This is a genomic window from Candidatus Puniceispirillum marinum IMCC1322, assembly GCF_000024465.1.
Lineage (GTDB): Bacteria > Pseudomonadota > Alphaproteobacteria > Puniceispirillales > Puniceispirillaceae > Puniceispirillum > Puniceispirillum marinum.
Window position 1 is genome coordinate 346,028 of the sequence record NC_014010.1, and the last position, 57,671, is coordinate 403,698.

Sequence of the window (57,671 nt, forward strand, 5' to 3'; positions counted from 1 at the left end):
CCACAGGGCTGGAATATTGCCGAATGGCGCGCAAAGCAGGAGACTAATCCAAAGGAAGTCGAGGCAGCAGCAAGGCTTTCGATGAAAAGCCACGTAGCAGCTATGGTCGATTTCTGGAATGATAAGGTGCCGACACTTGATTATGGTAATAATATTCGTCAGGTGGCATTGGAAGAGGGGCTTGAAACAGCCTTTAGTTTTCCAGGGTTTGTTCCGGCCTATATCCGCCCCTTATTCTGTCGCGGTATTGGGCCGTTCCGCTGGTGTGCGCTTTCCGGTGATCCAGAGGATATTTTTAAGACTGACGCCAAGGTCAAGGAGCTGGTTGATGATGCTCATTTGCATAACTGGCTGGACATGGCGCGGGAACGAATTTCATTCCAAGGGTTGCCCGCGCGCATTTGCTGGGTAGGTCTTGGTGTGCGTCACCGTCTTGGCCTAGCGTTCAATGAAATGGTTCGTACTGGTGAACTCTCAGCTCCCGTGGTCATTGGCCGTGACCATTTGGACAGTGGATCGGTTGCCTCGCCAAACCGGGAAACAGAAGCTATGAAGGATGGTTCTGATGCCGTTTCTGACTGGCCTTTACTGAATGCTTTGTTGAATACGGCAAGTGGAGCGACCTGGGTGTCTCTGCATCATGGCGGCGGCGTTGGCATGGGTTTCTCGCAACATTCCGGTATGGTTATCTGCTGTGATGGCAGTGCTGATGCCGACAGACGGATTAGTAACGTTTTGTGGAATGATCCGGCAACAGGCGTGATGCGTCATGCAGATGCTGGCTATGAAGATGCAATTGCCTGCGCTCGGGAGCAGGGGCTGAACCTTCCTAGTATATTATAAACCGGTTAATGATGACGTCAGTTTGCGTCATCTAGCCCAACGTGCATGCAGGGGGTGTTAAAGGCCGCGGCAAGTTCAGGTGCAAAATCCAGAACAGCATTTGTGCCGGTAAACCGTTCAGGATGCAAACGACCATCTTCCCATAAAGCAACACCATCAATGGTGACTGTAGGATCCAAAACCATCCAGCAAATTTCACCCGGAGGAGTCTCACCACAGGTATGAAAATGCAAGAAACGTGGACTGGTAAAAACCGTGTTTGACCAACGCGATGGATCATTGCCCATAAAATCATCATAGTGCATTTGTGGGTGAATACCGGCATGCCATGAGTCCACATTAAACGCTTTTAGGCCAAACATTTCTGCTACATGATTGTAATGTTCATTAATCTTGGCAACGATGTCATCAGAGCCGGTAAACCCAGTTATACGATTACCATTAAATTGAACGCTTACAGTATCATCAAGCTTTATAAATTCTGGTGTGTAAACTTTTGAACCGGTGGGTGTAAGATAGCCGAAAAGTTTGACTTCGCCTTTGAAACCGCTTGCCAGAACAGGTTGTGGAACCCCCATTGGAAACCGACTGACGACAACCTCGCTTCCTTCGGCTTTGGTGTTTGCAGGTGAGCCTTCTAAGTGCGTGCCTTGTGGGCAGGTGACTCTGATATGGTCAGCGTTCAACATCACCTCGTTGACAGCGTCTTTCAACATCATCATCGCGCGGTGATTCAAGCGACCATAAGCCCCACCAAGCATATTGGCAGTTCGTGCATAGCTCATGGTCGAATGTGGCGTATTATTGTTCGCTTCAAATCGATCTTGATCGCCGATGCGCGAAAAGAAAATCACCTCATCCATAGAATTTATGGCGGTCTGGATTTCGTCAACTGGAACGTTTTGTGGCTTACCGACGGGCAGGACTTTTACCGTTGCGCCCTTTTCCTGTAACTGTTTAGCAACGATTGCTGGGGCTTTGTCATCATACCAACCAAGGGCTGGATCCTCACAGATTAGCAAAACGGCCTTGCCCGAAACGTCACCGATGCACCCGTTGATGAGATTGTCAGCGCCCGCCCGCAAGGCCGCCTCATCTGGATACTGAACTGACTCGTGATAAACAAAAGTTTCCGTGTTTTCATTTGCCATTTTAATTCACCTAAAAATGCTCATTTCTGGGATCATTATTGCAGATATGTAATATCCTAAACTCAATCAGCGTAGAATCCAACGATATCACCATCAGTCGTAACGCCCAGCCCGTTCAGGCTTCGATTTGCATAGTTGAAATAGCAAATGATTTGGTTTGCTTCGAGAATCTGACCGTCATCTAAACCTTCATTTCGAAGTGCAATTACATCGCTTTCCTGCATATCGCCAGGCGAGAGCGTTAATTTTTCTGCATATTGTAATAAGGCTAGTTCAGCCCCATCAAAAACGGCACCAGGATTTTTTGCGGTTAACGCCTTTTCCACTGAAGCCGCATAGTCAGAATCACCAATAAGATGGGCGGCATTCTTCCAGTGATTAGCATAGGAATAGTCGCATTGGTTCAGCACCGAAACATAGGAACTTATCACCTCCTGTAACCATTGCGGCAATGTGTTCGCCGCGTCATGCAAGGCTGCACGGTATAAAACACAATGACCATGCATGGTATTGGGCCGGTGCGAATGAACGCGCATCACATTGTCAACAGTGCCATGCGGCGTTTGTGCAACCTTAAGAGCGGCCTTCAATTCCGGTCCTGCATCTTCATCAGAAATCATTGATATCCAGGCAGCCATGACGTTTCCTCCCACTGTAAATATATAGTTTTATAGTACATTTCAGCTATCATTAGTTGTTAATAGAAGCTGTTTTTTAAGTCTTAATAAGATATCATGCAGATATAGGACAAGCCAATTATCCTTTCAGCTTGTCCTTAGCCCAATTGTTCAGCGCTTTGTAATAAGCGGTATTCTGTTTTGTAACTGACTCATGGGCAGTGAGCGTAGCTTCATATTTAATTAGTGTGGGCGGCAAAACAACGTTAATGCCCAGAATCTCACGAAAGATAGATATTAACGCAAAACTGGCAACAAAACCGCAATCTGCAATACTCAACTGATCGCCAAACAAAAGCGGTGAGGGTGTTGCCATATGCGCTAGCTGGTCTATTCGTTTCTGCAAAAGGACTGCATTTTCAGCAACAAAGGCCGGATCGCGTCGCACCATCTTAAATAGCTTTTAGTCCGTAAATACCCAAGTCTCGGAGAAATACAGAAAGGCCGACGAAAGACTCAATCCCGCTTGTTCGCACGGAACAGTTTTACCTTCAAGCCAGCGTCCATTTACTTCAACATAGGCGGTCTTGGCATAATCGACAGCAAAGGGAAATTAGGGCGCATTGGCGGGGGTATATTTGATCCACCAATGGTACCTTTTCATAGGGCATTAACAGTATTGGAAGATGCTTAATGCTGTAAAATCTTTGAGAGGAAAGCCTGTGCCCTTTCTCCGCGCCCACCGGCAAAAAATTCGTCTTTGGTGCAACTTTCCTCAACCCGGCCTTCATCCATAAAGACAACACGATCTGCAACTTCGCGGGCGAATCCCATTTCATGAGTGACCACCATCATTGTCATACCGTCCTCGGCAAGTTCTGTCATGACGTCAAGTACTTCGGTGATCATTTCCGGATCAAGGGCAGAAGTTGGCTCATCAAATAGCATCACGCGCGGTTTCATTGCCAATGCCCGCGCTATGGCAACACGTTGTTGCTGGCCGCCTGAAAGCTGGCTTGGAAATTTATCTGCCTGGTCGGCGATTTTTACACGTTCAAGATAATGTCGTGCGATATCATTGGCCTCAGCGCGCGAGAGTTTGGTATTACGAATGGGGGCAAGCGTCACATTCTGTAAGATTGACATATGCGGGAATAGGTTAAAACTCTGGAAGACCATACCAACTTCCCGGCGAACTTGCTCCAGCTGTTTCATGTTGCCATAAACTTCACGTCCACAGACATGGATTGTTCCCTGCTGATGGTTTTCGAGTTGGTTAACACAACGGATCATTGTTGATTTGCCTGATCCGGATGGGCCACAAACTACGACCCGCTCACCTTGTTTAACGGATAAATTGATATTCTTCAGCGCCTGAAAATCATCAAACCATTTACTGACATCGGCAAAATCAATCAGAGTATTGGCATCTGGTGAGGGGCTCGTGGTTGAAGTGTTTGACATGATGTCTCCTAGCGGCGCGCCTTTAGGGCACGTTTTTCAAGATGAGCGAACAGCGCGGCGAACGAGTAACAGATTATGAAATACATCGCCCCAACGATAATCCATGTTTCAAAAACTTTGGTCGTACTTGATGCCACCTCGGTAGCAAGAAAGGTAAGTTCCTGAATTGAGATCAGCGAGACGATTGCAGAGTCCTTAATCAAGGTGATGAACTGACCAGCAAGTGGCGGTAGAATTTTGCGCACTGCCTGCGGAAAGATAATGTTTCCAAGAACGTCTAGTGGTGATAGGCCAACAGCGCGTGCCGCTTCCCATTGACCTTTTGGAACAGATTGAATGCCCGCCCGTACTATCTCGGTAATATATGCCCCTTCAAACAGGGCAAGGCACAATGCCCCAGCCACAAAGTTGGAAAATAATTTAGGGTCGCCAAACAGTGTGAAGAAAATGTCTGAACTTACAAAGGCACCATTCTTGTCAATGTCATCAAGACCAATTAATGGCATTAACTGTCCAGACAGGAAAAAGTAAAAAATGAAAATGAATACGACTGGTGGGATGTTGCGAATCAATTCGACATAACAGCGGCTAATCATTCGCATTGCCAGATTTTTGCTGGTGCGCATAAAGCCCATAAGAAGGCCAATGATTGCAGCAACTATAGTTGCCCAGAAAGCAAGGCGTAGGGTTGTTGCAATGCCTTTTAACAACAGGTTTGGCACGTAACGGGCGTTTTCTTCATCATAATAGATGACGAAATTCAAAACACGTGACCAGTTCCAATTATAGACAAGAACGTCACTAACGCGGTAAACCGCATAGGCAATTATAGCGCCAACAAGCCCAAAACAAATATAGTCTATAGTCGTCAGTTTGCGCCGTGTCTGTAAAGGGGGTTCGGTCATTTTCTGTTCCTGATCTATATCACCGACAGGAAAACCCTGCCGGTGAATATTTTATCTTGGGGAAAGAGTGATGCCAGAACCCGCTTAGCTATGAAACTAGACTTAGTTGTGTTTGGCATCATGAAATGGCACTACTGCTCCAGCTTCACCATGTCTTTCCAGCCTGAACGGTTCTTGAACCAGAAGTCATGACGTTCTTTGAGCCACCCGCTGCTGGAATTTACTACAATCCAGTTGCTGAAGAAGTTCAACGCATCTGAGTCGCCTTTACGAAGGGCAAAGCCTTCATTGCCGCGTGTCAGATTCTCACCATCAAAGGCAACGAAAACTTCGTCTGGATAAGCTTCAGACCAAAAACGTGGCTTTGGTGCGCTTGAAATCATCGCATGCGCATTACCATTCACAACTTCCTGAAAAGCCTGTGCATCATCATCAAACTGACGCAGTGTGGATTTGGGGAACAGCTTTTGCGCAGCCTTACATGGCGTGGCACCACGGCGACATGCGATTGTGACGCTTGACTGATTATAATCGTCAATTGTGCTGAAACTGCTTGAAAGCTTCTTGTTCGCGGCCATCATCTGGCCTGAATGCGCGTATGGTGTGGTGAAATTCACCGTCAGGTTACGTTGCGGGGTGATCGACATGCCACCGATGATGACGTCGAACTTTTTCGCAATCAATGAAGGGATGATGCCACTCCACGCTGTCGGTACAAATTCAACCTCAACGCCCATATCGGCTGCAAGTTTGGTTGCAACGTCAATTTCAAAGCCGATCAAGTCGCCTTGCTTGTCACGCATTGCCCATGGAACAAAAGTTGACATGCCAACTTTTAGCGTGCCACGTTTTTGAATATCTGCAATCAGATCATCGGCAATCGCGGGCAACGAAGTTGCAACAACCCCGAAAAGTGCCACAAGAGCCATAATTACTCTGGCTTTCAGTTTTTGTGTAAATGTCATTAGGTTTTCTCCTCTTTTGCTGTGGTAATTTTCTATTGTGGATTTTATCGAGCCCTGTTCATTTTTACTTCAAGAATGTTGACCATAACAGATAGGCTGGTCGTCAGGACAAGATACATGCCGGCTACAATGAACCAGATTTCAAATGCCATATAAGTGTCGGATATTAGATTGAGTCCTTCGGTTGTCAGTTCGGCAACAGCGATGACACTAACAATGGCAGAATGTTTGATTAAGGAAATTAGCAGGCCAGTCAATGGCGGCAGGATCAGCGGAAGCGCCTGCGGGACGATTACATAACGATATTTGTCAAATTTTGATAAGCCAGTTGCATCGGCAGCTTCATATTGGCCACGCTCAACCGCTTGAATGCCACCCCGGATAATTTCTGCGGCAAAAGACCCTTCAAAGGCGGCAAGACACAAAACGCCAGCCCAGAATCGATCAATTCCAAAAATGGGTGCCAGCACGAAATAAAACATGAATAACTGTACGAGCAGGGGGGTGTTGCGAATAATTTCGAGATATGTGGAAGCAATCGATCTACCAGCGATGGAGTTCGACATTCTGCCAATCGCGGTCAAAGCGCCAATCACTATCGATAGAATGCTACTAATGCCAGCCAATTGTAAGGTAACTATAATACCTTTAAACAAAGGCCCAGGAATGAACTCCCCATCAATCATCCGATAAAAGAATGGCCCAACACGGTACCATTGCCACCGATATTCCATAGCCGCAGCGCCCGCATATATCAGCCAGCCAATAATGCAGAACAAAAGGATAGCCTGCGCTACCTGCCATAAGGAGCGCGCAATATGCGCTGATGCGGGATCCTTTGGGTGCCGTACACCGTCCACCCCAAGCAGTTTTGCTAGAAACGGCGTTTCAGGATGTGTCTGCATCATCAAGCTGGCTCCCCTAAACCAAAACATTATTCTATCATATATGTAAATAATGTGCTGGCCATCTTTTATTTATGTTATGTATTAATATATTTTAAAATCACGTATTCAATGCTTGTATATTGGGGGCGGAAATAGCCTGGAGGAAAGAAAAAGATGAAAATCACCTTTCGCCAGATTGACGCTTTTCAAACCCTGATCACGTCAGGGACAGTGACCAAGTCAGCGTCTTTGCTTGGAATTTCACAGCCAGCGGTTAGCCGGTTAATTTCAGATCTTGAGAAAAGCGCCGGTTTCAAGCTGTTCCAACGGGTTGGACGTAAGCTTGAGCCAACGCTTGAAGCGCGCTTGCTTGCTGAGGAAGTGGCGCAATCAATGGCTGGATTGAAGCGTATTGAGCAGGCCGCGCAGAATATTCGTGATTTTAATCATGTAAAACTTCGACTTGTCAGCACCCCTTCTTTTGCCTCTACGCTAGCGCCGTTGCTGATTGAAAAATTTGCCAAACGGCATCCAAATGTTCATGTTTGTCTTGATATTCAGTCTGATGATGAACGTATTGAGTGGATGGTGCTTGAGAATCAGGATTTTGGAATTGCTGTCTCAACCGGACGCAATCATAATATTGCTACGCATGAATTGCTGAGTACTGAGGCCGTTTGCCTTTTACCCAAAGCACACAAGCTAGCTGGTGAAAAAAACATCTCACCCAAAGATCTCGCTGGTGAAAATTTTGTTTCCTACTTTGAGGGATCTATTTTCAAAAGTGATATAGACAAGGCTTTCAATGTAGCAGGAGTCAATCGTCTGACACATTATGAAAGCAAGACAACAGCTGCGATCATTGGCATGGTAGGCGCTGGATTGGGTGTGTCTATCATTGGGTCGGGCTTTGGTGCTGGATCCTTTGATCCCAGATGTGTGACCGTGCCCTTTACACCAGCAATATGTTACAAGGCTGAGGTTTTATGGTCAACACAGCGCAGTCTGTCAGCCATCCAGAACGAATTTCTTAGCATGGTAAAAGAAGAATATAGTGACTCGAAGAGCTAGCGAGATTTGGCTGGATCACGGTTGAGCGCATCACGGAACTGTTGGCGTGCTACCTCGCTATGAATATAGTCATAGTCACGTGGATAGGCTTCACCAGACACAATTTTCAGTACAGCCATAACCGGCCCATCAGATACCAGTAAATTTGGCAAAGCCGCCTCGAATGTTTGTAGATCTGAAAAGCACATTGCATCCTGATAACCTGCGGCTTTTGCCATATTGGCAAAATCCACATTTCCGCTTCCCGGTATGGGGTGAGCTCCATTCACCTCATAAACACCATTTTCAAAAACAATATGCAGAAAATGTTTTGGCTTTACAGTGGCAATGGTGACAAGGCTGCCCAAATTCATCAACAAACTACCGTCACCATCAAGTACGATCAGTTGTCTATCTGGACTTCCCAAAGCAAGCCCAAGCGCATGTGAAGAGGCCTGGCCCATGGCGCCTGTTGATACATAATTGAGATCGCGCGGGCATAAAGCAAGCCAGTCAAAACAACTCTGATAAACCGCAACAACAATGTCGCGCTCCTTGACATGCGGCCGCAATGCAATGAGGGCATGGTCACGCCGTATCATTGTTGCCCTCCAGCTATAACAGGTGATTGGCCAACAAGAAAACATAGGGCATCGCCAGTTGCGTAGGCATTATCGATGGCTGGTGCAATGTTGTTCGTATCGGCATTGCTGTCGATATCGATATAGTTCAACGCCATAACGTCGAGAATGGGAGGAATAATTCGAACCCCATAGCTTGCTGACTCCCGAACGGATTCGTTAGTCGCTTTACCTTGCAAACCAACCATCATGCAAACGGGTTGATGATAATCCATAGCAATGGCTCGAATCGCATTCAGCGAGTCCATTAATCCGGTTTGCTGCATCAATAAAAGCGCGCGGGTGTTGCTATAGGAGAGGGCGGCACAGATTGAAACCCCCTCATCTTCCTTGCACACGCGAATCAATTGAAAATCTGGATCTTTGCTGATTGGCCATAGCAACCCATCACTTGTCACGATGTCTGGAACCGATACTATGATTCCAATGCCTGCTTTTTTGAGCTGGGCAATGATGTTTTCACCATTGGGCAATGATAAAGGCTCAGCTGAAGGTGACGCGGTCATGTCATTTCACCATGCAGGCGAATTAGCGCGTCTATGGCGGTGCGTGTTTCAGCATGATGGCCAATTGTCATGCGCAGGCACGCATCAAATGCTGGTGAAGCAAAGCGTCGCAGCGAAATGCCCTCTAACCTTAATGCCGCATCAACTCGGCGCGCCAGATCATGATGCGATTTCATTTCCATCAAGATAAAATTACCATATCCGGGATAGACATGGATGCCTGCTTGTGTGAGTTTTTGCGTTGCTTCATCCCTTAATTTTGCTGTTTCGCTGATCACATATTGTCGGTGATCAGCATCAGCCAATGCCGCTACAGCTGCATGCAATGACGGAGTGGCAAGTGGGAAGGTGAGGCCAATACGGGTGATTGTGTCAATTATATGCGATGCACCATAAGCCCATCCAACGCGCGCGCCAGCAAGCCCATGTATTTTTGAAAAGCTACGCGTAACAACAACATTATCATGCGCCCGCACAAGCTCCTCGCCAGACTCATAGGCCGGATCGGTAACATATTCAGCATAAGCACCATCTATCACCAAAAGCACATGGCTAGGAATGCCTTTATGCAGGCGCCGAAGTTCATTACCTGGTAGCATGGCACCTGATGGGTTGTCAGGGTTGGCAAGATAAACGATCCGTGTCTTAGGCGTCAGACTGGCAAGCATGGCATCAACGTCTGTGCAGAAATTTTTATCTTTGGCTGCCACTGCCTCAGCATCGTTGGCATAGGCATAATTTGGCACTTTTAGATAGCTGTTTTGGCTTCGCAGAAGCGTTGTGCCTGGTTGTAAATAGGCACGGGCAATACGCGCCAGTAAATCGTCTGAGCCAAAGCCGATGGCAAGACGCTCTGGCTCAAGCCCATAGGTTGATGCAAGTGCTGGAACGAGGATACCGGCTGGGTTTTCCAAATAGCGTTCAAGATGTTTTGTTGATGCGGCTGCGGCAGCTCTCGCTTTTGGTGATGGACCAAACGCATTCTCATTTGAATCAAGTGCGATAGTGATCTTGGGGCCAGCATCAGACGTCGTCGTCACCATATGAGCCTTGATTGACGCAATGCCAGATTTAGCTTGTGGAAGAGAATTTATCACGTCTGTCACCATTAAACAGGTCTCAATATTGTTTAATAATTCATCACATTAACGTATAGTAATTGCAAGTGATTTTAAAAAAAGTTATATTAATGTCTGTGTAATTAAATTTCTGCTCTCCGTTTGGGCAAACTATAGATTGTTTAAAATCAAACCGGGCTAGCTATTGTCAAATAATGGCATATGCCCCTGCATCTAGGCCACAAATATGGCAAAAACGCGTCTTGAGATAAATATAAACCTGCACAAGCCTGGCAAACAGACTGGTGATATTCTTATGCGCTGGTCTGATAATGCCCGTCCTCTTGGGGTCTATCCTGTGCCTATTGCCTGTATTGTTGGCAAGCCTGGTCCAACTGCGCTGTTGGTGGCTGGTGTTCATGGCGATGAATTTGAGGGACCTGTCACACTCAGTCAACTGATTGCTGATATTGACCCCACGCAGATTGAGGGGCGTTTGATCATGCTGCCTGCCATTAACAGCCCGGCTGTGTTGGCCTCGCAACGCACGTCTCCGCTTGATGGTAAGAATATGAACCGGGCATTTCCTGGTGACCCGGATGGTGGACCAACGGATATGTTGGCAGATTTCATAGTTTCGGTTTTATTACCAGAAGCAGATCTTGTCATTGACCTGCATGCTGGAGGAAAAGCATCAATATTTGCCACATCTGCATTGGCTAGTCGCAGTGAAGATAAAAACCTTATGCAGGCGAATATGAATTTTGCGGCGGCTTTTGGCGCGCCGCTGACATGGGTACTTGGTGCTTATAATGATACACGCTCGCTGAATGCAGCAGCACTTAATGCTGGTGTGCCGATGATTGCCGCAGAACTTGGCGGCGGCGGTGGCACAGATCCAAAACAGGTTGCACAAGCCATGATGGGGATAAAGCGTTGTCTAGCTCATGCTGGCATCATCAACGAAGCGTTGCCCGAAGCGCAACCATCACTGCTTGTGGAAACGCGATCCAGCGCTGATAATATTTATGCGCCAGCAACAGGTTTGTTTGATCGCCATTTTGCCGCAGGTGATCATGTTGAGGCTGGACAGTTGGCTGGGTATATTCGATCTCTTGATAGGCTTGATGACGCTCCAGTCCCGTTTCATTTTACGGTTGACGGCATTGTTCTTGCTCATGGGAATAGGGGTTATGTATCGCGTGGCGATATGCTGGCAATGTTGGTATGCGAGACTGTAATTTGAGTGCAATAAAGTCTGACCGTGGCAAATATGGTGCTGATATCGTCAGGATAGGAGACGTTTAATAATGGTTGATATCGAAACAGAATTTCTTTTCGACAGCTGGTATGTGGCTGGCTGGAGTTCAGATTTTGAACATTCTCTGACGCCACTGACTATCCTAGGTGAGCATGTGGTTATATTTCGTACCGCCAAGGGCGTTGCGGTGGCGCTTGAAGATGCTTGCCCGCATCGTAAATTGCCTCTATCGCATGGTCGCCTGCAAGACGATCGGGTTGAATGCGGATATCACGGCTTGACGTTTGATTGTTCGGGACACTGTGTGCATGCCCCAACTCAACAGAATTCTCCTCCAGATGTTAGTGTGAAATCCTATCCTGTCGAGGACCGCTATGGATTACTGTGGATCTGGATGGGGGCACCAGAAGCTGCGAATACGGATGAAATTTTCCGCATTGAAAATTATGATAATCCTGCCTGGGGAAAAACCCGCGGTGGCAGTATGGATGTTGCCTGTCACTATCTTTATGTGACCGATAATCTGCTCGATCCGTCACATGTGGCTTGGGTTCATGTATCATCATTTGCGGGTGCCGGAACCGAAGATGTGCCGCTAAATGTTGAAAGGCTGGAAGATGGTGTTCTTGTATCGCGTTGGATGCAGGATCGTCAGCCACCACCTTATTATGCGCCGATGCTGTCTTTTGAGGGAAATTGTGACCGCAAACAGCATTATGAATGCCGGGTGCCATCAATTGCGATTAACAAGTCTATATTTACGCCTGTTGGAAAGGGCGGTGACGATACATCATTGCCAGACAATAGTTTCATAAATATTTCATATAATTTCATGACGCCAGTAGATGCAGACAATACAAACTATTTCTGGTTCCAGCATCGTAATGGCGATCCCGACAATGAGGCTCTGTCCACACAGATGTTTGACGCGGCAAAAGTTGCCTTTATTGAAGACCGTGACATTCTAGTCGAGGTGCATAAGGGGATGAAAAACAAGCGGACGCGCAACATAAATCTTGGCATTGATGCTGGCTCTATGCGGTTTCGCAAAATGATTGAAAAACGCATTGCGGCGACGCAAGAGGCTGACTAGCGTTTGCCTGTCGAAACTTTATCGAAATATTCGGTAATCATGTCGGTATAGCTTCGTTCGATTGCAATGATGTATCCGTCTGAACGGCGCACAACAAGTCCGCGAATGCCGAAAAATTCTGTATAGGTAGCAGCATTATCAGCAAATTTCGTGGGTCTCGTATCAAGCGGGCTGGCAATCGCCATAATGTCATCTGCTTGTTTACCGATAATGGTGAAAAGGCTGTAGAAATCACTGACATGGACAATGCGACAATCATGAGCAGGGTCATTCGGGGCCAGGCTATCTAAGAGCTGCTCTTCCTGATCCGCAGGTGCCAGTAAAATCCAGTGTTCTTCACCAATCCAGCATAGATGCTGACCGTCACGCGCAGATGCCGTATTCGCAACTGTCGGCATCGGTAAGCCAAGGTGTGAAAGTCTTTGCGACACAGCACTAATATTGCCTTTAATGTCGAATATGGCACTAAGCCCCTGTTTCTTGATATTCGTTTGATAGCTCATTCTATCCTCGCAATATTTGGCCTTTAGGATCATAGAAACAAGGTTTTGTAACAATTGCTTTAATTATTTTTTCACGATCCCGGATGATTACTGTCTCGCCAATGCGGGCACGGCCATCTGTCAACAAACCAAGAGCGATAACTTGTTTGTTGGCGACGCTCCATACACAGGCCGACACAAACCCCTCGCTGGCAACCCGTGCGCCGTTGGGTGTAATTGGTGCCCCTTCGGGAACAAGCTCTCCACCCGACTCGGGCAATAGTCCAACAAGTTCACGGCGCGGCCTTCCTGATGATCTGCGTATATCAACCGAACGCCGGCCAATTGCGTGCATTTTATTCCGGGACATAATCCATCCCATACCAAGATCATATGGGTCGGCTGTTGCATCAGCTTCATGTCCAAGCGACAGAAAGCCCTTTTCAACACGTAACACATGACTCGTTTCCGAGCCAACTGGCACAATACCGAAAGGTTCTCCAGCTTCCATAATGCGTAACCACATAGCCTCAGCATGACGTGGCCAGATGCTAATCTCAAAGCTGACTTCACCGGTGAAGCTGACGCGACAGATGCGGGCAGGTATGCCGGCGACAATGGCATCGCGGATACCCATGAACGGAAATGCTTCAGCACTTATATCAATATCGATGTCTAGCGCGGCCATAACGTCCCGCGCTTTTGGACCACAGATTGTGGCATTACACCATTGCGACGTTATTGGGGTAATCCAGACCTGCCAGTCGGGACATTCAACCTGCAATACATATTCCATATGACGAAAAACAATGTCGGCATGGCCTGTTGAGGTCGACATCATGAAATGGTTATCACCAAGTTTAAATGTAACACCATCATCAAGGATCAGGCCGTCTTCGCTCAGCATGATACCATAACGCCCCATGCCAATTTCCAGATTGCTGAAATCATTGGTATAAAGTAAGTCAATAAACGCCGCCGCATCGCGTCCGCTAATATCGAATTTGCCGAGTGGCGAACCATCATAAACCCCAACACCAAAGCGCACGGCTTCTGCCTCGGCGTTGATTGCATCCTGCATAGTTCCGCCCTTGATGGGAAAATAGCCTGGGCGTTGCCATCGGGCGCCAGCCTCATACATGACAGCGCCGTGTTTTTTATTCCATTCGGTAATCGGGGTATGACGGAAGGGAAGAACAACTTTGCCATTTCGTTGTCCTGCAATGGCACCAAAATCTACCGGTGTGAAAGGAGAGCGGAAGGTAGTTGTTCCAATATCTCCGGGGCTTTTATTGCTGACTTCAGCCATGTGTCCAATGATATTGACGTTACCTGTTTTGCCCTGATCAATACCCATACCTGCTGTGGTGTAGCGCTTTACATGCTCGACTGTGTCAAAGCCCTCGCGCATGGCAAGGCCAATATCATCAAGTGTGACATCATTCTGAATATCGACAAAAGCCTTATCGCCAGGCTTAAGGCCGTCAACATGCCAAAGCGGTTGCAGATTGTAATCAGCCACTGAATCTATTTTAGGCATGGTGAGGGCAGGGCAGGCAAACCCATTTTGTGCAAGGTTGGCGGTAACCGCTTCGACGGTTTCAGCCATTGCATCTGCTATATTCATTTTGCCAACAGCCGCACCAATACTAACGACTTTTTGCATTGCTTTGTCAGGAACAAAACTGGCCAAATCATCATCATAGGAAAGGGTACCGCGCGATTGCGAGAATAGATGCACAGCCGGATTCCACCCCCCAGATATGGCTAATAGATCACAATCAAGGCGTGTTATTTTGCCATCTGCATCACTAATGCTGATAGCATTGAGATGTTTGGCGCCATGCGCAGCAGTTATCTGACACATTGCATGTATGGGTATATCAAGCCCGTCCTTTTCCGCGCCAATATTATCTAATGGGCGGCTATCGATAATAGCAACGACATCCTTTTTAGCAGTCTGAAGATCATGTGCCAGTGCATAGGCGCTACTATTATTAGTAAAAATAACGATACGGCGACCAGGCGTTACAGCAAATTCATTGACATAACGCTGCACAGCTGACGCCAGCATTATACCCGGCCGGTCATTGTTGGCGAATATAAGATTTCTTTCAATCGCGCCAGTGGCAAGGACAACCTGATTTGCCCGGACTTTCCAGCCTCGCTGGAAAACGTGTTCTGCAGAAGGATTGCGTTCTGTTACCAGAAGCTGATTATCCTCTCGATAGCCCCAAGCGGTAGCATCTCTGAGAATGGTGACGTCTGGATTGGCATCAAGCTCGGCAATGACATCCTTGACCCAATCCATCGCAGCTTTACCATCAATCGTGTTTTGACTTGTCCGCAAATAGCCACCTAAGTCAGGGTGGTCATCAACAAGCATCACGCGTGCACCGCTTCGACTTGCGATCAGCGCTGCAAGCAATCCGCAGGCACCACCGCCAACAATAAGCATGTCGCCATACCAATAGCGTGTTTCATAATGCTGATCCGGAATGCGGTCATCAGGTGCCGCCGCAAGACCCGCTGCTCGGCGAATTGATGGCTCAAAAAAATGCCAGTTTGGCCACATGAAGGTCTTGTAATAAAACCCTGCTGGTAAGAAACGTGAGAAGAGCTGGTTAATGCCCATCAGATCAAAATTGGGTGATGGCCAGCAATTGACCGATTTGGCACGCAGACCGTCACATAATTGCACCGTGGTTGCTGCGTGATTTCCAGCTGCATTGTCACCAAGTAGCTCGACAAGACAGGATGGTTCTTCAACACCTGCACCCATGATGCCACGAGGGCGATGATATTTAAATGATCGGGCTGTCAGAAACACGCCATTTGCAAGCAATGCCGAGGCTAGCGTATCCCCTTCAAACCCAAAATATATGTTATTGTTGAATTCAAATTTAATTGATTTTGAGCGGTTGATAGCGCCGCCTGTTGAATGCCGGAAAGGTTGCTGGGTCATGTGATTTTCTCATCGGCTTTGACAACATTATGCGTGACCGTATGACGGTTGACAGTAAACCATTTGCCACAGCCTTTTGCGTGCCACCATTTTTCTTCAACATAGCCAATCGGGTTAACTGATACTGTAAGCCAGTCAATCCATTCTGTATCGCTGATGTTGTCGTCAGGACGTGCTGGTTTCACTGGCCCCCCATTGACGAATTCGGATTCGTCGCGCTGTCCACAAAAAGGGCAAGGCAAGTATAACATGATTTGGCCTTTCTTAACGGGCGGTTGTGGTTCCCGACTCCACTATGAAGTCAAGATTTCGAAAACGATCAAGTGTGAAAGGCGCGGCAACGTCGTGTGGTTGGCCAGTGGCAATCAAATGTGCCAGCGTATATCCTCCCGCAGGAACAGCCTTAAATCCGCCCCACCATCCACAAGATACAAATAGGCCGGGAATGTCTGTTGTCGAGATTATGGGTGTTGCATCATGAGCTATATCAAGCACACCACCCCATTGACGTAGCAATTTCAGACGTCGAAATGCCGGGAATAATTCAAGCATGGTAACAACGGCGTCTTCAAAAACCGTTTGCTTTATATCCCGGCGAAACGATTGACCAGCATCAGGCGCGCCACCAATGACAAGCTCGCCCTTATCTGATTGATTGAGATATACGCCAAGGTCTGGGCAATTGACGATCACATTAATCAGGGGCTTTACTGGTTCCGAGACAAAAGCCGCAAGATTGAATGATTTAATCGGGAGTCGCAGGCCAGCTGTTTCAGTAATTGTTGTTGTATGGCCTGAAACGACCACAGCGACCTTGTTGGCAAGAACCGTTCCACGGTTTGTTTCAACACCCTTGATATTGCCATTCTTATCACGAAGCAGGCTTTTAACCTCTGTATGTTGATGAATTTCAACACCACGGGCACTTGCTGATCGAGCATAGCCCCAGGCGACGCCATCATGCCGACATACGGCCGCCTCATTATGCACCATGCCCCCAATGATCGGCAGACGTGATGCTGAACCACCTCCAGTCAGCGCAGGTATGCGTCGCCGTAATTCGTCAACATCAATCGGTGAGTAGCTTGATCCATGAAGATAGCCATTCATCATGCGACGACGAATTTCGCGCATTTTTGGATAGGTCTGAACAACATCGATCATGCTCCGCTTGGAATACATGAGATTGAAGTTTAAATCTTTTGCCAACCCTTCAAATAAAGACACGCTTTTAACAAAAAAGGGAATGCTCTCGTCGCGGAGGTAATTTGAACGAATTGTGACCGTGTTACGGGCTATATTGCCACCACCAAGCCACCCCTTTTCAAGAACGGCAACATTGGTAATACCATGGTTTTTAGCAAGATAATGTGCAGTAGCAAGCCCATGCCCACCAGCCCCGATGACCAGCACATCATATTTTTTGGCAAGGGGCGGGTTTTGCCAATAACGCTTCCAATTGCGGTGATGGCTGAGTGCATTCCAAGCAAGGCTAAAAGCAGAAAATTTACCCATTAAAACATGTCCATATTTTCGGAAAAATTTTGGTGATTTATAGCGTCAATGATCATAGATACCCATGCGGCTATGTTGCAGTTCCTAAGATATGCTAATTGCATTTAATTCATAACAAAAAGTAATGTCAACAAAGTAACATTGATAATTATATTATGATTTGTCAATACTTGCTTTTGCCAAATCAGATGCTTGAATTTTTGGGTTTTAAACACCGCTTATGGTCTTAGATCTGACACACTAGCTATGAGATTCTTCAAAAAATTAGCTGCGGATATTGCGTGTTTATGTATGTACATATTGACGATCTAGGGAAATGGTGCTTCTATTAATATGTGCATACATATAATCTGGTTAACTTGTGTCTTTAACCTAGGTGGGAGATGAAAATGAAAAAATACAAAAATACTATTTTGGCTACTGTAGTAATGGCTATGGGTGCAGTCACTGCTCCAGCATTAGCTGACTCCATTAAGATTGGTATAAATGTGCCATTGACTGGATTTGCTGCTGCTGATGGTCAGTCTGCATTACATGGCGCTGAGTTGGCTGTAGAGCAAATAAACGGCGCTGGTGGCATTAATGGCGACATGATTGAGTTAGTTGTCTATGACGATCAAGCCAGTCCTAAGGAGTCGGCACCTCTAGCCGTTAAGATGATTACCAAGGATGAAGTTGTGGCTGGTATTTCTGGAAGCTATTCTGGCGCAACGCGAGCTGCAGCAACAATCTTTGCAGAGAGCAATGTCCCCTATATTTCAGCTTATGCAATTCACCCGGATATTACGCGTGCTGGTGACTATGTATTCCGTACTTCATTCATGGGCGAAGTTCAGGGACGAGCTGGTGCCAAGCTGATTGGTGATATGCTTGGTAAGAAACGTGTAACCATGATCACTCTTAATAATGATTTTGGTAAGGCTCTGGCAGCAGGTTTTAACGAACAAGCTGATAATTTCGGTATCGAGATTGTCTCTGAATATGATTACAGTATCAAAGACCGTGAATTCGGGCCGATAATTTCAAAAATTAAATCGGACAACCCTGATGCCATTTACGCGTCAGGCTATTTTTTCACCGCTGGACCCATGGTTAGTCAGATTAGAGCCGCTGGTCTTAATCAGCCGATAATTGGTCAAGAAGGTTATGACAGCCAAAAATTTATCGAAATTGCAGGTGAAGCCTCTGAGGGCGTGATGATCACTACGTCACTTGACAGGGACTCATCTTCTCCTGAAACACAGGATTTTATCAAAGGTTTTGCCAAAAAAGCTGGTTATCCTGCAGATATGGTGGCGGCCTCGGGTCATACCGCGCTTCTGGTATTAGCTGACGCATTGAAGATGGCTGGAACTACTGATGCTGCTGCTTTGCGTGATGCGATTGCGAAAACTGATTTAATGGCATCGACTGGCCAAATTTCGTTTAACGCACTTGGCGAAGTTCAAAAGGATGTTCAGGTTCAAATTGTCAAGGATGGTAACTGGCATCGTCATTCAGTAATTAGTGATCCTGTTCTTCTGGCACCGCCGGCAGAATAGAAAAACCATGTTATCTTGCAAGCCACTATATTCTAGGTGGCTTGCATTTTACGGAAGACGTAATGCTTTTTATTGATTTATGCATTCAAGGGTTAATTCAAGGTGCAATCTATGCATTGATTGCTCTGGGTCTAACGCTAGTCTACGGATTGTTGCGCATCTTGCATGTAGCTCATGCTGCGCTATTCACCCTTGGTGGTTATATTGGCGTTGTTGTCACCAATGGTAGCGGCAGTTTTCTGTTGGCACTTGTTACAGCGATGTTAATTGTTGGCATTGTCGGGATGGCCAGCTATCGGGTGATTTACAAGCCATTACTTAATCGAATGCCACTAATAGCTCTCATCGCCTCTATTGGTGTTTTTATAGCCTCTGAAGAACTTTTCCGTATTTTCTTTGGGGCATACGGTCTTTCGTATGATACCCCACCTTTAAAAGGCCAGATTGAAATTTTGCCCGGTATTCCCCTCAGCCATGCGCGCATTCTTGTGGTTGTGCTTGCAGTTGGCTTGTTGTCAGGAATTGGCTGGATGGCAGTGCATACACGCATGGGCGTTGCTACACGCGCCACTGTTGTAGATCCGGAGATGGCGTCAAGCAGCGGTGTCAACGTTGAGACCATTCGCTATACCACCTTTTTTATCGGATCAGCTTTTGCAGGGGCGGCAGGCGTTATGGTGTCTTTACTTAATAATTTGGTTGAACCAACTATGGGTGCAGTTCCTTCATATAAGGCTTTGGCTATAATCGTTCTTGGTGGTCTTGGTAGTGTACGTGGTGCCCTTATTGCCTCATTGGCTCTTGGTATAATAGAGTCATTTGGTACAATTTATGCTGGAAACTTCCTCGACCGCGACTCAATTGCATTTGCATTTTTGATCATGATTTTAATGATCCGTCCCCAAGGTTTATTGGTGCGGGGGTGATGTGATGACTTACGAAATTGTAGTTCTGACAAACATGGCGATATCTATTTTATTTGCTCTTTCGCTAAATGTGATTACCGGCTTTTGCGGTCAGGTAAGTTTGGGTCATGCAGCTTTTCTGGGAATTGGTGCTTACACAAGTGCTATTCTAAGCAAAGCAGGTATTCCACTCATCATTACCTTTATTCCGGCTATGGGAATGGCGGGTTTAGTTGGGTTGATCGTTGGTATTGCTTCACTTCGCGTGCGGCATGATTTTCTTGCGATAACAACAATGGGCGTTGTGTTCCTATTCACAGGCATTGTTCGCAAACAGGAAATTCTGGGTGGAGAAATAGGAATCGCTGGTATACCTGCGCCTGATTTTGGCCGACTTGGTTTGCTTGTCCTATCGTTTCTATGTGTTCTTGCCTATCTGTTTTTTACGATTTGGATTAGTAAATCATGGACTGGTTTTGCCTTTGACTCAATTGCTGAAGATGAAGACACGGCTAGGTTGCTTGGCATAAATGTTCCAAAATTTAAGTTGTTTGCCTTTGTAGTAGGAACTGCAGGTGCAGGTTTGGCAGGCGCGTTATACGCGCATCAGGTGAGGTTTATTGGCCCAGACAGTTTTGGGTTTGTTGAGTCAATCTCGGTTCTTGCCATGGTTATTGTTGGCGGCATTGGGTCAATATGGGGGGTGATTTTGGCTGCCGCTTTTCTATCTGTCTTGCCACAGTTTTTTCAGGTGATAGATGACTATAAATTGCTTGTCTACGGCCTGCTTTTGTTTGGAGCAATGCGCTTTGCGCCTGACGGTGTAGATGGCTTGCTCAAAAAACTATTTCACTCTAGAGGCTGAGATGACGTTACAACGCCTTCAAATCAACAATATTTCAGTAAAATTTGGAGGGTTGGCTGCGCTTCAAAACGTCAGCTTTGAGCTTGATGACAACCAATTGCTTGGTTTTATTGGTCCGAATGGAGCAGGTAAAACAACGCTAATGCGTGTGATCATGGGCATGATCAATCCCAATGATGGCACGGTAATTTTAAACGGCAATGATATTACCCATTTGAAATCTGTTCATCGAATTCATGCGGGCATTTCTCTCGGCCAACAAATTGTAAAGCCATTACGCGGCATGTCGCTTCTGGATAATGTTGCACTGGCGTTTGGAGGGAATAAATTACTTTCACCGTTAAAGGCGCTTATGGTGCGGGGGAAATCGGCAGAACGTGATGCGGCACATGAAATATTAAAGTTGGTTGGCCTTGGTGATGTGGTTAACAAATTACCCAATGAAGTTCCACTTGGCTTTCTGAAGCGGCTAGAGGTTGCACGAGCTTTGGCGTTGAAGCCAACATTGTTATTGCTGGATGAACCATTGGCAGGTTTGAGCAAGCCTGAGGCAGAAGAAATGGCAGACCTGATTTCAGGACTCACTAGGCCGGGTTTAAGCGTGATATTGATCGAGCATAATTTGCCCCAAGTTTTGCGCGTTTGTCCTAAGTTGTATGTTCAGGCAAACGGTCAAGGACTAGCTTACGGACCAACTGCACAGGTAATGGCTGATCCCGTTGTTCGAAAAGCCTACCTTGGCAAGGAGGCCTGAATGATTGAGGTAAAGAACCTTCTATGTCGCTATGGCGATATTACAGCAATTCGTGACATTAATTTTGTACTGCAAAAGGGCGAAACGATGGCTCTTGTTGGCCCAAACGGAGCTGGAAAGACAACTTTGCTAATGGCTTTAGCTGGGCATGTTCGCTGTCATTCAGGCCAAATAGATTTTAATGGTGCTAACATCACAGGTGCTGAAGCGGTTGATCGGTGTTTGAATGGTATTGGGTTAGTCCCAGAAGGAAGACGGATTTTTCCTGATCTAACAGTGTTGGAAAATCTTGAAGTAGGGGGCTATTCTCGCCCGAAAACTGAACAACCAGAAAACTTGCAAAATGTTTTTAATATTTTTCCCAGACTTCATGATAGGCAAAAACAGCTTGCTGGTTCATTGTCTGGCGGCGAACAACAGATGCTGGCATTTGGCCGCGCAATGATGTCAAGACCGCGTCTAATGCTTGTAGATGAACTTTCACTTGGATTAATGCCTAGTGTCGTTGATGAGTGCTACGACGCGTTAAAAAAATTACAATCCGAGGGTATTGCCATAATTCTCGTAGATCAGAATAGTGATGCGTCGATGGCTTTCTGTTCGTCAACACTAATTATGGAATCTGGGCATCAAATTTGGTCTGGCGCGTCCCATCAAGCACCAGAGTCATCAATTTATTAAGGCAGTCAACCAGCAGCAACCAAAAAATAACTTATTTGCCAAGAAATATCCCATATAATCAGGGATTAATGGGTATATATTGAGCTATTTTATGAGATAAAAATAAGGGGTGTGGCGGAGAGACAGGGATTCGAACCCTGGATAGGCTCGCACCTATGCCGGTTTTCAAGACCGGTGCATTCAACCACTCTGCCATCTCTCCGTGCCAGTGGAAGTAACGGAAATAGGGCGTCTCTGTCAATATGCTGATCGCACGTTTTTTATAAATATTGCAAAATATGAATAAAATAATAAAGTTCGTATGGTTTAGGTTGTTTTCAACCAAAAGCGGTTTACATTTAAATCTGTTTAGTAATCTAATTTGGAGACGTTTTGTGTGTAGGTTAGATTTCAAAGGTTTTTTTCAATTTCTGATGATGGATCGTCTGCACATAGGTCAAATTAGAATTTTAATACCGAGCGTCTGTTTATTGTCTTTGTTTATCATCGTACAGCCAACCTACGCGCAGTATGGTGGTGCTAGCACGGTGGAAACAGCACCCGCGCAACGTCAAGTATTATCAAATTTTGCTGATGTACAAGGACGTGTCACGTCTGGTGCATCCGATGCTGTTACCGCTTTTACCAATGCCAGGATCAAGCTGGCACCGCTGAAAATTGGTGATTTTGTCAAATCGGGGCAGAAAATTGCCCAGCAAAATACGGATAAGCTAAAAGCGCGCCTTAACTTACTTGAAATAGGTCTCACTGAGGCACAATTGCGGCATGACGAGATTGACTCTGACCTGCAAGGTGAGCGTAGTTTATTGGTAATTACGAAAGAACAGGCAATTTTATTAGCGAGCAAGGCTTCGCGTGCGCGCGAATTGGCCAGCGTAAATGCTTTATCTGCCGAAGGCGCTGAAACGGCGCTTAATGCAAGCCTTATTGCCCGCCAGCAGGTTCTAACGCGCGAACACACCATTGGTCGCAAAGAGATACAACTTCAGCAATCAAAGACAGCCATGGCGCGCATCAAAACTGATATTCGCCAGCTTAAATCTGATATTTCTGCTGCGACATTAACAGCCAATCGAAGTGGCCAAATTATCTATCTTATTGATTATAGATCTGGCTATGCGCGTGAAGGTGACGTAATTGCACGAATTCTGGATCCTGCTGATTTTGAAATCGAAGCCGAAATCCCGGAAAATCTGCTGAAGAATTTTGATCTTTCCAACCAAATCCGTGGTGCGGGTCTTGGTGGTGATAAGATCATGCTAAAGCCGCGGGTACTTTTGCCTGTTCAGAATGCCCGCACGGGCACCCGGACAATGCGCTTTACCTTTGATGGGGACTTGCCATCATCATTACAGGCGGATAATGCAGTTATAGTTCTGCAAATTCCAACAACGAGCCCGACACCGGTCGTGACGGTGCCCAAAGATGCCGTTCTGCCAGTTTCAAATGGTCACATTGTATATGTGTTTGCTGAAGGTAAAGCTGTGCGCACACCAATCAAGCTGGGAAGTGCGGTTGCAGACAGCTTTATTGTGTTGTCAGGTCTTGATGCAGGGCAGGACGTTATCATCCGCGGTAATGAGCAGCTTTCAGATGGTAAGGCGGTTAAAAAACCTGGTGGTAAGCCACCGGGTAAACCGGCAGCAAAAGCCAAACCTAAAGGCGTTGTCTGGACGTTGAAATGGATGTCGCCTCGTGGTGAATCTACCGGTACTTTAATCCTAGGCAAAGCCAAATCGTTTTTCGATGAAGAAGAAGTTGAGGTGGTAAAAGCGGGCGATAGCGTCAATTTCAGTGCCAAAAAAGCTTTACCTTTTGGTGTGATTGACCTTGAGTTTAATGGCACAGTAAAGGGTGTGGAAATGAATGGCGATCTTGTTATTCGCGGTCTTCCGGGTGGTCAAGAACGAAGCATGACATTTTCTGGTAGTAAGGACGTAAACTGATGGGGGGCTTGATCAAGGCTGCCATCGAGCGTCCTGTTGCTGTACTGGCCTTGGTGTTGCTGGCAGTATTGTTTGGTATTGTGGCCATTCGCGACATACCGATTCAGATGAGCCCTGATATTGAAAAACCAATTCTTGAAGTCCGGGTTAATTGGCCGGGGGCATCTCCTGAAGATATAGACCGTGAGGTTGTGACGCGGTTGGAAGGTGAGTTGGCTTCGTTAAATGGCGTCGAAGAATTACAATCCCGTTCATCTTTTGGACGCACGCGCATCACCCTGACATATAACGTAAAACAGGATATGGATAAGGCACTTGTTTTATTGCTAAGTCGATTATCGGCCGTAAATGATTTGCCAGATGATGCGCAAACACCTCGTGTAAGAACCTCAAATTCAGATGATAGCCCGATAGCTCGGCTGGCACTTGTTGCCAAAGATGATAACGAAGTAAATCTTGAAACATTAGGGGCTTTTCTGGAAACCAATATCGTCGATCCCTTAGGGCGCATCGAAGGCGTAGCCGAGGTTGGTTTTAATGGGGGTGGTCGTCCTGAAATGCGGGTCATCATCGATCCCGACAAACTCATTCAGTATAAATTGACCTTAACTGAAGTTATCACCGCTTTGCGTTCATCATCATCAATGATGTCCGTTGGCGTGATAACCGAAGGCAAAAGAACCTATGCAGTGCGCACCGAGTCCGAGAATTACACGCCAGATACAGCAGGTAGAATCGTTCTGCGAACCGATGTCTCATCTTCCGGAACGATCGTACCTATCCTATTGTCAGATGTGGCGTCAGTTGATTTGCGTGTTCAAAAGCGCACCAGCTTCAGGCGACTTAATGGAAAAGAGGCCATTATTATAAATGCCTTGCGTGAACAGGGCACCAATGTTGTTACAACAATGCAGCGTTTGCGCGAAGAAATAGCGGTATTAAACAAGACTGAGTTATCGCCACGTGGCTTAGAGCTTAATCTTGTATATGATGAAACAAAATATATCGAGTCAGCGATTGATCTGGTCCAGCAGAACATCTGGATTGGTGGAGTGCTGGCACTATTCATACTATTATTATTCTTACGTTCGCTACTGCCAGCGGCCATCATTTTTGCGGCCATTCCCGTATCGATTATAGGTACCTTTGTGGCTATTGCTGGGTTGGGTTTATCAATAAATGTGATCTCGCTTGCCGGGTTGGCATTTGCTGTTGGCATGGTTGTCGATGCTTCAATTGTCAGCCTTGAAAACATCTTCCGGCTTCGCCAGCGTGGCATGAAAGCGCAGAACGCCGCGTTTTTGGGCGCACGCCAGGTCTGGGCACCTATTCTTGGGTCTGCGCTGACAACTGTGTTGGTATTTGTGCCTATTTTGATGCTTGATCTTCCAGTCGGTCAGTTGTTTCGGGATATCGCTATTGCCATTTCGGTTGCTGTGCTGATTTCTGTAGTTGTATCAGTGACGGTAATTCCGGCGCTTGCATCGCGGTTGCTTGCTGGCGCTGGCGATAAATATGAACGTCTATTTCCCATTCCGGGCATTGACCATGCAGCACGTTTCTTTTCCAATTTGATTTTGCGCTATGTACGGGTGACCGTAAAACGTGGATATGTCGGGGCATTGGTTGTTGTCGCCATCTTGCTGAGTGCTGGTTTTGCCAGCTATCGCTTTGCACCACAATTAGACTATCTGCCTGACGGCAATGCCAATTTTGCTTTTGGACGCATTATAGTGCCAGAGGGATATTCGATCGACGAAACCCTGCGAATAGCCGAAAAGATGGAAGCCGCTGCGCGCCCATTATGGGAAGGTAATACAGAACCAGGCGGCCCACCTGCCATCGAGCGGTTTTTCTTTGTCGCTTATTCAGGGGGCGCTTTTGCCGGTGCATCATCAGTTGACCCTAGCCGCGTGTCTGATCTTCGCATGGTGTTAATGCGCCCAATCTTTGATGTTCCAGGTGCCCGGGCCTTTGTTCGTCAAGCTTCGCTATTTGGGCGGTCAGTTGGCGGGTCGCGATCAATTCGAGTTGATATATCCGGAAATAATCGTGACGATATCATGCCCATAGCTTTGGCCTTGAACAACGCATTGGAAGCTAAATTTACCCGACGTGAAGGGAACCAGCTTCGTGCTATACCTAGCCTGTCATCAGGGGCGCCACAAATTCGCATTACGCCGGATCTGACAGCTTTGGCGCGGGCTGGCGTCACGGTTCGAGAATTGTCGGCTGCGGTGGATATTTTTAACGATGGCGCGAATGTTATTGAAGTTCCGATTGAGGGTGAACTTATAGATATGGTGCTGTCTGGCAAGGAAGCGCAAAATATGAGCGCTGACGCCCTTAATACGATTCCCATTGTGACCCGTAGCGGCAATATCATTCGCCTTGAACAACTGGCTAAAATTGACATAGTCAGTGCTCCTGGCAACATAAATCGACTTGGAGGCAAGCAATCTCTATCTTTGCAGTTACGGCCAAATGAGTCGATCACGCTAGAAGATGCCGTGCAACAGATTGAAACCGAGATATTGCCGAAAATCAATGACATGGCGCGAGATGCAGGGGTATCTATTTCATTGCGTGGCGCGGCAAGTGCCATGGATCAGACATGGAAAGCGATGCAGTCAAATGTTGCAACCGCTATTGTTGTCATTTTCCTGCTAATGGTCATTTTGCTTCGTAGCTTTGTCATGCCCCTAATTATCTTATTAGCTATTCCGGTGGCGGCCGCTGGGGGTATAGGTGGTCTGGCTTTATTGAACCTATTTGTCCGCCAGCCACTGGATATGCTGACCATGCTTGGTTTTGTGATTCTAACAGGCGTGGTGGTCAATAATGCAATATTGCTGATTGAGCAGACCGTGTTGCATTTGCGTGAGGAGGGGATGTCGCCAACAGATGCCATTCTTGAAGCTACTCGCAATCGGATACGTCCAATTTTCATGTCAACGCTGACATCCTTATTTGGGTTGGTGCCTTTGGTGATTTTCCCTGGGGCAGGATCTGAGTTATATCGTGGTATTGGTGTGGTGGTGTTTGGTGGTCTGGCTTTGTCCACTTTGGCGACATTGCTGATCGTACCGCCGTTACTTGGCATCGCCTTACAGACGCGGCTGGGGCGTAATACGGGGCAGAAAATTGTGATAGATGTGTAAATCAGTCAAAAGACAACAAAACTCGTGTATTTTTTGTAATCTGTAGTTGCTCCAAAACAGTCTTCCGCATTAGCATATACATATTGTAAAATGATGGCATAAATGATGTTGTCATACGTTAAATAACAAACAGTAAGACTGGTGGGAGCCAAATCAATGACGCGTTTCTTTATAGTTGGTTTGGCATCTATATGTTTGCTGTTTGTGCATCCGGCTTTTGCGCAAAGCCAGTCTTTCGAGCAATGGCTTGCCGAATTCCGTATTGACGCCAAAGCGCGCGGTATATCGGATAAGATTTTTGATGAGGCACTTGGTGACGCCAAACCAATTCCACGGGTCATAGAGCTGGATCGAAATCAACCTGAATTCAAAATGACGTTTGATGAATATCTTGGCAAGGTTGTTTCAAAAGCGCGCCAGCGCATTGCCGCCAAAAAAATGATTGAACATGATGATATTCTAACCAAAGTGTCTAAAAAATATGGCGTCCAGAAGCGTTTTATCATTACATTCTGGGGTGTCGAAACCAGTTTTGGCCGCTATCTTGGTTCATTTAATGTTCCGCATTCGCTGGCTACCTTGGCTTATGACGGTCGCCGAAGTGCTTATTTTCGCAAAGAGCTTTTGAATGCGTTGCAGATACTTGAAGAAGGCCATATCACCGCGGCCAATATGAAAGGGTCATGGGCTGGCGCAATGGGGCAAAGCCAATTTATGCCATCCAGTTTCCTGTCTTACGCTGTTGACTGGCATGGCGATGGCCAGCGCGATATATGGGCAACAACTGAAGATGTTTTTGCCTCTACAGCCTATTATCTGTCACAAGCCGGGTGGCGAGATGACCGCACCTGGGGTCGCAAAGTTTCAATACCAAGCAACTTTACGATGAATGGTAAGACAGCCAAGCAATTGGCTGATGCTAAAACGAATGTGAAGCTTGCAAAATGGTCGTCAGCAGGGGTTCTGGCTGCTGATGAGTCTGCATTGCCGACTGCAGATTTTAAGGCTCGACTGATTATGCCGTCAGGTTCTGATGGACCAGCATTTCTTGTTTATAGTAATTTTGACTCGATTCTGGCATGGAATCGGTCGAATTATTACGCTTTGGCCATTGGCCACCTTTCAGACACGTTAAGGTAGTCACTGGATAAATAGCCCATGATTATGTTTCGATTATTGTTTGTTGTTTTGCTGGGAGCGTTTTTGCTTCAAGGCTGTACCACCGCTGAGCTTGCTGTTGATCTTCTAAAGAAAAGCAAGAAAACTGATACAGCGCAAAAGACTGACAGCAGTGATGTGAACTGGAAAGTCGGCAAAGCCACCAAAGATGGTATTGGTGCTGGTGCTGGTGTGGTAAAATCCGCACCTCGATATAAAATAGGAAATCCGTATCAGGTTGCTGGTATCTGGTATTATCCAGATCGAGATTTAGCTTATGATGAGACTGGAATCGGGTCATGGTATGGTGATGAATTCGCCGGTAAATTGACTGCAAATGGTGAGATTTTTGATCCTGAGAAAATAACGGCCGCACATAAGACCTTGCCAATGCCAAGTGTTGTGCGTGTCACAAATCTTGATAATGGTAAATCACTTGTGGTGCGTATAAATGACCGCGGTCCCTTTGTGGCAGGCCGTATAATAGACCTGTCGCGGGCGTCAGCGCGTCTTATAGGCTATAAAGATAACGGATTGGCGCGCGTCAGGGTTCAGGTGCTTGCCGAACAAAGTCTGCGGCTTGAACAACTCGCTAAAGCTGGAAAATTTCCTGAGCTGTCGGGAGTTGCGCAAGCCATGCCCGAAACAGACGCGGTTGTTCAGCCCAAGGTGAGTCTGACGACACGATCAAATTCAAACAAAGCGAAACCGACAAATGTGGTTCAGCAATCTGCTATTGAATTGCTAGCAAATGCCCGGGTGGGAGAGGTCATTGAAGTGGCTCCGATAACCACTAATATCTGGGTGCAGATTGGTGCTTTCCACGCTGAAAGCAATGCCTCAAATGTATTGGCAAAAGTTTCGTCAATAGGTGATGGTGTAGTGTCCACGGTTGATAGAGCAGGGAAAACTCTGTATCGCGTCAGACTGGGCCCCATTAATGAAGTTAAAACTGCAGATAAGCTGCTTGATGGTGTCGTTAATATGGGCTTCACCGGTGCCCGCATTATAGTTGACTGACAAAATGTTTCTTAAGTCATTTTATTGCCACTTTTAATGCGCAATAAACGTAAAACGTTAAATGAATAAACAGGATTGCTAATGCTAAAGAGATTATTGCAAGTGACCACTATGTCGGTCTTCATCAGTGCATCATGGTTAACCATCTCAAATAGCGCAGGTTCAACTGAAATAACAACACCCGCAGAATTTGCCTATATCACCGATTTTGATACGGGAAAGGTTCTGTTTCAGAAAAATGCAGACATGCAAATGAAGCCAGCTTCAATGGCTAAAATAATGACTATCTTTATTGCTTTTGAACGTATCCGTGAAGGTGGTCTATCGCTAAATGACAAGTTTCAGGTTTCGGAAAAAGCATGGCGTAAAGGTGGATCACGATCCTTTCTCGAAGTTGGATCATTCGTAACCGTAAGTGACCTTTTGAATGGTGTTATTGTACAATCAGGTAATGATGCCGCCATTGTCATTGCCGAAGGTATTTCAGGTACCGAAGAATCTTTTGCCGAAGAAATGAATTTCTGGGCACAGAAACTAGGTATGGAAAATACTGTATTTCGTAATTCGACAGGGTGGCCTGATCCGGAATTGACCACTACGGCCAAAGATTTAAACATCTTGTCATCTGCGTTAATATCCCGATTTCCTATCGATGAATATCCTGATTTATATCCGATGTTCAAAAAGAAACGGTTTGAATATAATGGCATTGATCAGCCCAACCGAAATCCGTTGGTTTATGGAACAGTCGGTGCTGACGGCTTGAAAACAGGCCATACAAAAGAGTCAGGCTATGGTGTCGTTGGATCTGCCATTCGTGAAGGCCAGCGTGTTGTCATGGTCCTGAACGGAATGACAAGTATGAAACAGCGCTCGGCTGAATCCCGTCGTCTGATGGATTTAGCGTTCCGTGAATTTAAACAATATCGTTTCTTTGAGGCTAATGAGACGGTTGATGTGGCAAATGTATGGCTTGGAAAGATGCCAAGTGTTGATCTGGTTCTGGCTAATCCGTTGCACCGTGTATTGTCACGTGATGAACGACGGCATTTGAAGATGTCTGTCAACTGGGTTGACCCTGTGTCTGCCCCCATTACCAAAGGTCAGAAACTCGGAGTGTTGACCATTGAAGGTAAATCTAGCAGTGAAACGATAGATCTTCTGGCTGCGAATGACGTTGAGGAACTTGGCGTTTTTGATCGTATTGGTGCTGCCTTTAAATATCTGATTTTTGGAGCTGGTGCAGGCACTAACGCCGCAAACTAGATTGGCCTTATAATGAGTGGAATTTTAATAACATTTGAAGGCGGCGAAGGAAGCGGTAAAACAACGCAAATTCAATCCCTTGTAAAATGGCTTGAAAGTGAATTTTCAAATACTGAACTGGTGGTTACCCGTGAGCCGGGTGGCACAGAAGGTGCCGAACTTATTCGTGATCTTCTGGTACGCGGGGCAAGCGACCGCTGGCAACCCATAACCGAAGCTTTGTTGATGTCGGCATCACGTCACGAGCATATAAAAAATGTTATTGAGCCAGCGCTTGCACAAAATAAAATTGTTATTTCAGATCGTTTTTTTGACTCAACAACCATTTACCAAGGCATTGTTGGTGGGGTTGATGCACAGGCTGTTGCCACTCTGACAAAGCTTGCCTGTGGCAATGTGATACCTGATTTAACGTTTTTGATGGATATGGATGCCAAAGTTGGTCTTGCCCGGGCGGGTAACCGTGATGATGATGAAACGCGCTTTGAAGAAAAAGGTCTAAGCTTTCATCAGAAAGTGCGTGATGCCTTTTTAAAGCTTGCCCACATGAATGAAAATCGCTTTGTGATTGTTGATGCAACCAAGACAACATCAGAGATAGCAGACATTATACGCAATAAGGTTGCAACGTTGGTGGCCATGAAGGACGCTGGATAAATGGCTGAAGAAACCAAGTCCAATCCCCTGACGCGGCTGGATCCAAGCAGCATGTTCGGTCATGCTGATTTTAAAACGGCATTGGCGTCGGCGCGCTCTTCGAAACGGATACATCACGCATGGCTACTCACGGGGCCTAATGGTATTGGCAAAGCCGGTATGGCCTATATGGCGGCGGCCTGGTTGCTGTCTGACGCCGAACCAGCTGCATCACTATTCGGCGATGTGCCAGCAGATTTTTCGCTTGATCTTAACGATCCTGGCACCAAACAGGTGCTAAATGGTGCGCATCCCGATTTTATGGCGATTTATCCACGCGAGGAAGACAATAAATCCGGACAGATTAAAATTGATCAGATCAGAGCCATGCATCCTTTTATGATGCATAAACCGGGGCGTGGGAAAATGCGCGTTGCGGTTATAGATTCTATGGATGAAATTAATCGTAATGGCGCAAACGCCATGCTTAAATTACTTGAAGAACCGCCAGAAAATACAATCATCTTTCTGATATCATCTCGTCCGGGCCGTTTACCACCAACAATATTGTCACGCTGTCGGCAGTTTCGCATGCAGCGACTTAGTCAGGATAATTGCCGCAAAGCCCTTACATCGATTTGGCCTGACGCTGATGCAAACCATATAAATCTTCTTGTTGGGCTTTGTGATGGGGCGCCTGGACGCGCGGTATCTCTTGCGCAAAGCGGTGCTGCTGATTGTTATCAGGCTGTTTGTGCTTTAATGGCATCTCAAAAGCTTGATATTGCCGCCTTATCGACTTTATGTGGCAAATGGGGCAAGGGCGGCGGCGTAGGGCGTGAAACGCGGGAAGGGGCCGTTTATCTGCTAGAACGCCTCCTTTCAAAGGCTGCGCGCCATAAAGCCAGTTCATCGTCTGAAGATATAGGTGGCTTTGAAGCACCTGTGTTGCACTTACTGTCTGAGCGGCATTCGGTCTCGCATTTGGCCGAATTGCATCGTGATTTTGTAACCGCCGCTGCACCAGCTGAAGCCTTATATCTTGATTTTCCACATTTTTTACTGCGCCAAATTACGCAAATGCACCAGAAACAGTTGCTCTGATAGCTATTATAGGGCTATTCCACTGATATGGTTTTGCTTTGATATAACCAAAACAATAAACCCACATGACAGGCTTAGATGATGTCCAAGAAGTTTTATATTACAACGCCAATTTATTATGTGAATGACAAGCCACATATTGGTCATGCCTATACAACACTTGCCTGTGATGTCATGGCGCGATTCAAACGCCTTGATGGATTTGAGGTAAAGTTTCTGACAGGTACTGACGAGCATGGTCAAAAGGTTGAAAAAGCGGCACAGGTAGCTGGCACATCACCTCAAGAATTTACCAATGCGGTGAGCCAGAATTTCCGTGATCTAACGACACAATTGAATTTTTCAAATGATGATTTTATTCGGACTACCGAAGAACGTCATAAATTAGCGTGCCAGCAATTATGGCGCATTTTGCTGGATAAAGGTTATATCAGGCTTGATACTTATGCAGGCTGGTATGCTGTGCGTGATGAGGCCTTTTATACAAAGGATGAAATTGTCGATGGCAAAGCGCCGTCAGGTGCGCCAGTTGAGTGGGTAGAAGAGCCATCATATTTCTTTGATTTATCAAAGTTTCAGGACAAATTGCTGGCTTTTTATGAAGCCAATCCTGATTTTGTTGCCCCTGCAAGCCGTTTTAATGAAGTGAAAAGCTTTGTTAAAGGGGGCTTGCGCGATCTTTCTGTGAGCCGTGCCAGCTTCAAATGGGGCGTACCCGTGCCAGATGATGATGCGCATGTTATGTATGTATGGCTTGATGCCTTAACCAATTATATTACCGCAACTGGTTGGCCAGTTGATGGCGCATTTGGTAATGCTGAAACATATGAAAAGCTTTGGCCAGCTGATTTGCATATGGTTGGCAAGGATATCTTGCGGTTTCATGCTGTCTATTGGCCAGCGTTTCTTATGGCAGCTGATCTGCCTTTGCCAAAACGTGTTTTTGCACATGGCTGGTGGACAAATGAAGGTCAGAAAATTTCAAAATCACTTGGTAATGTCATTGATCCAGTAGCTTTATCCGAAATATATGGCCTAGATCAAACGCGCTATTTCCTGATGCGCGAAGTGCCATTTGGTAAGGATGGTGATTTTTCCGTGCAGGCGATGATACAACGGATGAATAGTGATCTTGCAAATGATCTAGGCAATCTAAGCCAGCGGGTTATTTCCATGATTTTCAAAAATTGTGAGGGCGTGATGCCCGCTTTGCCTGTCTCCCCATCACCTGAAGATAACGCCATATTGACAGCTTGCGATGCGTTGCTGGATCAGGTGCGCATTCATATTGATCAGCAAAGCTTCCATGAAGCTCTGAGGTCTATATGGGATGTTATCGCCGCGGCTAATCGCTATGTCGATAGTCAGGCACCATGGGGTTTGAAAAAGACTGATCCTGCGCGCATGCAAGAGGTCTTGGCGGTGCTGGCCGAAATTATCCGTCAATTTGCTATTCTGACACAGCCATTCATGCCGCAATCAACGGCAAAAATTCTGGATCAACTTGGTGTTGATGAAAAAGCACGCGGTTTTGATACGCTTGCGGGCCAGGTACGACTTGCAACTGGTCATGTAATTGGCAAACCAGAGCCTGTATTCCCACGTTTTGTCGAAGAAGAGCCAGCCTAATGACTGTAAACCCAGCCATCATTGATAGCCACGCACATCTTGACTATCCCCAATTTGCCGATGAGCTGCCGCAGATCATTGCGCGGGCAGGGGATGCCGGCGTTGAGCGGATTATAAGCATTGGCGTGAAGCTCAGTACGGCTGATGCGCCGCGTAAAATTGCCGAAAGCTATGATAATGTCTGGTTCAGTGTTGGTGTTCATCCGCATGAAGCAGGACGTGAAGCCGATGCTTGCAATCTTGATGCGTTTCTTGACTTGGCCACGCATCCGAAATGCGTCGCAATCGGCGAGGCCGGGCTGGATTATTTTTATGATCATGCGCCTCGTGATTTACAGGCTCAAAGTTTCCGCACACAAATAAAAGCGGCCCGTCAACTTGACTTGCCTATTATTGTGCATGCGCGCGATGCTGATAGTGATATGGCTGATATCATTGAAGATGAAATGAATAAAGGCGTCTTTCGCGGTGTCTTGCATTGTTTTAGTTCAGGAGCTGAATTAGCGCAGCGTGCTGTTGATATCGGATTCTATGTCAGTTTTTCAGGAATTTTGACATTTAATAAATCAGACGAGCTTCGTGCCATAGCGGCTGAAATACCAGCTGACCGGCTGCTGGTTGAAACGGATGCCCCATTCTTAGCACCAATGCCACATCGTGGTAAAACAAATGAACCGGCTTATACAGCGCATACGCTTGCAAGATTGGCTGATATACGCGGCCAGACAATAAATAAGATGGCCGCGCAGACCTATGAAAACACGCTCCAGCTTTTTAACAGGATGACGTAAGTATGAAAGTGACGATGCTTGGCTGTGGAACGTCTGTTGGAGTACCTGCGCTTGGTAATGCTGGTTGGGGTGCCTGTGACCCGACAGATCCTCGTAATCGTCGTCAACGCTGTGCGATGCTCATTCAGAAAGACGACACAACCATTCTTGTTGATGCTGGCCCAGATATTCGGAACCAGCTTTTGCCACATATGCTGAAAAAAATCGATGCGGTTTTGATTACACATACGCATTCCGACCATGTGGCCGGACTTGATGATTTGCGTGCTTTTTACTGGCCTGACCGAAATATCATTCCACTGTATGCGACGGCATCTAGTCGTACAGACATCGTCAACCGGTTTCCCTATCTGTTTACCAAGAACCCAAAATCACCTTCCTATTTTGTGCCCCCGATGGATGTAACCGAAATTAAAGCTGGCCAGACTTTGAATTTTGGTTCGATCAACATTGATGTATTGCATCAGGAGCATGGGAACATATCGTCGCTTGGTTTTGTGTTTAACGGCAAGTTTGGCTATTCGACCGATGTGATCGATATGCCCGAAGAAAGTTTTGCCAAATTACGCGATCTTGATTTGTGGATTGTTGAGGCTTTACGGCCGGAGCCACATTCATCCCATAGTCATTATGAAAATACCTTCGCGTGGATTGAAGCAATGAAGCCAAAGCACGCTGTGCTCACACATCTCGGTCTAGAGGCTGATTACGCAGAACTGGCTGAATTATGTCCAGCTCATGTCGAGCCAGGCGTTGATGGACTTAGTTTCACACTGGATTAATTTGTGGTTTCGTCACACCCATCTTTACGCATAATATAAATTATGCGACAAAATCTAAATATTCTATATCATCATAATGAGCCCAATTAAAAGAATCCGATATAGAAGCCTCTCCTCGATCTAAGATAGGCCCTTCACAAGACCACCGATGTTAAAGCTCAATATCTATCAAGGTTAGACCTGCGTTCAGCAAAACTTGGATGTGAAGAAAAATAGCTGCCACCATCGCAGTTACCATTACATTCAGATTCTATCTTATCGAATAAAATAGATATTTTTTGCGGATCAAGTCCAAGCCGTCGCATATCCTCTGCGCCTTGCTCATCGGCCTCAAGCTCAAACGCGCGTGAGAATTTGGCAAGAACCAGACCGCCCCCAATAGATGCTAATTCTTCTAACACACTGTCATCAGCGCCAAATATGACAGCCGCACCAGTTGTGAGTAACGCGCTTCTTGTTATGTAGCGCATAGCATGCCGCTTGGTTACATGTGCAATCTCATGCGCTAGAATAGCTGTTATGAGATCATCATCATCTGCAAATTCGACCATTTCATCCAATAAGACGATTATATTACCTGGCAAGGCAAACGCATTAGGCCCAATTGTTGGTGCTGAACGAAAGACCAACTTAATGGTGCTGTTATTTCCTGTCTGTAACGCCAATAAGGCTTCAAACCTTTCTTCTAGTCTTTGTTTTGTTTCTTTTTCTAACATACTGCTATTAAACAATAATAAATCAAGCTGTGCTAGGGTCGTTTCGCCTATGATCTGTTCATGTTTTGGTGAAATAAGGCGGGCAGCGAAATCACCAGCTGGCTCGATGGATAACCGAAATCCATATAGAATCCCGACAATAAGCAACAGCACAACAAGCATGCCCTTTGGGCTAACCTGTTCAAATTTGTGCATGATATGCCATCGCGATGCTGATGGTGGCAGATAGGGGGCTAGTTCATCTGGAATAGTGTCTGTTGGAAAATGGAGCACATTGCCATCTGTCAGCGTAAACCGCCTGTCTGCACCTGCCATTGGTGCGCTCACATGTGCAATTTCGACCGCATAAGGCACACCCCCATCTTGAACCGCGAGATAGAGTGTTCCTGTCTCTTGGTCTGGCTCATTGATGAGCAAAGCTGCCTTGCTGCGGCTGGTGGAGTTTTTAAAGGTGATCGTGCCTAGGATTTGCATATCTAGAATTGTAACTCTATTCCACCTGCATCACTAGCCGCATCACCGATCGAATGCCCTGCCCGTGATTGACTATCGACAAAGCTGTCAATGTTATCTGATGGTCGTAATTGTGTTGATTCTACTAGATAGCGATAGCGGCGCACCTGCGCCCATGGCCATAGAAGCCCAAACGATAATATGACGGCCAGGCTATTAGATATCATAATCCAGGCTAGTTTACCTCCAGACAGTTCAGAGCGGAATTTGACACCACCTTGCAGTTTCAGTGCATTGACCATAATGTTACGCGTCGAAGCGTGATAAAATGCCGCTGTGGCATAAAAAATAGCCAGAAACAGCAAAGGGATGAAATAGAGGGAATACCTAACAATTTGAGATGTCTCCAGCGTGGTCAAAAGTATAAAATTATCAAAAATAGAGAATGTCATCTGATTACCTAATGCCACAAAAACCAGCCCAACAGACATAATAAACACGATTATCAGCATCACAATAAAGGCGAATATGGTTTGGATGGCGGCACCATAGAAAGGCCCTATTTCAAGTCTGGCGTCAAAGGAAGCTTGGCCAAAGCGATAGTTATTAACGATATATTGCCGCGCTTTGCATGACATTAATGGAATAAGCAACCCCAAAGATAAAATGCCAATAATAGGAAATAGAAAAAAGTACCAGGCTGCGCCAAAATACCCACCCTTCCAGTCAAAGCGTACATCACGCCATGCTAGATTACGCGCATTGAAATATATGGATTTGTTAAGTGCCCAAGGATAAATGAATACAAAAATGACGCTGAGCCCTTCTTGTATATAGGGCAAGCCTTCTGCAAAATATGGTGTTACGTAGAAAATCAGGAGCGCGAAAAGCACCAAAATCCATCCTTTGAATAAAGCAAACCCAGTAGCCAGATAATCTATGCCGTTATCCAAAACTCGGGTATTTCCATAGAAAAAACGGCGATTACGCACCCGCGCCCATGGTATCCAAACGCCCAGCGTCACCAGAGACAGCAAAATATTGACAAAATGGATGCCAAATAACTGCCTAGCTGTTCCGGTGAAAGCCAAGCGGCTAAAGCGGTTAACTTTAACGGTGCCCTGCCCCTTTAGCTGTCCGGTATTAGCGCCGCCTTCAAAGTTATTAGATGCTGATAGATCGGATCCTTTGTCGCCAGTGGATGATGGCGTAATGCTTACGAAGGGGTTGCTTGGGGTTGTGGGCATTAAACTCTCGTTTGTTATGGATATGATGGAATGTGAGTGTGAGGTTAGAAGGCCAAGGTCTGCGCAACAAGATGAAGCACTGCTGTTCTCTATAGTCTAATCGCTTTTTCCTTTTCAGCCAAATATCTGAATAGATCACTTAGATGTGAAGCGTCGTAAACGTTTATTTAATGGATGAAATGCTAATAAAGAGAAATGAGCAGAGCTGAAACGAAACCAAACTTGTTAAAGGGAAAATCATGCAAACGCTGAAAGTCACATTTTTTAAGACGCTAAATGTCAAATCAAAGACACGATCAGTATTGATGAACTATCAAGCTGCTCCTGAATTAGTCACATCAATCAGCGACAAAATGCGTCCGGATGAATTATTTGCTTGTTTTCAAGACTCTTCAGGGTCTGTGATTGCCCTTGATAGGGATGGTGTTTCTGTGTCGGTATAGCTTTTTCTCCCTGGGGCTATCCGCACAAAAAACCCCCGGCCTTGATGTCAAGGTCGGGGGTTGATCCATGTTCACTTGGAAATGGATGGTGAGCGCGACAGGATTCGAACCTGTGACCCAGTGATTAAAAGTCACTTGCTCTACCAACTGAGCTACGCGCCCGATAAACCTTTGGTAATATGCGATTTATCTTCGAAACTATGTCATGTGACTATTAATACCCAAAGTCACATGCCCTTAATTACCTAAGTTCTGAATCCGTGTCTAGCCCTTTTTTGACCGTGTCGATGACTTTATTTTTTCCAGCGTTGATAACGGTTTGCGTGTGTTTTGCGTGTCGCTAAATTATAGGCTTTTTGACCACTGGTTAGGTCAAGTGATGTTGTTTCAAAAGTGCCATTTTGGCCTTATTTTGGCCTAGTGACTAACAATTAGACCATCTTGAGTGCTTGTTCTCTGGTTTCGTCATTGCGCCTGATCCACCCTTTTCCGAAGTGTTCGAAGGTGCTTAAAGACCTATAGAATTGGTCGCGATAGACAGCCATTCGATTAATGATACTGACGCTATCGGTATCTTTGACTAGAGCAAGAGTCTTAGAGCCAATAGCCCCATCTTCAACAGCTCCTACAGCCTTCTGGAGAGCCTTTGCCGCTCTTCCTGTTCCAGAGTTGACCGCCCAGTCAAAGACCGCCCAATCGACTCCTGAAGGCAATTCATGGCATTTGCATTTGTTCCAATATCGATCCTTATAGATAGGCTCAACATCAGCTCGTGTGAGATTACGCATCCCCTGCTCGTCTAATCGGATGCCGTGATAATCGTTGTAGGTTCTTTGGGTTATTCCTAAGTTGGTCATCCCTCCCGGATCGTGTTTAGAATTAACGTATCCGCCTTCGTGTTCTAGGAGCATCGACAAGCATTTGTCGAAATTAGCTTTCATTCGGTTTTGCCTCGCTTGTTGTTCTGTAGTTCTGTCTTGGATGTTCAACATGTCTATTTCTTGAACATCTGGGTTAGCTTCTGGACACCAAAGCTAGCGGCGAATACGACCCCAACGGCTGTCTTGTAGAAGTCCGGCATTGTCTCAAGAGCCATGAAGCCCCGCTCGACGATGTCTTCGTTTCCAGTGAATGCCAAAATCAGGGGAATGCTAACCAGACCAGTAAGCCATTCGTCCTTGAGTGAACTGTTTGAATTCTTGGCTTGCTCAATATTCCATTCTTGTTCGCCAGCCGCGACTCTCTGAGCCACAGCAACTTTTGCCTTCTGTGTCTCAACCTTGCCTTCCATCCATGTGCCAGCAAGGGATGCGACTGCGCTTATTATAGGGATCATTCTAAAGCATCCTTTATTGATTTGAGTGTGTCTTTAAGGCTCATGCCTTTGGGTCTTGGGTCGTACTTACATTTGTATTGCCTCTGGCAACCCAGATAGACTTCAGATGTGTGGGACTCTTGGGTGTTGTTTGCTCCGGTGTAGAAGCAAATCAGACCAGACTTTCCGACTCGTTCCTGTACCGCTAGGCGGCAAGTGGTCATCTTTGGTTCGTCGGCTTTAGCCTGATGAGCCATAAGGATTGATATCAGTCCATAAAGTGCGGCAGCCCCTGCCCCAACGGTCAAAGTCCAAGCAATGATTTCCATGAACTTCTGTCGCTTCTCGCGCTGTTTGTAGAGTGTTTCCTGACGCTTCTTTCGGATAGAAGCTTCTGTGGCAATCAGGTCTTGCCATGCCTGACGACCAATTGTGAATTCAATCCAAGTCTTCAGTTCGTCGCGTTGTGCTTGTGCTTGACGTTTGTTTGCAAAAGCTTCAATGGCTTCCTGTTCAACTGACTTGTTATTGAATAGCTTCTTGAACAGAGGTGGGTTCTTGGCTTCTTTTTCTGCTTGTTCGACATCAGACAGAGCTGACATCCATCGGCTTAGATCAGACGCCATAGACTCAATGTCACGCCCAATCGAAAAGCCCTTTTTAAGTGCGTTAAACGCAAGCGTCGCTGACGCCATTGTCAATGGTTCCATAGCGGCTCCTAGCGGGTGTAAATGGTAACGTCGTCGGAATTCACGCGAGCTGGTATGCACTGCGCGAAGACATGCCGATCATTCAGTTGATGTGTGTGATAGTGATGATGGTGATGTTGGTGATTGAGGCGTTTTGCGTACCAGCGACAAACCTCAAGCGAATTGAAGTATTCCGTCGATATCGTCTCTGCCCCGACCATAGTGACCAGAGCGAAGACGAACTGAACCATCTAGCGACGTTTGTCTTGGGTATATGGTTGGTTAAGGTTTTTCCAAATGCGAATGGTGACCAATACGACAGCTCCCGCCGCCGCAACTAGTCCAAGCCAGTCGGTCATAACCACGACCCACATAGGGGCGGTTATGCCACCAGCCGCGACCAAAAGGTCGGTATCTGGTTTGGCCATATTATTCAGGCTTCGGGTTGGCGGCTTTAATCTCAGCAACTTTAGCTTGCCAAGCATCTAGGCCATTCTCAGTGATAAACTCGATTTGCTCAGAATGAGTGCCGTAAGCTGTTAGCCTTGCCACTAACCAATCAGCAACAACGCTTTCCTCAAAAGTATCTTCTGCTTCAACTATCGTTTTATCGCCAATACTAAGCCAATCAACAGAAACATCAGCATCTGACTTTGGAGCAAAGTCTTTGACCATCTGCTCAAAGTGCGACTTTGTTGTTGTGCTGTTGATGTCAAGTTCAGCCCAAGAACCATCTGGGTATTCGATTGTTGCTTTAGAGCCATCTCTGGCTGTTATCTTATAATCCATTAGGCTGTCCCTCCTAGAACAGTTCCGTTCTGGGTCAATGTCACAAAAGACAGACCCCTTATGTATTTGCCAGCCGCACCACCAGATGAACCACCTGATCCACCTGATCCACCAGAACCATTAGTTCGGTTTCCGTTTGCACCTGTGTTGCCTGTAGCACCAGAATTTCCACTGCCGCCAGAAGCACCGTAACCCCCGCCAGAACCGCCAGTTCCACCAGTTCCACCAGTTCCACCAGTTCCAGCATTAGTTCCTCCGCCAGCACCACCCGATCCACCAGAACCTGATGATCCGCCAGCTAAAGCGTGGTTATAGCCTTGGCCTCGACCACCAGCACCACCGCCACCGCCTGATCCACCAGCACCACCGTTTGTGTTGCTAGTAGATGATGATGATCTGTTAAAGCGAATAGTAATTGTCTGGGTGTTCCAATAAGGATTAAAAGTCATACTCTCGCCCGGATTTACTGCATAAGTAGAAGACTGACTTACCCAGTTTCTCCATCCACCTCGCCAGTAAAATTCTGCCGTTCCAGCATGACGATCCATAGAGTACGAGCCACTTGGGGCTACTACATTAAAATGAGTTCCGTGGGGTGAGTATGGCCCTGATGTGCTAGTGAAGTTGCTTGTTGTAGTGTATGAACCACCACCGCCTGTGCCACCTGATCCGCCACTGCCGCCAGCTCCACCTCCACCACCACCAGCACGGATCGTTCCGTTGTTGATGAGTATGCAAGCAGTTGTGGCTTCAAAAGCGTCACCGCCAGCCCCACCATTAGCAGAGCCTCCATAGCCAGATAACGTACCGTTGTTAGTGATAGTGATTGTGCCAGCACCCGAAGAGTTGATCTGCAAGGCTTCTTCACTTGTGCTTGTTGCGCCTAACTCAACGCCAGAATTGATGACGATTTCTTTTGGATAATTAACTCCAAAGTCACTACCGAATATAGACGATGCGTTCTGGTTAGTTGCACCAGATGTGTATGTCTTGCGAAAGGCTTTGGCTGTACTTCTAAAGTTTGTAAAGTTGACCGCACCTGATGTGGGTACAGATGCGGCTAGATTTGTTGCCGTGTTGTTTCCAGCCTTGGCTCTTATGTTTGAGCCACCACGGTACAACTGTGAGAAAGAGATCGAAGATGATCCACCAACGAACTCTGTTCGCAGATCAGAGAAACTGACTGCGCCACTTGCCGCTATAGCCATTATGGTGATCCAAAGGCTGTAATGTCATTTGCTGATGTCACTGCGCCATTGCTAGCTAGTTTGAACACAGTTGTTCCGTTGTACTGAAAGTCTAGGTCATTACCATCCAGAACGATTGCCCATTTACTTGAACCAAACTTGACTGATTGAGAACCCATTTCTATTGGCTTGTTCACAGTTACCTTGGCTGTATCAACCCTCAACACTTCGCGTGTTTCAGAGTCGTCTATGAACCTAAAAGCTGTCCACGGTTGAACTGTGTCTATGTCCTCGCCGCTTGCCATTTCGTTGTCGAAATTAACGGCTCGCGTTCCATATGTGACATCTAGTTGACGGTTCACATCTGTGTCTTTCAATCGTACTTGAGGAGCCGCGTTTGTAAGTGTTACTGCGCCAGTAAAAGTTGCGCCAGATAACATAGCCGCACCAGCCGATGTTACGTTTGCTGTATCTGTTACATCTGCTGATGCTTCAATGCCGTCTAGCTTGGTGTGGTCAGCATCAGTAAAGTCATTGGCTGTTTGTGAGGTAATAGTAACTGTGTTGTTTGACGTGTCATATGTAGCACCACTGAAAGTCAGCGTGTTTCCATCAGCTATACTTTCAGAGTTGCTCCCATCACTGACAGTCCAACCTGAGTACCCACTAGGCATATTGCTAAAGTTGTTTGCATTAAGGTAATAACTACCTTCCTGACCATCAAGCAAATCAGCGTCCAGACCAGACGATGCTCCATCTACAGTTTTGACTGCGGTAAGTATCTCACTGGCTGTCTGGTCTGCCGTGGCACTTGCTTCGATACCGTCCAGTTTAGTGTGATCAGCATCTGTAAATGCGTTTGTATCACTGTTGCTTTCATAAGCTGTCTTAATCTGAGCCGCAGTCTGGTCAGCCGTAGCTGAAGCCTCAATGCCATCCAGCTTTGCACCATCCACAGATAGATCACGTCCATCAACAGTCTGACTTCCGCTAAATGTGATGTTGCCAGTTAGACCACCGCCTGAGAGCGGTAAGAAGCCAGACCCAGCCGTCACGCCCTGCTCCCAAGCAGAACCAGTGTACACCTTTAGTGTGTTTGATCCTGTATTATAGAACAGATCGCCTTCATCATTATTAGACGATGGGTCAGATGATCCAATTCTGTACTTGTCAGCAAAGTCGTTAACTGAAGTCAGGTTTGACGCAACTGTGTTCACGTTGCTAATCGACCCACTCACATTAGACATTGCTGTCACATTGGCTGAAGTGCCAAGCAAGCCCATAGCCGTGATGTTTGCTGATGTACCAAGCAATCCTATTTCGGTTTCCTTACCAGCTACTGCACCAATATCAGTTGCATCAGCCGCAACGCTTGATACTGCCGAAGCTATCCCTGCCGTTGTCGTAATGTTTGATGCGATCCCAGCTAGTGTATTCATGTTCGTTACATTGGATGATGTGCCTAGCGTGTTCATGTCACTCACAACATCACTTGTTCCAAGTGTATTCATGTCTGAAACAGCGTCTGATGTCCCAAGCAAGTCCATTTGCGATACACGGTCAGCAAGTGCGTCCATGTCAGCTACGATTGCGCTTGTGCCTAATGTATTCATATCAGCCACTGCATCACTTGTTCCAAGCAAAGCCATTTGTGATACGCGATCAGCTAGTGCACCCATATCAGCTACGATTGCGCTTGTGCCTAGCGTGTTCATATCAGCAATAGCATCTGACGTACCTAGAAGACCAACTTGGGTTGCTTTCCCAGCTACTGCGGTCACATCACTAGCGATATTCGCTACTGCTGTAGTGTTTGCCGCGTTTTGATTAGCTGTGACAGCCGAAGCCGCCGCATTGGTTTCAGATGTTGCCGCCGCGTTTTTGTGACTTAAAGCAGTGTCACGAGCCGCTTGGGCTACAATTTGTGCTGTAGTGGCGGCAGAAGCTGAAGCCGCCGCCGCATCTACAGATGTTTGTATTGTGTTCTGTGTGCTTGCCGTGGTTCCGGTAGCACCAAAGAATGATGTATCTGCCATGTTTTCTTACTCTTCATCATATCTGTAGCTGGGAAGAACGGATTGAGTTCCGCCTTGCAATTCTTGGTCGTTTGCCTGTTCTTGGATTTCAGTCAGGAACTGATTGAACTTCTGTTCGAATAGTTCAGCACGTTGATCTAGGTAGTAGTCTGAGGCGTAGGTTAAGCCAGCGTAAATCACCAAATCTGATGCCGCTTTGGTAAGGGCGTTGAAATCACTATCAGCCGACAAAGACGGAAACTCGCCGTGATAATATAGAACCAGTGTTCCATCAGTTGGCTGGGGATACAGATGTATCTTTTCTGCTTGTCTAGCGAAGTAGATAGGTTTTCCGCTGTGGTTGTTGTCGTTTAATTCACGAAACCGTCGCATCGATACACGCTCCAGTTCATTGGAGCTGTGATACAGACTGATGATTTCTAGGAAATCAGATGGGAGCGTCATGGTTGCTGTTTGACTGCTTATAGCAATCTCAAGCACACGTTCAGACATTGGAGTTCGTAGCTGCCGCTGAATTCTGGCGATCCCTTGATCGATGAAACGAGTAGTCAAATCAGATGTGATATCGCTTCTATTAAGCACATCTTGGAAATGGGTTTTTAGGTCGCCATAGTTCATTGTTTATACCTTCGACTTTGGTTTCTTTTTGGCAGTCTTAGCGGCTTGTCGGAAAGCGGCGTCAGTTGGACGACCTTTCGTTCCGGGTGGCCTTGGTTTCTTTCCGTACATGCTGTTAGACCCTCTTCTCTGTTGTCAGGAAGGCTTCTAGGTTTTCAGCCTTCAGTTTCTTTACGATTTCAGCGGCTGTGTGTTCGCCGCTCATGATGTTGAAGCCTTCGCGCATCCATTTATCGACAATGACGACGGGAATGGATGCCACAGACATGAAGTCATCTTCACGTTTCTGGGCATTCGCATGACGCTGTTCTGCGAGGCTATCTAGAAAATATTGTGGAATGTCTTGGGTGCTTTGCTGGAATAATCCGTCAGCATCGTGCCCAAAGGCGGTTGTGACGCCTGTTAGATTGAGTTTGTCACTCAAGCGTTTCTCCTTATGTAATTGGTGTTAAAGACGTGAGGGGCAATGGGAAGGAGAGCAAAATCCATTGTTGCTCCCCTCACGCCTAATCAGTCAGCCTTTAAGCAAGGCCAGTGATCATTGCTGATCCGCTTTGATTGAGGTGCTGAAGGCCACCCTCGTAAACACAGAAGTGTTTGTCGGAGTCGCCTGTCTTGCTCAACAGTGTGCGTGATACAGGACGCAATACTGCTGACCGCCACATGGATGGATCGAGCAAGAATGCGTGGGTTGTCAACTGATGGCGGTTAAGTACCACCTTCAAAGTACCGTATGGATTGATCATCACATCAACGGCGTTTACCAGTGTGGTTGTACCGTCGTTGAAGTTACGAGTCCGTCCAGACGAGCCTGTAAAGCCAGCCACGATTTCTGAGTCGCTTGGCTTGATCATGAACACAGATACATCTGCACCAGCGGTGTATGCCGCTTGGTGAGCATCCAGAAGTTTGGCTTCTGTCATTGCATCTGTTGAGTTGCTTCCTGCGTCAACCGAATTGCCTGAAGCAATCAATTGTGTCGCAGATGCCATTTCGCGAGCTGTAGAGGCGTTGCCGTCTACTTTTGCATTGTCTTGGCCGACATATGCAAATTCGATGTCTCGCTTCAGCTCTTTGAGAGCCTTACCTAGTTGGTCATTGTTGTTCGTCTGTGGTCGTTAATCACAGACCGTCTTTCGACAGCTCATGGTTTCCCATGAGATCAGACTATCTCATCACTGCTATTTGCGGTGTTGTGCGCTTCCACCTGACTTCAGGTGTACTTCCTTTCGGAATAGTCGTTGCTCGTTCCCTTTTGGGCTTCGATCAGGATTGCCCACAGCCTAGCTGTTTGGGGTTTCCCTGAGTTCACACAATTTATACTACGCTACCAGTAGGAACGCAGTTTCTTTGGCACGGCCAAAAGTTTTTATGGCGTCCGCTGTTGCTGATACTTGGAAGGCTTTGGTCAGAATTTGGGTTGTACCAGTACGCATGGTTGTTGGTGACAGAGTTGCCATTGATGGGTCTGCACCTTCGACGGCTTTGTTGTCCGCCGCACTTGCGAGGGTATCTTCCATGTATTCGTACACACGATCTGAAACCTTAGTAGGTTTGATCATGGTGTACATGGGACAATCCGACGGAGTGATATTCGAAATGATGTCGCTGACGTCTTCAGCGGCTCCGATGGTGTTGTATGAAGTAAAAGTGGCCATTGAGTATATTCCTCTCTATTGGCTGTTGGGTTCTATGTTGCTTCCCAACGAGAAAGAATTACGTTTGCGATATCATCGGTGTCTCGACTGCTTCGAAGTGCCTCTTGCTGTTTAGCAAGATTGGCTTTTCTCCGAATGGCCTCATTAGGTGGTGACTTCTTTGATCGAAGCACCTTCTTCTGAGCGGTCTTCTTTTTCACTGTTGCTACCTTTTTCCCCTGATCAAACAGGCGACTTTTGTTCAAAATCATGATCACATTAGGATCAACGATTTGGTTCACATTGTCTTCTGGAAGCCCTTGTGAGATTGCATATTGACGAATGTCGGAATACATCTCGTTGCTCCAGTCAGGAATTTGGTCTTGAAGAACCTTCACGCATTCTTTTGCGGCTTCATTGACAGCGGCTTGCTGTTGTTTCTGTAGCTCACCAAAGTAGGTGTCAGCTTCTTCATTCAGGAATTGAAGGTCTTGGAAGGCTTCCGTAGCTTCTTTGCGAAGTTGAGCAAAGTCTTCCGTAGACATCGATTTGGATGCCACGAGCATATCCACGTCTGCATATGGTTTGTAGCGGTCTTGAGCCTTCTTGAGCATTTGATCAAAAAAGACTTGGGACTTTGATATAGCATCGTCAGCTTCTTTACGTTTTGAAGCGACTTCTTGAGACTTGCGGGTGAGGCTAGCTTCAACGCCGTACAAACGTTTAAGACTTTTGATAGATGCCCGTTGGACTTCACCTTCGACCAGAATTTCGATTTCAGCGTCTTCATCAATAACGTAATCGTCATAATCAGCTTCGTCGGTATCTTCTTCATCTTCAGTTTGGTCATCATTTTCGGGGTCTTCATCAGTTTCATCAGTTTCTTCGGCTGTTGCTTCCTCTTCGCCCTCATCGTCGATAGTCTCTTCTTCGACTTCTGAGGTTGCCTCTTCGCTGTCTTCAGATAGCTTTTCAGCGTCATCCCAACGCGCCAAGATGGCGTCTTCCACGTTATCCATTGTTAGGATAACTGGTTCGGTTGAGGTGTTGTTTTGGACGTCATTCATGGTGGTCCTATTCTTCCTCTTGATTGTTGTCATCTTCGGTCTTGGTGATTATCTCGTCCTTGATTGAGACACGCTGTTGTAGTGTCTGGACGATATCGACCAATGCCCGATAGTGGTGGTAGCAACGCTCCCTTTCATCAACATCGTTTGAATTTGTGCTGGTGAATGTTTGGAAACTTGCTTCCACAAGGTTGTTGATTGTTGAATTAAAGATGTCGCTCTTGAGTAGCTGTTCTGCGGCTACACCTTGAGCGATCATCTTTTCTTGTTGGTCTTCTGTATTCATTTTCTCTCCTTAGATTTCTTATCCGGTTGGGCTTGCTATCCCACGGACATCATCAGTGCGCTGAAGAACCTGTAGTTCAGCTTCGTCAATGCGCTGTTTGTGTGTGAACTGCTCTTCCTTCAAATCCATATTGTCGGACTGGAGAGCATGACTTGCTGTTGCTTTCTCGCGTTCAAGTTCTAGCTTGGCGAAGGCAACTGCTTGATCTGTAGTTGCTTTGGTTTCTGCAACTGCGGTTTGACGCTCTTGAAGTTCCATTTGCTTCATAGCCATCTGAGCTTGCATTTCTGCGGCTGGGTCTGGCTGTGGGGGCTGGAGCATCTGTGGTGGCGTCAGGAACTCTTCGACATTCAATATGCCTTGTTGTTCCAGAATTTTCTTGAGCATCGCAAAGCGATTTTCCATGCCGTACATTGGCTGGATATTCGGGTCTTGGCTGAAGAGCGTATGGAGTGCCAGCATCTTCTGGGCTTCTGCATCCTGTTCGCCATACCCTAGTTTCAGCTCAACCATCACGTCCCTTTTGTCTGACCAAGAACGTGGATCAACTTCAACATATGCGCCAGATATCTCAACAATCTTTTGTTGGTCTTCGTTTTCCACGACAAGTCGATAGATTTCATGGAATAGCGATTTGACGAATTGGGCAAAGTGTCGTGCCAGTATCTTCTGGCGTTGCTGACTCATGGTGGCTAATTGCTCAACCATAGCCGCACTGTTTTGCTTTGAGATTGCGTCTTTGTTCAGTCCCTGAGACAAGCGTGATACGCCTGTATTGTCTTCCAAGTCCTGATCAAGTTGCTGAAGCGTCTGGAACACGAATGGGTTCAGTGGAGCTTGTGGCATTGCTGAGATGGCGTCCGGACGTGATACATTGACCAGTCCGCCTACCCGATTGTCGATCAACTCTCGTGGGTTTGAAAGTCCACCTTTGACCACCATGTATCTTGGATTGTTGGTGATCATGGCGTGATCTAGAATTGAGCGTGTAAGGACAGTTCGGGCGTTTTGGGTCGCGCACAGTTTCTCCGCAAAGTTTGAACCATAGAAAGCATGTGGGATAGGCAATGGGCAAAAGGTCACGAATGGACGTCTTTTCACTTCTTCAATGTCCAATAGAACGTTTCCGGCCTTTGTCACTTTATGAAGTTTGGCTATTCCGCTGCCCTCAACATCAAGCATGATATAAGCCTCATAGCAGAGGATATGCCTTACTTGATCTTGATATCCGTGGCTTGAGAAACCTCTATTTTCACTGACACCATCGTGTCTAGCTAGGATTTCGGGGTCGGTTTCCATTTCGACATCTTCATGGTCACCAATGTCGTCAAGCTTGTCTGAGTCTGGGTACATCTCGCGCAATTCGCTTAAAGTCTTGCGTGTTCTATGGGCTGAGAATGTACTTTCTTCCAAAGATTTGCATTGGGCTTCGACGATCAGCTCTTCTGGTGGGATGGTCTCAATGACAACTTGTGATGTGTCTCTTGTCACACCTATTGTGCCGGACACCATTCCCACATCGTCAGTGGAGCTGTCTATAAGATCGACATCGTCTTGAGCCAATAGCATATCAAGCTGGTCTTGAGTGATGGACTCAAACTCTTCTTCGTCGATTTCTTCACTCTGGCTCCAGAATACTTTTGCACATCCTACTCTGGCCATAAGGCCGTCATGGATGACTGTCGAAAACACATTGAAACCGTCATTCTGACGGAACAACACGAAGTCTGTATAATTTGAGCATACAGCGGCCAATTGGACGTCTTCTGGTCCTTGTGGGGCAAACTTAACTATGCGGTTTCCAGCGGCGAAGGTCTCAAGAAGTGCCGCTTGCATCGACTGGACAGCATTATAGACATCCTGAGATACATACTTTGAGTTTCCGTCGTGAGCTGGCTTTGGCAGTTTGGCCTGATAGTAATCCTGAACTTTCTTGCGTTCTCTGGATAGCTGGCTGTCGTAGTATCCAACCGAAGTCTTGATATTATCCTCAACCAGCTTGATGATTTCGCTATCATCTAGCTTTTGATATTCTTTTGTCATTTGGTCATACCATTTCAATGTATAATTCGGCTGGAGTTTCGACTGGTTCCCACGCTCCCTCATGCACATGATTGGCAAGGGCAAGAGCCATCACACAGTCATCAAAGCAACTGGCTTCGGCCTCCATCGCGCCTGTTTCGGTGACGATGTAGGTAAGCATTTCGCGGATTGTGACTTTGTCGTTCAATTCGATTTCGCCTTCACGCATAGCGGCGCGAAGCTGATCGATGATCAATGGCTTGGTCTTGGCTGTTGTGGTGAAGCCTAACTTGACTGTTTCTCTGTCAGTCAGTTTGTCTATCTGTGTTTCTAGGTAAGCATTTGGGTATGCCATATCCTTGATCAATCTTGTGCATGTCAGTATTCCGTGGCTGTTGTTTTCGACAATGATGAATGCTTCGTTGAAGAATTCACCCAACGCTTTAAGGACTTCTGCGAAATAGTCGGGATGGACATGGCCTCGCCATGTTGCAACTTGTCGCTTTTTAGAGTCCAAGACTTGTGCGACGGAATAGTCTCCATTGCGGAGACCCATAGAGCTATCTGCGCCAATGACATAGTTCTCTCCTTCGTCGTGATTGATGTAGGTAGTCAGCTCCCCTCGTCTGTTGTTGACAAACTCGCCATCTTCCAATGCAAGTCGTTCTTTGACGTCTTTTGTATTTGTCAGGCATTCTTGAAGCTGTTCCGGATTAAACACTGGGCGTCCAGTATTAAGGAACGCGGACTCTGGCTCTGCCGGATATTCCTGATTGAAAAGATCGATGCCGTTCTGGGCTATCTTCCGTCTTCTGAACATTAGCTGTTCATCATCGAGGTCGTATTTGTCGATCAGGTCTTCTTCTTCAGGAGTCCGTTCAAAGTTGTCAGTTACTGGTTCACGGTATTCGGGGTCGGTAAACCACGGAATGAAGACTGGGATGAAACCATTGGTGCCTTCACAAGCACCCTTCCATAAATCAAAGTAAATGCCAGTCACACCATTGGCCGTGCTTTCCACAAAGATAGCAGTGCCTTTGGTGTTTGGTACTGCTTGAGTAAGACCGTTCCAAATGTCCAATGCTGTCGATTTTGGCCAAAAGGCTAGTTCAGACGCATGGACGTGAGTAAGCGTTTCACCTCTACCCACGCTGTCACCACCCGCTGTCGCAACGACATAGCTGGAGTCCAAAACATCAAAAGACAGCTCTCGTCTGCTTGAGTATTTGGTGTGCGGCCTAAGTATTTCGGGACAGTGTTCATGATACCTCTTGGTCATGTCAAAAAGTGCACGAGTTGAGTCAGCGTGGTGTGTAATGACCATCGCCTTTTTGGCTTTTTGTTGTGAAACTGAATGATAAAGAAAGCCACCAGTGTAGGTGGATAGTCCTTGTTGACGAGCTTTCAGAATGATGACACGAACCTTGCCTTCAGTCTGGATTTGCTTTGCCACCGCATCATCGAGGATTTTCTGCGCCGCGTTTAATTTGAGCGGGGCAACTTTACCTTCTTTGGTGCGGATTTTAAGTGCGGATTTTGCATAGAAAGGAAACTCTTCAAACAGGCGTTTTCTAACTGCCTGTAGTTTCTTGTCCATCATCCTCTAGGAGACTGCTAAGAAATTCTTCAGCTTTGCCTATGCTGACTTCTGATTTGGCTACTGGCTTCTGCTTCGTAAAGTCTAAGACTAGACGAGCCGCCGCTAACCTTTCTCGCGTCTCTCCAGGAACACGCATGACTTCAACCGCTGTGGTCAAAGCCTCTTTAGCGTATCCATCTTCGATACCGTATTTCTCTGTCATTATATTCACCACTTTTTCTGCTTCCTTTTTTGCCGCATCACGAATTGGTTCGATCTGATGCTTCCTAAATCCGTCGGGGACACCTTTGGGGCGTCCGCCGTTCTTGCGTGGTTTTGTTGACCACTGCTTTCTGAGTTCCCGACCTTCTGGTGTTTCCATCAAGGTCGAGAAATAGTTTTTCTTTGGTGCTTTATGTGGAGCCTCACCCTGACCAACTTTTGTCGGTGATTTGGCTCTAGCTTTACGCTGACTGGTCACGTTGCTTATCCTTCTGTTGTCTAGCTACACGCTCGACATATGGCAAAAGGTGCTTCTCTGCCAATTCAGGCTTTCGCAATGATTGTTCAGCATTTGTCACAATTTCTAGGGCAGCCTCAACTGGTCGCTGTCCAAGATTGGAGCTAAGATCAGTCAGTGCATTCTGGAGAACCGCTTTATCAGATAGAGCGATTGAATTGTTGTCGTTGACTTCCTTGCGAAGTCTTTCCAAAACCTTCCGGTTTTCTTCAATGCCTTTTCTGACTTTCTGATCAACGTCAGATGTCACTTCTTCAGTTTGCTGACGAACTGGTTCAGCAACCCTTTTATCTGATAGTCGTTGATCACTATCGACCAACTGGTTCACAGCTCTGATCAATGGTGAAAGCATGTCGTTGGTGACTGCACCGCCAGTGTCTATGCTGATACGATATTCTTTGATCGCTCTTGTGACGGCTGGGTTAGCTGTCTGGCGTTCAATAATATTGATGATGTCAGCGACGCCTCTTTTGTCCAAGCCTGTTGCTTGTTGCATTGTATCCTGAGGCGAATTAGGCGTGGGCTGGGCGTTAGCTTGGTTTAATCGTCTGTTTTCTTGCTCACGATTAGTTCTATTTGCTAAGTCCTGTTTTTGCTTCTGTTCAGCTAGCGCAATGTTTCCGGCTATCACAGACGGTCTTTTTGGACTGTTGATACCCTGATTGCGTTGGTTGTCTCTGATAAACTTAGCAACCCGACTTCTGCGTCCGGTCATTGCATCAATGCCTCGTCCGCCTAATACAGCGGCGACTTGAGGTATTGCTGACAAACCGCCAGTGCCTATAGCCGCTCCAGCCGATCCAGCTCCAATCAATGGTGCTACGATGTTTCTTGAGTTGCTATATCCTGAATTGTTCTCAAATGGGTTGAGTACGTCAGTGACGCGAGAAACGCCGCCCTTCAGTCCAGCATTGTGGACTCTGGTCATCTCGTTTGTCTTGCGAAGCAAAGCTAGAAGCTGTTGTCCTTCGGCTGTGTTACCAACCAAGTCTTCTACAGCCTTCATATCTTTTGATCCGACTGTGTTCTTGGTCTTGTTTCTGCCTTTACGGAAAGCGGCATTTGCAAAGGTCTTGTCCATGCGGACAGCGTCTGGGTCTGTATCAGTTAGATTGAGTTGCTTTTTGAGTGCGTCAATCAGGGTCTTCATCTGTTCGGTATAATTGACATGGACGGAGTCGATTGCGCCTCTAGCACCTTCTGTTGATGATGGATCGACGTCATTAAGATCAAATCCGTCAGCTTCAACAACCGTGTTGAGATCGCGAGCAAAGTCTGCCGCCGCATCTCCATCTTGTGGAGTAGCTGAGTCAGGCACTGTTTTCTTAGCTAGATTGACTGTGCCTTTGACTGTATCTGCTCCGGCACGAAGACCAGTACCAGCTCCAGCTCCGCCGACAAATCCCTGAAGAGTTTGATCAGCGGCTTCAGCCGTATCAAAGCCAGCTTCTGTTCCAACACTTTCACCAGCATATTGTAATGGGTTTTGTATTGCTTCAGTTGTGGCTTCTTTTACGCCAGCTTTCAGTGGTTTGGTCACAACATTTCCGGCAGATTTGCCGAAGATACCTTTTGCGCCTAATCTTTCAGCGGTTGCAATCCCTGCTGATGCGACAGACGCAAATGCAATGTCTGAAGGATTAACTGGACGTCCGCCATCATTCTCTGCTCGCTTTTGGGCGATAGGTGCAATGTATGACAGGAAGTAAGAAGGTGCGCTGACAAGTGCGGCACCCATATCCGGCAAAGAAGTGATAGCTCCCTCACCCATGAAGGCCAGAATGTTTTCCGCTGTTGGGTTTTCCTTAACGGTATCCCACGGAACTTTTGGAGTATAATTCAGCTCATTCTGTTTTTCCTGAATGAACTTGGATGCGTTGGCAAATTCATCACCGCTGAAGCCAAATGGGTTTTCAGTGTAACCTTCGTTTTTTGCTTCTTCGTTAGAAACAAATCTGGGCATCGTTGTCAGATCACTAAGCTGAAAACCTTTCTGATTGTTTCCAACAAGTAAACTTGGGTCTTCGATACCAGTTGCGGCTTCTACAAGTGTTTGAGGCAAATCGACCAGACCCTTGCCTATGCGGAGTGCGCTGTTTGCCATTCCTGTAAGTAGGCTATCGTCCTTTGGGTTCATTGCATCGTTGATAATAGTGGCTATGCGCTTGGCGTCTTCAGTGTTACCAGCGGCATCTGCTTTTTCAAGCGCGGCCATTAGCTGGCTCATTTCAATAGTGGCCATGCGTTAAGCTCCTGTCTTCTATTTGTACTTGTTGAGCAAGTCCTGTTGTGCATCAGTAATTGGTACGGCAGCTGCATTTGGACTCACTGAACCACCACTTGAACCCTGCCTTGAAGGCAGTTGGTTGATAGCGGCTAGGTTGTTTCTGACTGTTCGTATTGCTTCAATTCTCTGATCGATCCAGCGTTCCCACAGACCGTCATCGTCAGTCATCTTAGGAGCTGGCTGTGCGAAGATTTCCATCTCTTTGTTTGAGATTGCACCTTTGGTCTGTGCGATCCTCAACAACAAATCGTCTACACGCAGACGTTCCAGAAGCAAACGTTTTGCGGCTTTATCGCTATCACCGACTGTTCTGTCCCAGAATGAGCCTATTGTGCCTTGCACCAATCCGGTCAATCCGGGTTGCCCTGCGCCAAAGAAGCCAGATGCTTTTTCAAAGTTATCCAGTGTCTCGTCATATTTGGAGACTTGCATGATAGCTTCATTAGTATCTGCGGCATTTGTGGCACTGGCATCTAAAGACCTGTCATAGGCTTCTAGTGCCATAGTTCGATTGTAATCTTGAATGTCGCCAAAGGTGTTTGTTCCAGCATTCAATGCCGCCATACCACCATCGCGAGATGCGCCTAATATATTGCCACCAATCCTGATCATAGCTTCATTCAGTCCGATTTTATCAGATGGCATGGCCATCATGCTTTTGTCACGACGGTTTCCAGTTATAGGACCTGAATATGCAGATACAGTCTGGAGACCAGCATCTAGGATTGGTTCTCTGACAAATGGTTCTTGAACCTGATTTGTGTTTATATCGCTAGCATTTGCTGTACCAACTACGGCATTGCCAATGCGAGATATAATAGATGGTGAGTTGTCAGAGACGGTTCCACTTGGTGTGTTTGAAGCCCTCGATAAAATAGCGGTTGGGTTATTTGAAGGCTGTGACGCCACTGCATTTTGTCTAGTGGACAGAATTGGCAAAGGGGTTTCAACTTGATTGGTTGTGACTGGCTGATTTCTTGTAGTCATGTCCAAAGCTGGCTGGGTTGAAGCATTTGTCTTATTAAAGCCAGAGACAGCGTCAAAGTATTCCGCCGGAACGCCTCTTCGCTTTGCATCAGCGATCTGCGCTTCGCTATATCCAAGCTGACGCATCAAGCCATAGCCATCGTTGTTCATGGTCATTTCGTTATTTCCTGTTTGTGCTGTCTGAAGAAAAGAAGCCGCTCTTGAGATATAGTCGCGAGTTTCTTTGGGCAGTTTGCTTATGTCAGAACCTTCAGATATCCAGTTTTTCGCATTATCAGGTCCCCAATTGTAGGCGACCATTTGCTCCAATGGAGTCCTGAACTGATGGTGATTTGTATATCCGGTGATGTATTTGCCAGCTAGTTGTCTAGCTTTTGTTGGGTCTTGTACATCTTCGACGGATATGTTGCGGGGCATACCGTAACCCATATCGTGAAGGTTCTTACGCAAGAATTGCATAGTCCCGATAGCGTCTTTTTTGCTAACTGCGACCCTAGCTTTGTCAGGACTTAAATGTCCTGTTTCAGAAAACTGGATCGCATCCAGAAGTATGGGCATTGGTATCGATGAGTCATTAAGGATACCGAGGTTGCTCATGATCAGTAATAACTCGACACGCCAACTGTAGGCGTTGGGTTGAATGAATTATAGTAGCCAGTATTAGGATCGACAAAGCCAGTAGCTGGTTTTGTGAACATATCTGCGAAACCCTTTCCAAGACCAAATCCAGCCATTGCACCACCCATAGTGGCTGTATATGGGTTGTTATAGTTTGGTGCTTGGTTACTGGACTGAGGCGCACGTCCTAAAATCTTGGTGTTGTAGTCGCCATATTTATTCATGGCAAAATCACGATCACGAACAAACGCATCACGTTCAGCATCAAGGAAGCCTTGTTGGTTAGTCTGGAACGCATTGCCTGACTTTGTAAGCATGTCTCCAATCTGACCGCCCATACCGAAGCCAATACCATAGGTATTCTTCAATCCAGCATTGGCATTCATCATGTTGTTGATGTCGGAATTGTTAGAGCTAATGTATCGATCAACCAGACCTTTGTAGACATCAGCACCAACATCAGCACGACGGTCATCATATGATCTTTGGGCAATGGCCTCTGCGACACCAGCTCTTGATGATCTAGTATTGCCTGAACCAGAAGCCGCCATGTTTATTCCGGGCATAGTCTGTTCATTCAGTTGTCTTGTGCTGTCCCGCATAGCCGCATCGATTAGGGATGATGCTTGAGGTGAGCTTGTCGCATATCCGATTGCATTATCTAATGTCGGACCAGCCGCACGGTCATATATTCTTCCAAAGTTTGATCCAAAGCCGCCCCCTGCTCCCATAAAGCCTTGAGCATTACCCATTCGATCACGACCAAACTGGGTCATGTAGTCAAAGCCTTCTCTGGCTACTGGGTTCATTCCGGCAAATGTTGAGCCGCTATAGGCACCGATACCAAGGGCATTATTCAGAGCGTCTGTTCCACCTGAATACATATCTTTGATGTATGGGCGAGCATCTTCGTAGGCGCGAGCGTTCATCATTGTGGCGTAATTTTGAGCCGCCGCATCACGTTTTGACGCTTTGTTGCCCATCATGCCGCCAATTACTGGTCCAGCTATGGCCGCTATTGTTCCGATATCCATGTTGTTATTTTCCTATGTTTTAGACAGCAACCCAAGCTGTGCCGTTGTAGACAACCAGACCATTGTAACCGTTGTTGAGAGGGTTCCACGGACTGACTGCATAACGCACCATGCCTTTGACTGGGTTTGCTGGTGGGGCTTCGGCTACTTGGATAGAGGCGTCGCCTACCGTGCTTAGTGATTGTTCTATTCGTCTAAACTCTTCTTGGATGTAAAGACGGACGCCATTCTCTAGTTCTGGATACTGGCGTCGTGTATATTTGGTGATGAGTTGATTAGTTTTGTCTGACAGAGCCATTATCTAGCTCCTGTCGCCGTGATATCCAGATCAAATCCTGACAGTTCAAAGTCTTTGTAATCATCGCTAGCCAGAGTCAGTTTGTAGCTCAAATATCTACCCGCTGCCCTAGTGTCGATTTTATGATCCGTGGCTATATCGTAAGTCACGGCTGATCCGTAGGTCACGTTTCCACTTGGGATATCGCTTGCACCGAAGTTG

General features: G+C 46.5%; 56 protein-coding genes, 2 tRNA genes and 1 pseudogene (2 of these 59 running past the window's edge). 20 read left to right on the plus strand and 39 right to left on the minus strand.

Translation table 11 applies throughout. From position 1 onward, the window contains the following. A protein-coding gene (gene hutU, locus SAR116_RS01665) for a urocanate hydratase (protein ID WP_013045200.1) crosses the window boundary here: on the plus strand, positions 1-843 show its 3' portion. The gene continues 822 nt to the left of window position 1, outside the view; only the last 843 of its 1,665 coding nucleotides appear in the window; its start codon lies off the left edge, out of view; it ends in the stop codon at positions 841-843. A gap of 17 nt (positions 844-860) precedes the next feature. On the opposite strand, the gene SAR116_RS01670 is transcribed toward hutU, so the two are convergent. The 7 genes from SAR116_RS01670 to SAR116_RS01700 form a co-directional block, all read right to left on the minus strand. Continuing rightward, on the minus strand, positions 861-1,994 hold the full coding sequence (locus SAR116_RS01670) for a hypothetical protein (RefSeq protein ID WP_013045201.1): 1,134 nt from the start codon (positions 1,992-1,994) through the stop codon (positions 861-863). Positions 1,995-2,056: 62 nt separating this feature from the next. Then, the gene (locus SAR116_RS01675; protein ID WP_013045202.1) at positions 2,057-2,632 is read right to left on the minus strand and encodes a peroxidase-related enzyme; all 576 of its coding nucleotides are present in this window, start codon (positions 2,630-2,632) and stop codon (positions 2,057-2,059) included. Between the two features lie 118 nt (positions 2,633-2,750). Beyond that, positions 2,751-3,062, minus strand: a complete 312-nt coding sequence (locus SAR116_RS01680; RefSeq protein ID WP_013045203.1) for a glutathione S-transferase family protein — start codon at positions 3,060-3,062, stop codon at positions 2,751-2,753. 239 nt (positions 3,063-3,301) lie between these two features. Continuing rightward, entirely contained in the window at positions 3,302-4,075 is a 774-nt protein-coding gene (locus SAR116_RS01685) for an amino acid ABC transporter ATP-binding protein (RefSeq protein ID WP_013045205.1), read from the minus strand. An 8-nt stretch (positions 4,076-4,083) separates the two neighbouring features. Continuing rightward, positions 4,084-4,980 carry an amino acid ABC transporter permease gene (locus SAR116_RS01690; RefSeq protein ID WP_013045206.1) on the minus strand — a complete coding sequence of 299 codons (897 nt, stop codon included), beginning with the start codon at positions 4,978-4,980 and terminating at the stop codon, positions 4,084-4,086. 131 nt (positions 4,981-5,111) lie between these two features. Then, complete coding sequence (locus SAR116_RS01695) at positions 5,112-5,945, minus strand: transporter substrate-binding domain-containing protein (RefSeq protein ID WP_013045207.1); 834 nt, start codon at positions 5,943-5,945, stop codon at positions 5,112-5,114. A 44-nt stretch (positions 5,946-5,989) separates the two neighbouring features. Then, positions 5,990-6,853 (minus strand): amino acid ABC transporter permease, encoded by an 864-nt coding sequence (locus tag SAR116_RS01700; RefSeq protein ID WP_013045208.1) that lies wholly within the window; start codon positions 6,851-6,853, stop codon positions 5,990-5,992. 153 nt (positions 6,854-7,006) lie between these two features. On the opposite strand from SAR116_RS01700, the gene SAR116_RS01705 reads away from it, so the two are divergent. Then, complete coding sequence (locus SAR116_RS01705) at positions 7,007-7,903, plus strand: LysR substrate-binding domain-containing protein (protein WP_013045209.1); 897 nt, start codon at positions 7,007-7,009, stop codon at positions 7,901-7,903. On the opposite strand, the gene SAR116_RS01710 is transcribed toward SAR116_RS01705, so the two are convergent. Genes SAR116_RS01710 through SAR116_RS01720 form a run of 3 tightly spaced genes read right to left on the minus strand, consistent with a single transcriptional unit; the run spans position 7,900 to position 10,126 of the window. Next, on the minus strand, positions 7,900-8,484 hold the full coding sequence (locus SAR116_RS01710; RefSeq protein ID WP_013045210.1) for a thiamine pyrophosphate-dependent enzyme: 585 nt from the start codon (positions 8,482-8,484) through the stop codon (positions 7,900-7,902). The genes SAR116_RS01705 and SAR116_RS01710 overlap by 4 nt on opposite strands. Beyond that, the gene (locus SAR116_RS01715; RefSeq protein WP_013045211.1) at positions 8,481-9,029 is read right to left on the minus strand and encodes a decarboxylase; all 549 of its coding nucleotides are present in this window, start codon (positions 9,027-9,029) and stop codon (positions 8,481-8,483) included. Before SAR116_RS01715 ends, SAR116_RS01710 begins: the two co-directional genes overlap by 4 nt. Then, entirely contained in the window at positions 9,026-10,126 is a 1,101-nt protein-coding gene (locus SAR116_RS01720) for a pyridoxal phosphate-dependent aminotransferase (RefSeq protein WP_238531163.1), read from the minus strand. The genes SAR116_RS01715 and SAR116_RS01720 overlap by 4 nt, the downstream gene beginning before the upstream one ends. 208 nt (positions 10,127-10,334) lie before the next feature. Between SAR116_RS01720 and SAR116_RS01725 the strand changes: the two genes are divergently transcribed. Then, positions 10,335-11,333 carry a succinylglutamate desuccinylase/aspartoacylase family protein gene (locus SAR116_RS01725; RefSeq protein ID WP_041860703.1) on the plus strand — a complete coding sequence of 333 codons (999 nt, stop codon included), beginning with the start codon at positions 10,335-10,337 and terminating at the stop codon, positions 11,331-11,333. A 64-nt stretch (positions 11,334-11,397) separates the two neighbouring features. After that, on the plus strand, positions 11,398-12,441 hold the full coding sequence (locus SAR116_RS01730; RefSeq protein WP_013045214.1) for an aromatic ring-hydroxylating dioxygenase subunit alpha: 1,044 nt from the start codon (positions 11,398-11,400) through the stop codon (positions 12,439-12,441). Here the strand turns inward: SAR116_RS01730 and SAR116_RS01735 are convergent. Genes SAR116_RS01735 through SAR116_RS01750 form a run of 4 tightly spaced genes read right to left on the minus strand, consistent with a single transcriptional unit; the run spans position 12,438 to position 17,403 of the window. After that, on the minus strand, positions 12,438-12,944 hold the full coding sequence (locus tag SAR116_RS01735; protein WP_013045215.1) for a sarcosine oxidase subunit gamma family protein: 507 nt from the start codon (positions 12,942-12,944) through the stop codon (positions 12,438-12,440). The genes SAR116_RS01730 and SAR116_RS01735 overlap by 4 nt on opposite strands. Before the next feature lies 1 nt (position 12,945). Beyond that, positions 12,946-15,888, minus strand: coding sequence for a 2Fe-2S iron-sulfur cluster-binding protein (locus SAR116_RS01740; RefSeq protein ID WP_013045216.1), 2,943 nt, complete (start codon positions 15,886-15,888; stop codon positions 12,946-12,948). Next, positions 15,885-16,139, minus strand: coding sequence for a sarcosine oxidase subunit delta (locus SAR116_RS01745; protein WP_013045217.1), 255 nt, complete (start codon positions 16,137-16,139; stop codon positions 15,885-15,887). Before SAR116_RS01745 ends, SAR116_RS01740 begins: the two co-directional genes overlap by 4 nt. Before the next feature lie 13 nt (positions 16,140-16,152). After that, positions 16,153-17,403, minus strand: a complete 1,251-nt coding sequence (locus tag SAR116_RS01750) for an FAD-dependent oxidoreductase (protein ID WP_013045218.1) — start codon at positions 17,401-17,403, stop codon at positions 16,153-16,155. Between the two features lie 389 nt (positions 17,404-17,792). On the opposite strand from SAR116_RS01750, the gene SAR116_RS01755 reads away from it, so the two are divergent. From SAR116_RS01755 to SAR116_RS01775, 5 genes are all read left to right on the plus strand, one after another. Continuing rightward, positions 17,793-18,944 carry an ABC transporter substrate-binding protein gene (locus tag SAR116_RS01755; protein WP_013045219.1) on the plus strand — a complete coding sequence of 384 codons (1,152 nt, stop codon included), beginning with the start codon at positions 17,793-17,795 and terminating at the stop codon, positions 18,942-18,944. A 62-nt stretch (positions 18,945-19,006) separates the two neighbouring features. Continuing rightward, the gene (locus tag SAR116_RS01760; protein ID WP_013045220.1) at positions 19,007-19,870 is read left to right on the plus strand and encodes a branched-chain amino acid ABC transporter permease; all 864 of its coding nucleotides are present in this window, start codon (positions 19,007-19,009) and stop codon (positions 19,868-19,870) included. A 4-nt stretch (positions 19,871-19,874) separates the two neighbouring features. Continuing rightward, on the plus strand, positions 19,875-20,714 hold the full coding sequence (locus tag SAR116_RS01765) for a branched-chain amino acid ABC transporter permease (RefSeq protein WP_013045221.1): 840 nt from the start codon (positions 19,875-19,877) through the stop codon (positions 20,712-20,714). Next, a complete protein-coding gene (locus tag SAR116_RS01770) occupies positions 20,677-21,468 on the plus strand; it encodes an ABC transporter ATP-binding protein (RefSeq protein ID WP_238531164.1) in 792 nt (263 codons plus the stop codon). The genes SAR116_RS01765 and SAR116_RS01770 overlap by 38 nt, the downstream gene beginning before the upstream one ends. Continuing rightward, the gene (locus tag SAR116_RS01775) at positions 21,469-22,149 is read left to right on the plus strand and encodes an ABC transporter ATP-binding protein (protein ID WP_013045223.1); all 681 of its coding nucleotides are present in this window, start codon (positions 21,469-21,471) and stop codon (positions 22,147-22,149) included. 112 nt (positions 22,150-22,261) lie between these two features. Here the strand turns inward: SAR116_RS01775 and SAR116_RS01780 are convergent. Next, positions 22,262-22,351: transfer RNA gene (locus SAR116_RS01780), tRNA-Ser, on the minus strand. 325 nt (positions 22,352-22,676) lie between these two features. Between SAR116_RS01780 and SAR116_RS13090 the strand changes: the two genes are divergently transcribed. From SAR116_RS13090 to SAR116_RS01830, 10 genes are all read left to right on the plus strand, one after another. Next, the gene (locus SAR116_RS13090) at positions 22,677-24,095 is read left to right on the plus strand and encodes an efflux RND transporter periplasmic adaptor subunit (protein ID WP_148212227.1); all 1,419 of its coding nucleotides are present in this window, start codon (positions 22,677-22,679) and stop codon (positions 24,093-24,095) included. Further along, positions 24,095-27,256 (plus strand): efflux RND transporter permease subunit, encoded by a 3,162-nt coding sequence (locus SAR116_RS01790; RefSeq protein WP_013045225.1) that lies wholly within the window; start codon positions 24,095-24,097, stop codon positions 27,254-27,256. Before SAR116_RS13090 ends, SAR116_RS01790 begins: the two co-directional genes overlap by 1 nt. A 156-nt stretch (positions 27,257-27,412) precedes the next feature. Continuing rightward, entirely contained in the window at positions 27,413-28,396 is a 984-nt protein-coding gene (locus SAR116_RS01795; protein WP_013045226.1) for a lytic murein transglycosylase, read from the plus strand. 18 nt (positions 28,397-28,414) lie between these two features. Continuing rightward, the gene (locus SAR116_RS01800) at positions 28,415-29,434 is read left to right on the plus strand and encodes a septal ring lytic transglycosylase RlpA family protein (RefSeq protein WP_013045227.1); all 1,020 of its coding nucleotides are present in this window, start codon (positions 28,415-28,417) and stop codon (positions 29,432-29,434) included. An 81-nt stretch (positions 29,435-29,515) separates the two neighbouring features. Further along, entirely contained in the window at positions 29,516-30,700 is a 1,185-nt protein-coding gene (locus SAR116_RS01805) for a D-alanyl-D-alanine carboxypeptidase family protein (RefSeq protein WP_013045228.1), read from the plus strand. A 12-nt stretch (positions 30,701-30,712) separates the two neighbouring features. After that, complete coding sequence (gene tmk / locus SAR116_RS01810) at positions 30,713-31,357, plus strand: dTMP kinase (RefSeq protein WP_013045229.1); 645 nt, start codon at positions 30,713-30,715, stop codon at positions 31,355-31,357. Further along, positions 31,358-32,440, plus strand: a complete 1,083-nt coding sequence (locus tag SAR116_RS13095; protein WP_013045230.1) for a DNA polymerase III subunit delta' — start codon at positions 31,358-31,360, stop codon at positions 32,438-32,440. A gap of 78 nt (positions 32,441-32,518) precedes the next feature. Beyond that, positions 32,519-34,069 carry a methionine--tRNA ligase gene (gene metG, locus SAR116_RS01820; RefSeq protein WP_013045231.1) on the plus strand — a complete coding sequence of 517 codons (1,551 nt, stop codon included), beginning with the start codon at positions 32,519-32,521 and terminating at the stop codon, positions 34,067-34,069. Next, the gene (locus SAR116_RS01825) at positions 34,069-34,860 is read left to right on the plus strand and encodes a TatD family hydrolase (protein ID WP_013045232.1); all 792 of its coding nucleotides are present in this window, start codon (positions 34,069-34,071) and stop codon (positions 34,858-34,860) included. The genes metG and SAR116_RS01825 overlap by 1 nt, the downstream gene beginning before the upstream one ends. Positions 34,861-34,862: 2 nt before the next feature. Further along, positions 34,863-35,642, plus strand: a complete 780-nt coding sequence (locus tag SAR116_RS01830; protein WP_013045233.1) for an MBL fold metallo-hydrolase — start codon at positions 34,863-34,865, stop codon at positions 35,640-35,642. A 158-nt stretch (positions 35,643-35,800) separates the two neighbouring features. Here the strand turns inward: SAR116_RS01830 and SAR116_RS01835 are convergent, their stop codons facing one another. Continuing rightward, positions 35,801-36,832 carry a M48 family metallopeptidase gene (locus SAR116_RS01835; protein WP_013045234.1) on the minus strand — a complete coding sequence of 344 codons (1,032 nt, stop codon included), beginning with the start codon at positions 36,830-36,832 and terminating at the stop codon, positions 35,801-35,803. Positions 36,833-36,834: 2 nt separating this feature from the next. Continuing rightward, positions 36,835-38,058, minus strand: a complete 1,224-nt coding sequence (locus SAR116_RS01840) for a YjgN family protein (protein ID WP_013045235.1) — start codon at positions 38,056-38,058, stop codon at positions 36,835-36,837. Positions 38,059-38,297: 239 nt separating this feature from the next. On the opposite strand from SAR116_RS01840, the gene SAR116_RS01845 reads away from it, so the two are divergent. Then, complete coding sequence (locus tag SAR116_RS01845) at positions 38,298-38,501, plus strand: hypothetical protein (protein ID WP_013045236.1); 204 nt, start codon at positions 38,298-38,300, stop codon at positions 38,499-38,501. An 86-nt stretch (positions 38,502-38,587) separates the two neighbouring features. Here SAR116_RS01845 and SAR116_RS01850 read toward each other — a convergent pair. The 22 genes and pseudogenes from SAR116_RS01850 to SAR116_RS01960 all read right to left on the minus strand — a co-directional run. Then, positions 38,588-38,663, minus strand: a tRNA-Lys gene (locus SAR116_RS01850). Between the two features lie 269 nt (positions 38,664-38,932). Further along, positions 38,933-39,442 carry a glycoside hydrolase family 108 protein gene (locus SAR116_RS01855; RefSeq protein ID WP_041861039.1) on the minus strand — a complete coding sequence of 170 codons (510 nt, stop codon included), beginning with the start codon at positions 39,440-39,442 and terminating at the stop codon, positions 38,933-38,935. Positions 39,443-39,495: 53 nt separating this feature from the next. After that, entirely contained in the window at positions 39,496-39,837 is a 342-nt protein-coding gene (locus tag SAR116_RS01860; protein WP_013045238.1) for a hypothetical protein, read from the minus strand. Continuing rightward, a complete protein-coding gene (locus SAR116_RS01865; RefSeq protein WP_013045239.1) occupies positions 39,834-40,526 on the minus strand; it encodes a hypothetical protein in 693 nt (230 codons plus the stop codon). Before SAR116_RS01865 ends, SAR116_RS01860 begins: the two co-directional genes overlap by 4 nt. Positions 40,527-40,756: 230 nt before the next feature. Continuing rightward, positions 40,757-40,933 (minus strand): hypothetical protein, encoded by a 177-nt coding sequence (locus SAR116_RS13665; RefSeq protein ID WP_190275459.1) that lies wholly within the window; start codon positions 40,931-40,933, stop codon positions 40,757-40,759. 1 nt (position 40,934) lies between these two features. After that, complete coding sequence (locus tag SAR116_RS01870) at positions 40,935-41,294, minus strand: hypothetical protein (RefSeq protein WP_013045241.1); 360 nt, start codon at positions 41,292-41,294, stop codon at positions 40,935-40,937. Then, complete coding sequence (locus SAR116_RS13560) at positions 41,294-42,502, minus strand: hypothetical protein (protein WP_013045242.1); 1,209 nt, start codon at positions 42,500-42,502, stop codon at positions 41,294-41,296. The genes SAR116_RS01870 and SAR116_RS13560 overlap by 1 nt, the downstream gene beginning before the upstream one ends. Further along, positions 42,502-44,517 (minus strand): beta strand repeat-containing protein, encoded by a 2,016-nt coding sequence (locus SAR116_RS13105; protein ID WP_013045243.1) that lies wholly within the window; start codon positions 44,515-44,517, stop codon positions 42,502-42,504. The genes SAR116_RS13560 and SAR116_RS13105 overlap by 1 nt, the downstream gene beginning before the upstream one ends. A gap of 6 nt (positions 44,518-44,523) precedes the next feature. After that, positions 44,524-45,135 (minus strand): phage adaptor protein, encoded by a 612-nt coding sequence (locus SAR116_RS01895; RefSeq protein WP_013045244.1) that lies wholly within the window; start codon positions 45,133-45,135, stop codon positions 44,524-44,526. Positions 45,136-45,250: 115 nt separating this feature from the next. Further along, complete coding sequence (locus tag SAR116_RS01900; protein ID WP_013045245.1) at positions 45,251-45,559, minus strand: hypothetical protein; 309 nt, start codon at positions 45,557-45,559, stop codon at positions 45,251-45,253. Between the two features lie 97 nt (positions 45,560-45,656). Next, a pseudogene (locus tag SAR116_RS01905) lies at positions 45,657-46,220 on the minus strand (SU10 major capsid protein); the annotation flags it as partial. Positions 46,221-46,457: 237 nt separating this feature from the next. After that, positions 46,458-46,793 (minus strand): SU10 major capsid protein, encoded by a 336-nt coding sequence (locus SAR116_RS01910; RefSeq protein WP_041860707.1) that lies wholly within the window; start codon positions 46,791-46,793, stop codon positions 46,458-46,460. 32 nt (positions 46,794-46,825) lie between these two features. Further along, entirely contained in the window at positions 46,826-47,839 is a 1,014-nt protein-coding gene (locus SAR116_RS01915) for a hypothetical protein (RefSeq protein ID WP_013045247.1), read from the minus strand. 7 nt (positions 47,840-47,846) lie between these two features. Next, on the minus strand, positions 47,847-48,125 hold the full coding sequence (locus SAR116_RS01920; protein WP_013045248.1) for a hypothetical protein: 279 nt from the start codon (positions 48,123-48,125) through the stop codon (positions 47,847-47,849). A gap of 18 nt (positions 48,126-48,143) precedes the next feature. Then, positions 48,144-50,168 (minus strand): portal protein, encoded by a 2,025-nt coding sequence (locus tag SAR116_RS01925; protein WP_041860708.1) that lies wholly within the window; start codon positions 50,166-50,168, stop codon positions 48,144-48,146. A 4-nt stretch (positions 50,169-50,172) separates the two neighbouring features. After that, positions 50,173-51,747 carry a terminase large subunit gene (locus SAR116_RS13110; RefSeq protein WP_013045250.1) on the minus strand — a complete coding sequence of 525 codons (1,575 nt, stop codon included), beginning with the start codon at positions 51,745-51,747 and terminating at the stop codon, positions 50,173-50,175. Continuing rightward, entirely contained in the window at positions 51,719-52,207 is a 489-nt protein-coding gene (locus SAR116_RS01935) for a hypothetical protein (RefSeq protein ID WP_013045251.1), read from the minus strand. The genes SAR116_RS13110 and SAR116_RS01935 overlap by 29 nt, the downstream gene beginning before the upstream one ends. Continuing rightward, positions 52,191-54,488 carry a hypothetical protein gene (locus tag SAR116_RS01940; protein WP_013045252.1) on the minus strand — a complete coding sequence of 766 codons (2,298 nt, stop codon included), beginning with the start codon at positions 54,486-54,488 and terminating at the stop codon, positions 52,191-52,193. Before SAR116_RS01940 ends, SAR116_RS01935 begins: the two co-directional genes overlap by 17 nt. Positions 54,489-54,506: 18 nt before the next feature. Further along, positions 54,507-56,117 carry a lytic transglycosylase domain-containing protein gene (locus SAR116_RS01945; RefSeq protein ID WP_041860709.1) on the minus strand — a complete coding sequence of 537 codons (1,611 nt, stop codon included), beginning with the start codon at positions 56,115-56,117 and terminating at the stop codon, positions 54,507-54,509. A 2-nt stretch (positions 56,118-56,119) separates the two neighbouring features. Continuing rightward, positions 56,120-57,172, minus strand: a complete 1,053-nt coding sequence (locus SAR116_RS01950) for a hypothetical protein (protein ID WP_013045254.1) — start codon at positions 57,170-57,172, stop codon at positions 56,120-56,122. Between the two features lie 19 nt (positions 57,173-57,191). Beyond that, on the minus strand, positions 57,192-57,470 hold the full coding sequence (locus tag SAR116_RS01955) for a hypothetical protein (RefSeq protein ID WP_041860710.1): 279 nt from the start codon (positions 57,468-57,470) through the stop codon (positions 57,192-57,194). After that, positions 57,470-57,671, minus strand: the final stretch of a protein-coding gene (locus tag SAR116_RS01960) for a hypothetical protein (RefSeq protein ID WP_013045255.1). The gene runs 1,421 nt beyond the window's last position; the window shows 202 of its 1,623 coding nt (coding positions 1,422-1,623); the start codon falls outside the window, past its right edge — the gene reads right to left on this strand; its stop codon occupies positions 57,470-57,472. Before SAR116_RS01960 ends, SAR116_RS01955 begins: the two co-directional genes overlap by 1 nt.

Bases quoted from the DNA above. Each gene is read 5' to 3' on its own strand.
- SAR116_RS01670 (WP_013045201.1), bottom strand. From the start codon at position 1,994: ATGGCAAATGAAAACACGGAAACTTTTGTTTATCACGAGTCAGTTCAG.
- SAR116_RS01675 (WP_013045202.1), bottom strand. From the start codon at position 2,632: ATGGCTGCCTGGATATCAATGATTTCTGATGAAGATGCAGGACCGGAA.
- SAR116_RS01680 (WP_013045203.1), bottom strand. From the start codon at position 3,062: ATGGTGCGACGCGATCCGGCCTTTGTTGCTGAAAATGCAGTCCTTTTG.
- SAR116_RS01685 (WP_013045205.1), bottom strand. From the start codon at position 4,075: ATGTCAAACACTTCAACCACGAGCCCCTCACCAGATGCCAATACTCTG.
- SAR116_RS01690 (WP_013045206.1), bottom strand. From the start codon at position 4,980: ATGACCGAACCCCCTTTACAGACACGGCGCAAACTGACGACTATAGAC.
- SAR116_RS01695 (WP_013045207.1), bottom strand. From the start codon at position 5,945: ATGACATTTACACAAAAACTGAAAGCCAGAGTAATTATGGCTCTTGTG.
- SAR116_RS01700 (WP_013045208.1), bottom strand. From the start codon at position 6,853: ATGATGCAGACACATCCTGAAACGCCGTTTCTAGCAAAACTGCTTGGG.
- SAR116_RS01705 (WP_013045209.1), top strand. From the start codon at position 7,007: ATGAAAATCACCTTTCGCCAGATTGACGCTTTTCAAACCCTGATCACG.
- SAR116_RS01710 (WP_013045210.1), bottom strand. From the start codon at position 8,484: ATGATACGGCGTGACCATGCCCTCATTGCATTGCGGCCGCATGTCAAG.
- SAR116_RS01715 (WP_013045211.1), bottom strand. From the start codon at position 9,029: ATGACCGCGTCACCTTCAGCTGAGCCTTTATCATTGCCCAATGGTGAA.
- SAR116_RS01725 (WP_041860703.1), top strand. From the start codon at position 10,335: ATGGCAAAAACGCGTCTTGAGATAAATATAAACCTGCACAAGCCTGGC.
- SAR116_RS01730 (WP_013045214.1), top strand. From the start codon at position 11,398: ATGGTTGATATCGAAACAGAATTTCTTTTCGACAGCTGGTATGTGGCT.
- SAR116_RS01735 (WP_013045215.1), bottom strand. From the start codon at position 12,944: ATGAGCTATCAAACGAATATCAAGAAACAGGGGCTTAGTGCCATATTC.
- SAR116_RS01740 (WP_013045216.1), bottom strand. From the start codon at position 15,888: ATGACCCAGCAACCTTTCCGGCATTCAACAGGCGGCGCTATCAACCGC.
- SAR116_RS01745 (WP_013045217.1), bottom strand. From the start codon at position 16,139: ATGTTATACTTGCCTTGCCCTTTTTGTGGACAGCGCGACGAATCCGAA.
- SAR116_RS01750 (WP_013045218.1), bottom strand. From the start codon at position 17,403: ATGGGTAAATTTTCTGCTTTTAGCCTTGCTTGGAATGCACTCAGCCAT.
- SAR116_RS01755 (WP_013045219.1), top strand. From the start codon at position 17,793: ATGAAAAAATACAAAAATACTATTTTGGCTACTGTAGTAATGGCTATG.
- SAR116_RS01760 (WP_013045220.1), top strand. From the start codon at position 19,007: ATGCTTTTTATTGATTTATGCATTCAAGGGTTAATTCAAGGTGCAATC.
- SAR116_RS01765 (WP_013045221.1), top strand. From the start codon at position 19,875: ATGACTTACGAAATTGTAGTTCTGACAAACATGGCGATATCTATTTTA.
- SAR116_RS01770 (WP_238531164.1), top strand. From the start codon at position 20,677: ATGGCTTGCTCAAAAAACTATTTCACTCTAGAGGCTGAGATGACGTTA.
- SAR116_RS01775 (WP_013045223.1), top strand. From the start codon at position 21,469: ATGATTGAGGTAAAGAACCTTCTATGTCGCTATGGCGATATTACAGCA.
- SAR116_RS01790 (WP_013045225.1), top strand. From the start codon at position 24,095: ATGGGGGGCTTGATCAAGGCTGCCATCGAGCGTCCTGTTGCTGTACTG.
- SAR116_RS01795 (WP_013045226.1), top strand. From the start codon at position 27,413: ATGACGCGTTTCTTTATAGTTGGTTTGGCATCTATATGTTTGCTGTTT.
- SAR116_RS01800 (WP_013045227.1), top strand. From the start codon at position 28,415: ATGATTATGTTTCGATTATTGTTTGTTGTTTTGCTGGGAGCGTTTTTG.
- SAR116_RS01805 (WP_013045228.1), top strand. From the start codon at position 29,516: ATGCTAAAGAGATTATTGCAAGTGACCACTATGTCGGTCTTCATCAGT.
- tmk (WP_013045229.1), top strand. From the start codon at position 30,713: ATGAGTGGAATTTTAATAACATTTGAAGGCGGCGAAGGAAGCGGTAAA.
- SAR116_RS13095 (WP_013045230.1), top strand. From the start codon at position 31,358: ATGGCTGAAGAAACCAAGTCCAATCCCCTGACGCGGCTGGATCCAAGC.
- metG (WP_013045231.1), top strand. From the start codon at position 32,519: ATGATGTCCAAGAAGTTTTATATTACAACGCCAATTTATTATGTGAAT.
- SAR116_RS01825 (WP_013045232.1), top strand. From the start codon at position 34,069: ATGACTGTAAACCCAGCCATCATTGATAGCCACGCACATCTTGACTAT.
- SAR116_RS01830 (WP_013045233.1), top strand. From the start codon at position 34,863: ATGAAAGTGACGATGCTTGGCTGTGGAACGTCTGTTGGAGTACCTGCG.
- SAR116_RS01835 (WP_013045234.1), bottom strand. From the start codon at position 36,832: ATGCAAATCCTAGGCACGATCACCTTTAAAAACTCCACCAGCCGCAGC.
- SAR116_RS01840 (WP_013045235.1), bottom strand. From the start codon at position 38,058: ATGCCCACAACCCCAAGCAACCCCTTCGTAAGCATTACGCCATCATCC.
- SAR116_RS01845 (WP_013045236.1), top strand. From the start codon at position 38,298: ATGCAAACGCTGAAAGTCACATTTTTTAAGACGCTAAATGTCAAATCA.
- SAR116_RS01855 (WP_041861039.1), bottom strand. From the start codon at position 39,442: ATGAAAGCTAATTTCGACAAATGCTTGTCGATGCTCCTAGAACACGAA.
- SAR116_RS01860 (WP_013045238.1), bottom strand. From the start codon at position 39,837: ATGATCCCTATAATAAGCGCAGTCGCATCCCTTGCTGGCACATGGATG.
- SAR116_RS01865 (WP_013045239.1), bottom strand. From the start codon at position 40,526: ATGGAACCATTGACAATGGCGTCAGCGACGCTTGCGTTTAACGCACTT.
- SAR116_RS13665 (WP_190275459.1), bottom strand. From the start codon at position 40,933: ATGGCCAAACCAGATACCGACCTTTTGGTCGCGGCTGGTGGCATAACC.
- SAR116_RS01870 (WP_013045241.1), bottom strand. From the start codon at position 41,294: ATGGATTATAAGATAACAGCCAGAGATGGCTCTAAAGCAACAATCGAA.
- SAR116_RS13560 (WP_013045242.1), bottom strand. From the start codon at position 42,502: ATGGCTATAGCGGCAAGTGGCGCAGTCAGTTTCTCTGATCTGCGAACA.
- SAR116_RS13105 (WP_013045243.1), bottom strand. From the start codon at position 44,517: ATGGCAGATACATCATTCTTTGGTGCTACCGGAACCACGGCAAGCACA.
- SAR116_RS01895 (WP_013045244.1), bottom strand. From the start codon at position 45,135: ATGAACTATGGCGACCTAAAAACCCATTTCCAAGATGTGCTTAATAGA.
- SAR116_RS01910 (WP_041860707.1), bottom strand. From the start codon at position 46,793: ATGGCCACTTTTACTTCATACAACACCATCGGAGCCGCTGAAGACGTC.
- SAR116_RS01915 (WP_013045247.1), bottom strand. From the start codon at position 47,839: ATGAATGACGTCCAAAACAACACCTCAACCGAACCAGTTATCCTAACA.
- SAR116_RS01920 (WP_013045248.1), bottom strand. From the start codon at position 48,125: ATGAATACAGAAGACCAACAAGAAAAGATGATCGCTCAAGGTGTAGCC.
- SAR116_RS01925 (WP_041860708.1), bottom strand. From the start codon at position 50,168: ATGACAAAAGAATATCAAAAGCTAGATGATAGCGAAATCATCAAGCTG.
- SAR116_RS13110 (WP_013045250.1), bottom strand. From the start codon at position 51,747: ATGATGGACAAGAAACTACAGGCAGTTAGAAAACGCCTGTTTGAAGAG.
- SAR116_RS01940 (WP_013045252.1), bottom strand. From the start codon at position 54,488: ATGGCCACTATTGAAATGAGCCAGCTAATGGCCGCGCTTGAAAAAGCA.
- SAR116_RS01945 (WP_041860709.1), bottom strand. From the start codon at position 56,117: ATGAGCAACCTCGGTATCCTTAATGACTCATCGATACCAATGCCCATA.
- SAR116_RS01950 (WP_013045254.1), bottom strand. From the start codon at position 57,172: ATGGATATCGGAACAATAGCGGCCATAGCTGGACCAGTAATTGGCGGC.
- SAR116_RS01955 (WP_041860710.1), bottom strand. From the start codon at position 57,470: ATGGCTCTGTCAGACAAAACTAATCAACTCATCACCAAATATACACGA.